Origin of the sequence: Ornithinibacillus salinisoli (genome assembly GCF_042684965.1) — a bacterium.
In the GTDB taxonomy this organism is placed as follows: domain Bacteria; phylum Bacillota; class Bacilli; order Bacillales; family Amphibacillaceae; genus Ornithinibacillus; species Ornithinibacillus salinisoli.
Genome location: NZ_JBHUMI010000017.1, coordinates 57,672 through 115,342 on the forward strand (window position 1 = coordinate 57,672; position 57,671 = coordinate 115,342).

The window sequence follows — 57,671 nt, forward strand, 5'->3', positions numbered from 1 at the left end:
TTGCCACTGATCATCATGATGAATATATTTCGGATGATGAATTAGCAAGGTTATTGAAGGAAGCTGTATACTTACGAGACCAACCCGGTATGGCGGATATTGATTCTTCATTATTATGGTTCTGTCGCCGAATTAAAAACCATACTACAGTGAGTTTGTCTGGGGAATGTGCTGATGAGATATTCGGTGGTTATCCTTGGTTCCATAATCCAGAAAGTTCATCAGATGGTTTTCCATGGATGAGATCGTTGGATTCAAGAATCGACTTACTACATCCAGAATGGCAAACGAAGTTAGATTTAAAAGCTTATACGTATGATAGGTATAAAGAAACAATTGCTGAAACCCCATTATTAGAAGGTGAAAGTGAGCAGGATGCCCGACGTCGTGAGTTGTTCTATTTAAATATACACTGGTTCATGGCACAGTTGCTAGATCGGAAGGATCGTATGAGTATGGGAGCTAGTTTAGAAGTAAGGGTTCCGTACGCAGATCATAAATTAGTAGAATATGTTTGGAATATACCATGGGAGATGAAAAAGTTAGAAGGAAGGGAAAAAGGTATACTCCGAAAATCGTTGGAAGGAATCTTACCAAACGAAGTATTATATCGAAAAAAGAGCCCTTATCCAAAGACATTCCAACCCGAATACACGAAGCAAGTAGTAGACTGGATGGAAGAAGTTTTAGCGGATTCGGATTCCCCATTATTTCAATTTTTGCGTCGTGATAAAGTGGAGGCAATTGTACGTAGTGAAGGAAAAGAATTTAAGGATCCATGGTATGGGCAACTGATGAAAGGTCCACAGTTGATCGCACATTTAGGTCAGATTGATCATTGGTTACGGACATATAATGTTACGGTGAATGAATAGATGAAGCCTCTGAGTGATTTCGTGTCGCTTGGGGGCTTTTAAAATTATTAAAAAGTTGGATTAGCCTGGGACATAACTTAAGCTTCTACTCTAAAGATGACCGATTACACGATATACGACGTTAGATTATTTCTATTTCAACGGTAAGACCTTAATTCTTAGTTGATAGAAACTGTGCAGTAAGTGCAACGTGAATCATTTATTATTTCTCTTCTCCATTTGGAATTTTTTCACTGTTATGAGCGACTGTTCGGCATTTTATTCTCTCTATTCAGGCTTTCATCACTACTATGAACGACCGTTTGGCACTTTATTCTCTTCATTCGGTCTTTCATCACTGCTATGAACGACCATTTGGAACTTTTTTCTCTTCATTCGGTCTTTCATCTATGCTATGAACGACCGAATGGCATTTTATTCTCTCCATTCGGGCTATCATCACTACTATGAACGACCGTTCGGCATTTTATTCCCCTCATTCGGGCTTTCTTCCCTGCTATGAACGACCGAATGGCATTTTATTCTGAAGCGACCCACCATTTTAAATTACTGAACAGTCTATATATGATTAGCAATATAGTTGACGAAAACACTTTTGTCCCAGCCTTATAGTTTAAACCCGGTGCGACTTTTAAATCGTTTCAAAATAATGGAGCTTTCTACTCTTGTAATTCCTTCGACAGAATACAATTCATCGTTAATAAATGTTTCTAGTTTTTTAAAATCTTCAACTAGTACATGCATATGTAAAGTGCTCGGTCCTGTCATTTGATAAATACTAGCTACGTTCGTGTTGTTTGCTAAATTTTGTGCTACTTCCTGTAACTGTTTCGGTTCAACATCTACTTCAAAAAACGCAGATACATTCTTTCCGAACTTCTCTGAGTTAATAACGACTGTAAATTTTTCGATGACGCCTTTTTCTTTTAAATTTTGGATTCGATCCTTCACAGCAACCCTTGACAAACCTACTTTTTCAGCTAATTCTACATAAGACAATCTACCATCTTCAGCTAATAAATTTAATAACTTGCGATCAATATCATCATATTTCATCTTTAAAGGCTCCTAATACAAGTGTCATATTGTTTGAGTGATTATAACACAAAGTGTAAGTGATAATAAATAATTACGTTATTTAGTAAAGGTTTAATATTGGATTTGGTTTATTTTTGTAGATTAAAAGATTGACAGAAAACTATATATTTCGTACTATGAAATAAAATTAAGAATTATTGCTTTATATAAAAAAAGGAGTGTTCACATGGTTTCTTTTGATCATCAGTCTTATCCATATGCAACAAATCGACATGCTACATATGCTAAAAATGGTATGGTTGCAACTTCCCAACCACTAGCTTCTCAAGCTGGCTTGGATATTCTAAAAAAAGGTGGAAATGCCATTGATGCGGCAATTGCTACTGCAGCTTGTTTAACTGTGGTGGAACCGACTTCAAATGGGATTGGTGGAGACGCATTTGCACTTGTTTGGACGAAAGGGAAGTTACATGGTTTAAACGCAAGTGGTAAATCTCCAAAGAGTATTTCGATAGAAGCAGTGAAAAAATCTGGTCATAAAGAAATTCCGACACATGGTTGGATTCCTGTTACTGTACCTGGGGTTCCTGGGGCATGGGCGGAATTATCAAGTAAATTTGGTAAACTTCCATTGGAAGAAGTATTGGCACCAGCGATTAAGTATGCAGAAGAAGGTTACCCGTTATCGCCTACATTAGGAAAGTATTGGAAAGGTGCATACAATATTTATAAGAAGAAATTAACGGATGATGTGTTTAAACATTGGTTTGATACATTTGCCCCGAACGGAAAGGCGCCAGAAGTTGGTGAAGTTTGGTCATCACCAGGTCATGCTGAAACGTTACGTTCGATTGCTAAAACAAATGCCGAATCATTTTATCGAGGCGAGATAGCCGAAAAAATCTCGAATTTTTCTAAAGAAAATGGCGGCTATTTAACAACAGAAGATTTGGCAGAATTTAAAGCAGAATGGGTTGAACCAATTGGTGTTAATTACCGTGGCTATGATGTTTGGGAGATTCCACCGAATGGTCAAGGTATTGTAGCACTACAAGCACTGAACATGTTAAAAGGATTTGATTTTGCTGAGAAAGAATTTGTTGATACGTACCACAAACAAATTGAAGCAATTAAGCTTGCATTTGCAGATGGAGAAAAGCATGTAACAGAAGAAAATCTTATGCGCTATAGTGCAGAAGCGATTTTAAGTGAAAAATACGCAGATGAGCGTAGAAAGTTAATCGGAGATGAAGCTGTTTTACCAGAAGCAGGAGAACCTTCCCTAAGTGGAACAGTTTATCTAGCTACAGCGGATGGGGAAGGGAATATGGTATCTTTCATCCAAAGTAATTATATGGGCTTTGGTTCTGGATTAGTCGTTCCTGGGACTGGGATAGCTTTACAAAATCGTGGGCATAATTTTTCTATGGATCCAAATCATGTCAATGCATTAGCGGGTGGTAAGCGTACGTATCATACGATCATCCCTGGTTTTATGACGAAGGATGATCAAGCCGTTGGTCCATTCGGCGTGATGGGTGGATTTATGCAACCGCAGGGTCACGTTCAGGTTGTTATGAATACCGTAGATTTTGGTCTGAACCCACAGGCTGCACTGGATGCACCACGTTGGCAATGGATGAAGAACAAAGAAGTTGAAGTAGAAAATCGATTCCAACATCATTTAGCACAAGGATTAGCTAGAAAAGGACATCATATAAGAATAGCCCTTGAACCAAACAGCTTTGGACGCGGGCAAATTATCTGGCGTGATCCAGATACAGGAGTTCTTATCGGTGGTACAGAGTCGCGAACAGATGGAAAGGTGGCATCTTGGTAATTGAATGTAAATTGAAGGATTGTTTGATATGAAGAAGCATTGGAATATTTTTATTGCATTTTTTAGAGTGGGGATGCTGGGTTACGGTGGTGGTCCAGGATCTATCCCGCTGATTCATAAAGAAGTGGTTGAAAATTACAAGTGGATGAGTGATGAAGAGTTCGGAGATGTCCTTGCTTTAGGTAATACATTGCCAGGACCAATTGCTACGAAACTTGCTGGTTATATTGGTTATCGGGTTTCAGGTGTACTTGGTATGATTAATGCGGTTTTAGCATCTATATTACCAACGATCGTTTTAATGATAGTATTTTTAACATCTCTCTCTGCATTCAAGGATTTTGATTGGGTAAAAGGCATGACCGCAGCAGTTGTTCCGGTTGTTGGTGTTATGTTAGCAGTATTGACATGGCAATTTTTCCACAAAGCTGTAAGCGGAATGGGATGGCTACAAACCGTTATTATGGTCGTTATTGTGTTTGCATTACTACAATTTTTACATGTTCACCCAGGTATCATTATTGCTGTTTTAATTATCATTGCATTAGGTATGAAAGATAAAACCAGGGAAGGTAGTCAGTCATGATTGTATATTGGCATATATTTTTAGCATTTTTTATCCCTGGAATATTGGGGTACGGTGGTGGCCCTGCCTCCATTCCTTTGGTAGAAAATGAAGTAGTGAAGCGATATGAGTGGATGTCGGTACAGGAGTTTAGTGAGGTGTTAGCTTTAGCGAACTCCTTACCAGGACCGATCGCGACGAAAATGGCTGGATATATTGGTTATGAGGTTGGTGGAGTTTTTGGTGCGACAGTCGGGGTTTTTGCAACTGTTGCTCCATCGTTACTCATTATGATTGCTTTGTTAGGTGTTTTATATAAATATAAAGATTCAAGCAAAGTGAAACGACTTACAATGTTCGTCCGTCCAGTCATTGCTATATTACTCGGGCTTATGGCGTGGAGGTTCTTCTTTGAATCCTATGATGGAATTGGGTTATGGCACACGCTTATACTTACAATTGGGAGCTATTTATTAATTGAACGAGTAAAAATTCATCCTGCCTTTGTTATTATCGGTGCGTTTGTGTATGGTGGATTTTTGTTATAAAAATAACGAAAAAGCTAAGTTTCTCGGATGAGGAAACTTAGCTTTCGTTTTTATTCAATCAGTCCTAGCTTTTTCAAGCCTTGGTATACACCTGATTCAGATACGGTTGTAGTTTGATGCTTGGCATACTGGATAAGGTCTGGATGAGCATTTCCCATTGCAAATCCTTCACCAACTATTTGAAGCATTTCTTTATCATTCATTCCATCACCAAATGCAATTGCAGATTGTTGGGGAATGTGAAGGTGTTCTAGGACACGTCTAATTGCTTCTCCTTTATTAACTGTTTTCCGAATGACATCATAGGAATTGACAATCCCTTCAACATTAACTGGAGCAAGTCGAATGTCGTCTTCAAATTCATATAATGATATTTGCGACGGATCTAGGTTCATTATCGTTATACCTAATATTTGATCGGTCACATTCGAGTTAACACGTTCATTATGCTTTACCTGAAATGTTTCAATAAATTTATTGATAATTGGAGTGTCAAATGAAGTAAAGTAATTTTTTTCACTTGTGTAAAACACAAGCTCATGACCGTGTTCTTTTGCTATAGATAAATATTCGTTAATAGTACTTTGTTTCATCGGCTCGTCAAGAATGGTTTTATTTTGATAAATCGCAAAAGCACCATTATAGCCAATAAAAGATTCCACACCAAGTTCGTCTGCAAGCTCCCCAATTTCATGTAATGGCCTACCTGTTGCAAGAAAAATCTCTATTCCTTGTCTTTTTATTTGTGAAATTGCTTGTTTCGTTAATTTTGTATATGTATGGTCTGGTTTTAATATAGTTCCATCAATGTCTAAGAAGAGTATTTTGTAAGTCATTGTAGTCTCCTTTAAGTTAGATATTCTAAGGATAGTTTAACATATTGGATAGGGGGAAGGGGATTTGGAGAATTGTACTGGGCAAAAGGAGCGGGAATGTTGGACACGAACATTGCGAACATCGGACGAATATGCACAAACTACAGATACCAATGCGCAAATAAAAGCAACCGTCCAACTACTTTAACTAGTTCCATTTCGGTGGAGAAAAATTTAAATAACATAGATTATATTTGAGGAAGATAAAAAATAAAGTATACTGTATAATGGTAATTACATATTTCGAAATTCTCTTAGTTTTATAAAATATGTAAAAGTTGATTTTTGCAAGGTGCTTGGAAACTAAAAAGAGAATCAAGTAAGCACAACTTCAGAATCTTCTTTCACTTATGAAGACATTACTTTCAAAAGGAGTATATTTACTTGTCCACCCATTAGTAAGATTGATGAATGATGGAAGAGGGGGAAATTATGAGGATTATGTTTCTGGTTTTATTTTTGGGAATAACGTTACTTTTGGGAGGATGTGCTTCTGACACACATCCAATCTTAAAAGGAGCCTACCAAAGTGAAATAGATGGAGTAGGATATGTGGTTCAAATGTCATTTCAACCAGATAATAATAGTTTTGTTGAATATATTGAAGGTAGAGAAGTTGATAAAGGAATATATGAAAAAACGAGCAGTAATGTATATAAATTATTAAGTGACAAGCAAAGTTTTCAAATTACATTAAACAAAGAAGATTCTTTTGAAATAAAAATTGCTAGTCTTAATAATGGAAATACAATTAAAATGAAAAAAATACAAGATACGCCAATTTATATTGGAACAGAATTTGATGATGTGGAAAAGTATGAAGGTTTATTAGAACAAAATGATTGATACAATCTATATCACAAAAATGCTTATTAGGGGGCGGAATTATTTATATAATGTGAGAAAGGCTGTGAAGTTATTTGAGTGGTTATAAAGCAATACCGAAATTAAACCATTTGCCGAAATCCATTCTTTTGATAGATTACTAAGTTATTTTACATAATAAACATAACAAAACAATTTAACAAACAGATCGCTTGGATTTTATTATCCAAGCGATCTGTCTTGTGACATTTTCTCCACAGGATCGGGAATACTTAACTACTACTTACGGTTGCTTAACATTTTACAATGCTTGATCATCAACAGATTCAAGCCATTTTTCAATTTCATCTACTACAGATTCTACGGATCCTTCTTCAAAAGGAGAGCGGAGATTCGCAGCTTCAACTAATCCTAAGAAGGCTTTAGATCCACCTAATTTACATAGGTTTAGATAATCATTCCATGCTGCCTCACGCTCTTCCCGGGATCGTTTCCAAAATTGGAAGGCACAGATTTGTGCTAATGTATAATCAATGTAATAGAATGGCACTTCATAAATATGACCTTGACGTTGCCATACTGCACCGGATTGCCAGTACGGAATGTCTTCATAATCACGATGCGGTAAATAAGTTTCCTCTAGTTTTTTCCAAGCTGCTTTACGTTCTGCCGGAGTCCAATCTGGATTTTCATATACCAAGTGTTGGAACTCATCAACTGCAACACCATAAGGCAAGAAGCTTAATCCGCTAGCTAAGTGTGAGTATTTATATTTATCGGTATCTTCCTTAAAGAACAGTTCCATCCACGGCCATGTAAAGAATTCCATACTCATGGAATGAATTTCAGCTGACTCGTGTGTTGGGAAAACGTATTCTGGAATCCCGATATTACGACTTGAGTAAGCCTGGAATGCATGACCAGCTTCATGTGTTAATACATCCACATCACCGGAAGTACCATTGAAGTTAGCGAAAATAAATGGTGATTCGTAATCCTCAATAAATGTACAGTAACCACCAGCTTCTTTTCCTTTCTGAGCTTCTAAGTCCATTAAGTTACGATCTAGCATGAAATGGAAAAATTCATTTGTTTCATCAGAAAGTTCTTCGTACATCTGTTTCCCATTTTCAATAATCCATTCTGGGCTACCTTTAGGTGTTGGATTACCGCTTTTAAATTCAAGGTTTTCATCATAGAATTTTAAGGAATCAACTCCGATTCGATTTGCCTGCTTTTCGTATAATTTGGATACAAGTGGGACGATGTAGTCACGTACCTGCTTGCGGAACACATCAACCATATCTGCATTATAGTCAATGCGTAACATGCGTACATAACCTAATTCTACAAAGTTTTTGTAACCTAGTTTTGTAGCGATTTCATGACGGATCTTTACTAGTTGATCATAAATATCATCAAATTTTTCTGCATTATTTTCAAAAAATCCAGAGCTTGCTTGGATCGCTTGTTTACGTACATTTCTATCTTTATCTTGTGTAAATGGTCCAAGTTGTGCCAAAGTATATGTTTTCCCTTGAAATTCTACTTCAGCAGAAGCGACAAGCTTGGAGTATTCCGATGTTAATTTGTTTTCTTTTTGCAATAAGCTGATTACTTCTGGAGAAAAAGCCTTGATTTGATAGTCTGCTAGACTAAATAGCTGAGATCCCCACTTTTGTTCTAATTCATCACGGAAAGGAGTTTTTACTAATTCCTTATAAAAATCCGTATATAGTTCTTGTAATTCAGGACTCTTTTCATCCCAAAAGTCACGTTCCTTTTGGTAAAAATCATCATTCGTATTAATAGATGCTCGTATATACACTAAATTAAATAATGTTGATAGACGATTACGAAATGCATTGATTTTTTCAATGGCTTTATTTTGTCCTTCAACTGTAGTAGCTGTTGAAAATGATTCTAATAAGCCTCGAAATGTTTGTTTCTCATTTTCTAAGTCTGGTCTGTCATATTTATAATCTTCAAATTTAAGCATATGTACCCTCCTCTTATACCTTAAGTATACGACATTTTTTGCCAAATTCCTGTTAGAAGGATTAAATTTTTATAATTTTTTGGCTGTGAGGTTTTAAATTTTCTATCCAGGAAAAGTGCAAAGAAGTCATTCGCCATAATACCAAGTTTTTAAAGATGATTATAATCCTGTTATAATAAGATTAATGAAGAAAAAGGGTGAATAGAATGAAACCAAAATTTGAATTATCCAATGAGCAAAAAGATGAAATGGTTCAAATGATACAAGCATATTTTATTGAAGAACAGAATGAGGAGATTGGAAATTTAAAAGCAATGCTAATATTGGACTTTATCATGGAAAAGCTTGCACCGGTTTTTTATAATCAAGGTGTGGAAGATAGCCATAGATATATGGCACAAAAGCTGGACGATATATTTGAAATACAAAAATGACTTAGAGGTGTAACATATTATGGATGGTAGATATCGTAAAAATATAGAACCTGGAATAGAAGTAGACATTGTACTTAAAAAAGATCAAAAAACAGAGCGAACAACTCCTGGAATTGTAAAGGATTTGCTTACCAATTCATCCTTTCTTCCACATGGAATGAAAGTCCGTTTGACAGATGGTCAAGTAGGAAGAGTTAAGAATATAAAATAACTGTATAGGTAAAGGAATATGAGGGAGGATTTTTTTAATAAAACTGCCCGTTCATTGATTGAAACGGGCAGTTATTTTTTTCTTTAAGCGGCTTCACGTTTCTTTTCAGATGCATCTACAACAAGACTTGCTGTAGCATCACCCATGATGTTAACGGATGTCCGCATCATATCTAGTACGCGGTCAACACCCGCAATAAGAGCAATACCTTCTAATGGTAAACCGACTGCAGTCAAAACCATAATTAACGTAACCATACCTGCACCAGGTACTCCTGCTGCTCCAATAGATGCAAGTGTAGCGATTAGAGCAACAATAAGGATTTGACCAAACGATAATGTTTCTCCAAAATATTGTGCTATAAATACAACAGCAATACCTTGGTAAAGAGCTGTACCATCCATGTTGATAGTTGCACCTAATGGCAGGACAAAGCTACTAGTTTCCTTAGATACTCCCAAATTTTCCTGTGTGTTTTTCATTGTTACTGGTAATGTACCTGAGCTGCTACACGTACTGAACGCTACGGTTGCAGCAGGGAAAATACCTTTAAAAAACTGGATTGGACTTAACTTGCCAAATGTTTTCACAGCAGTGGAATAAACGATCACAACATGAACGAGACATGCAATGAATAGCGCTAGAATTAATTTAATCAGTGGCAATAAAACACCAGCACCATATTCACCAACAATTGGAGCTAGTAGACCAAATATACCAATTGGAACAAGTTTCATAATAATACCTGTTATCTTGTACATGATTTCTGCTAATCCGTCAAAGAATCGCTGTACTGGTGATGCCTTTTCTCCAACTAATTTAATACCAATTCCTAAGAAGATAGCAAAGAAGATTATTTGTAACATATTTCCTGTAGTTAGTGCTTCAATGGGGTTTGTAGGGATTATATTTAATAATGTATCGACAACACTTTGTGTTTCACTAGATGGAACAGCTTCTTCATTTATTGTTACATCTACTCCTGAACCTGGGGAAAATACGTATCCAGCAAGTAAGCCAATTGAAATAGCAATAAAACTAGTTATTAAATAGTACGAGATCGTCTTTCCACCTAAACGACCAAGTTTTTTTACGTCCCCGGCACTTGTTACACCTACAACAATTGTCGAGAGAACTAATGGTACAATGATAAACATAATAAGACGTAAAAATAAATCCCCAAGTGGTGCAACATTGCTTGCTCCATCTCCAAATACTAACCCAACAATAACAGCAAGAAGGAATGCACCGACAATTTGGTAAACAAAGCTTTTCTTCATGTAATTCTCCTTTCTAATTTGTTATTTTTTTAATTTTTGTATTTTATCCCCCCTTTTTAGGATAAAAGGAATAAAACGCTTACATAATTGTGTTTAGACACACTCATTCCTTTTATCATTACTTAAATAATATTCTAATAATTACAAATATATTTATTTAAGTCAATACTTTTTTTGAAAATAATAGGATATTAATAAGGGGGGATTTTGCATTGACTTGTGTAACAAAGATTTGTAGACTGAAAGTGATTTAAAATTAAAAATATTTAAAATGAGGTGAGATGGTGGACATCGTACAATCTGTCATTACGATTAGTGCTGTATTAGGAGCGTTAGCGATTATATTGGGTTTCCTATTAATAAAACTGTTTCAACATGCAACTTATTTGTTTTACTTTCCAAGTCTTGTCTTATTTGGAAGCGGAATAGTCTTTATACTTTCAACAATGGCCCTGGAAGGGATAGAAATTTTGGGAGCAGGTTTAGGAGGATGGGGAATAGCTGCGTTATTTGCGTCTTTACTTAGCTTTTTTGTTACAACGGTTACTGATGTTTATGCTAGAGCATAGAAATCATAACAAAGCTCAGTCCTATGACTGAGCTTCGTACATTATTTTTACTATAAGATTGGAGGAACTACTCTTTTAAATACGTCTTCCCATCACGTTGTTCAATTTTTTCTTCTTTCAATAATTTTCCAAGTGCCCGTTTAAATGCAGCTTTACTAATATTAAATGTTCCGCGAATATCATCGGGGTCACTTTTATCACTAAATGGTATCATGCCACCGCTTTCTTTTATGTGCTCTAAAATGTCTGAAGCATCATCAACTATTCCATGTTGTTTCAACGGCCTTAGTGATACATTCAAGGTGCCATCTTCTTTTACTTCGATAACACGACCTTGGACTACTTCACCAAGACGCGGTTCTTCTTTTCGCTCTGTATGATGGATGAATCCTCGATAATTTTCTTCCGTTAGGATAGCGGAACCTTCTTTATTTGTATGGTATACTTTCCCACTTATCTGTTCGTTAAGTAATTCGACAGGAGCTACTTCATATATTCTACCGATTACGCCGTCGGTTGCTGGAATGGCTAGTAATCGGCCTTTTCGATCTTTACCTAGAGTGACATAAAGCTGATCACCTTCTTTAGGCCATACTTTTTCGAATAGTGGTAAGTCGTCTAGGGAGACAAGGATTTGTTTCGTTGTCCCAATGTCTACGAAAGCCCCTAAGTTCGGAATAACTTCTACGACTTCAGCCCATCCGTATGTATCCATTACAATAGTAGGAAGTTTGGTTGTTGCGATGGTGTTATCTTTCTTATCTTGATATAAAAACACATCTACTGCTTGATCTTGTTCAAGTTCTTTATCCGTCTCGTTATGATGTAAAAGTGCTTCAAGCATTTCTTTTTGCAATACGTATCCTGTATCAATTTTTCGTGCAACAGTCATAGTTTGAATCGTTCCAATTGGTAATGTTTGCATTACTATCCTTCCTTTTTTATGTATTGGAAAAGGGGCACCCCTTACTAAAAGAGTACCCCTTTTGTTTATAAAGTAACACGTAAGTTTTATTTTTATTTTTAACTCCTGAGTTTATCAGGTCTGGAAATTCTGTCTTGCAGCTTGTTGAAAGCTGGGTTTTGCTGTCATCTTACTTTAAGCTCGGTTAACGCACTCCGAGTTTCTTCGAATTTCTCTATCCGCGGTACATGTTCCACTGGATGTCCTCTAACTTAAGCAACGTAAGCCCTACCTGCTCTTACGTCCTTGCGACCCTGTAGTCGCGCCAGTGTGAATAAGCATCTTCAAAAACATTGTAGAATGCCAGAACACTTAAATGTTACTTTAGTAACTTTGTTATCTTCTCATGAATACTAAAATTTGTCAAATATCGCCCGAATTGATTCAGTGTTCTTTCCTCAAGAAAAATGTTGTAGAAATTTTCATAGACAAAAAGTAAAGTACAATAGACACTAATCCTAATACTATAAATGGTTGAAAAGGGATATATTTCTCAACTAATGGTACAAATCCTTGATCGATATCATTAAATAGAATGTAATCGTCCATACCTAGTACATCTGTCAATGGAAAGAAGGAGCCGAAAAGCACCCAAAAATATACGAAAACGGAGATAGAACAAGCAATAACAAATGATTTAAATAGATAGTATATTGGTATTAATAATGCTTTTAGTAATATTCCTAGACTAATTACTGTCATAACATCTTTCCAGTTATAAATATATCTTGGTAAAGAAGAGAGTGAACCATAAATCTGGCCAACAATATATTGATATAAAACTACAACGATCCACAGGAGTAGTAAACTAATATATCTGCTTGGAACAATCAATTTGTTATTGATTGGCAAACTTATCGTAAAACGATTCATATTTGCTCGATAATCTAGAAACAAAATACTAATTACAATCACTGGTATGATCAAACCCACGCTAACGTAAATAGGTGGTAACGAAGTAATATAAGCGAACGGTATTAAAAATAGGGCACTTAAGAAAGGCGCTCTACTAATGATTACATCTCGTTTCATTAAACCAATCATATATTCACCTCCTATAGAAGATCTCTTTTCATAAATATCCATGCTGATAGTTTGTAAGACAAATATAGAAATATTAATGATAAAGCTGTTAACGATACGAATAATTGAATATGACTTAGGTTATCTGCAAAGTGTTTTATGGACTCATCCCAAGTAATTAAAGGATTTCCTACGATTATCCCATAGAATAGAGCTGAGAAAAAAACCAGTGTCATTAATACTGCCATCGCGCGATGGAAACTTTTTATATAGTAAAGAATAGGTAATGATAGAGAGACTATGATACATGTTAATGCAAATAACCATAGAATAGAGCTTCCTGTTAAAGGGCTATTTCCTAAAAACGGCAGTCCCTGGTTGGCAAGATGATCAATTAACCATAAATAAAGAGTAAAACCACTTGTAAGTATAAAAAAGAAAATATATCTAACAAATACAATATGTTTACGAAAAATCGGTACACTTATTAAATATCGATTTACTTCATTTCTACTATCTGAATAAAAGGACAGAAAGATAAAACTAAGCAGAATCCAAATATTGATGCCAGTGATCGGAACATTCATACCGTAAGTAAAGGGGATAAGGAATATAAAAAATATAATATATACTTTAGTTAACTGTAGTTCCTTCAGAAATACTTGCCTCACGATTCAATTTCTCCTTTCTAGTCATGAAGTACATAATATCCTCTAATGTTGCTTTTTCAATGACAATATCATTGCCAAAAGGCTCAAATAATAAGGGATCCCCCTCAAACAAAGCGGTAAATCCTAATTCAGAGTCTTGAATTCCTATGAATAACTCTCTCGTATCTGTATCGATGATATCTGAACGTCCTTTAATAACATAGAATTGCTCTCTAATCTCATCCATTGCTTTTTGTAACATTATTTTACCTTGATAAATAAAAATGATGTGATCGGCAATACGATCAAGATCAGTGGTTATATGGGATGATAAAAATATTGTTTGATTTTCACGAACCATCATTTCTTGTAATTTATCTAAAAGCTCTCTACGGAAAATTGGATCCAAACCAGAAGTCGGCTCATCCATGACTATAAATTCTGGTTCATGGGAAAGTGCGAACAATAAGGAAGTTTTCATTTTCATTCCCTTGGACAATTTTTTAATTTTTTTCCGTAATGGAAGTTCAAATTCTTCGACATATTTTTGGAAAAGAACTTCATTCCATGTTTTATAAAGGGGTGCAATAAACGATTTCATGTTTTTAATTGTAAAATCTTCATACATAAATAGATCATCATAAACAAAACCGATTCTTTGTTTGACTGTGTGATCTTTATGGGAAGTTCCAAAAAGTTTAATATCACCTTCATCAATTTGTAGTATATCCATCATCATTTGAATCGTAGTTGTTTTCCCACTACCATTTGGACCAATAAAGCCAGTAATGTAACCTTTTGGAATGGTAATATTTAAGTCTTCAATCGAAAAACCTTTTCTACGTTTTGTTACATGGTGAAATTCTACTGTATTCATTAGCTTATCCATCTCCTTCGTAGTAAATTTCAAGTAGTTCTATAAGCTCTGCCTTGGATAAACCTATGTGTTTACCATCATGAACTACTTTTTCCAGTTCATTTTCAAGCTCTCTTATTTGCCACTCTTTTAATACATGTGGTTGTTGACCTGCGACAAATGTTCCTTTTCCAACTGTTGAAATCAAATAACCTTCTTTTTCTAGGTCTTCATATGCTCGCTTTGTGGTAATCACACTAACCTTAAGATCCTTTGCTAACAAACGCATGGAAGGGAGTGCATCTCCTTCTTTTAATTCCCCAGAAAAAATCTGTTGTTTTATTTGCTCTTTTATTTGTTGGAAAAGAGGCTCCTTGCTATTACTTGAAATAAGAATGTTCATAGCATAACCCCTTATCAATTAATTGTGTATACACAATATATACATTATATACATGAAGGAGTCAAGGGAAATATTGAAAAAAATAAAATTTACTAAAAAGAAAGATTAAAACTACTCTCTCGATGAACAAGTATTCATATGATAGACTAATATATATTAATTTAATTGGAGATGTAATCATGGGGTTATTTTTTAATGTTATATTACCGATTGTTGCAGTCTTTGGAGCGGGGTATATTTTGCAACGGATTCGTATTCTGGATGTAAAATCAATCGCCTCTATGTCCATTCATATATTTTTACCAGCACTTGTGTTTACCCAGTTATATGAAGCGGAATTTGATCAGAGCTACACAATTATTCTTGGTTTTTCTTTCTTTTTACTCATTATGATGATTGTTTTGAATAAAATATTGAGACGTATTTTAAAATGGGAACGGTCAGTCGAAAGCGCCTCTATTTTAACTTCTGCATTTATGAACGCTGGTAACTATGGGGTTCCAGTTATTCTATTTTCAATAGGACAAGAGGCACTACCTTATGCTGTGTTTTTCATGGTGATCCAAACGATCTTTATGAATGCCTTTGGAGTCTATTATGCATCAAGGGATAAAAGTGGTTATAAACGAGCTGTAAAAACGATACTTCGATTGCCAGCGACCTATGCAGCAGTTTTCGCCTTTATTCTACAAAACATTGCCTGGGAAATACCTGAACCGGTGTTTTCGACGTTGTCTATGCTTTCCGGAGCGGCTATTCCGATTATGATGGTGATGCTAGGAATGCAGCTTGCTTCTATTACGTCAATAAAATTTAATTGGCAAGTTATCATTTCTGCATTAACAATTAGAATGATTGTCGCCCCTTTGCTTACTTTTGCGTTCATATTGGTACTTGATGTGGATCCAATTATTGGTACGGTTTTATTCATACTAGCGTCCATGCCAAGTGCTGCAACAACGACAATGTATGCGATTGAGTTTGATACAGAACCTGACTTGGTATCAAGTATTACGTTAGTAACTACATTATTCAGTATTGTTTCGATAACAGTGTTATTGAACTTGATAACGTAAAATAAATAATATTCATACAATATTGACATCATATATCATTTTATATATGATGGCTTTATTATGATAAAAGAAAACAAACAACAAAAAGTGTATCGGGTTTTAAAAGCTAGAATTATAGAACGAATCTATGTTCCTGGACAACGTATTGTAATTGATCAAATTGCAAAGGAGATGAATACAAGTTCTATTCCTGTACGGGAAGCGATTCGCCAACTTGAGGCAGAACGTTTAATATTATATAAACGCAATGTTGGTCCTGTTGTAGCAGAAGTGAATGAATCGGATTATTCGGATACGTTACGGGTGCTTGCAGTTTTAGAAGGATATGCTACGGCACTATGTGCAAAAGCAATTACCCACGAAAAGATCGATCAGTTAAAGGAACTAAACAATCGAATGCGGGAGGCTTTAGAGGATTTTGATATCATTCGGTTCAGTAAGCTAAATGCAGACTTTCATAAGCTGATCTGTGAGGATTGTCAGAATCATTATTTGTTAGAATCTATAAACAATACTTGGAATAGACTAGATGCAATCCGTGGGGCAGGCTCCATGCTTTATTCTGTCCGAGTTAAGGAATCCATCAAAGAGCATCAACAACTAATTACATATTTGGAAAATGGTAATATTGACAAACTAGAATCATTAGCGAGGGAGCATAAAATTAGAACAGCAGAAAACTTTGAAAAACGCCGTAAGAATGAGCTAGAAACGAATATTTCTTCTTAGCGAGAACTGGATAACTATCTGGTTCTTTTTCTATTCAAACAGGATAGGGATTTTTACCTGTTGACATTGTATGTGAAATCATATACGATTTAATTGTTCAGAAAATTTATAGTTATTCAATTAGTAGGAATAAGTTGGAGGGGATATAATGGCTTTTGAAGAAGCGAAAAAGCGGTTTCGAGGTTCAATAGCTCCAGTGATTACACCATTTAACGAGGATGAAAGTATTGACTTTGCAAAATTTAAGGAATTAATAAATTGGCAAATAGCGAATGGAAGTCATGGCATTTCCGTTACTGGTACCTCTGGAGAACCTAGCTCCATGACAATAGAGGAACGAATAGAAGTGATGGAAACTGCATGTAAAACAGTAGATGGAAGAGTTCCTTTTCTTCCTGGTACAGGATCAACAAACCACCAAGAAACACTCCGCATGACGAAAGCTGCACAAGAAATGGGGGCAGACGGAGCGATGGTCATCGTCCCTTACTACAACAAACCAAACCAACACGCATTATACAAACATTTTAAAGCAATAGCGGATTCCGTTGATATTCCAATCATTTTATATAACATTCCTGGTCGTACTGCAATAAATTTGGAAGCGGTTACAATTGCGAGGTTAGCGGAAGATTGTCCAAACATTATTGGAGTGAAGGAATCTAATAAAGATTTTGAACATGTGAATAAAGTGTTATTAAAATGTGGTCGAGATTTCAATCTTTATTCCGGAATTGAAGTATTATGTTATCCAATGCTCGCTATCGGTGGTGCTGGACATATTAGTGCAACGGCGAATGTGGCACCGAGAGAGGTAGCGGAAATCTTCAATAAGTGGGAAGCGGGAGATGTGAAAGGGGCACAGGACTTGCATTATGAATTAATGCCTTTAAATGATGTCCTATTTCGTGATACGAATCCTGCACCAGCAAAAGCTGCATTAGGAATGATGGGGAAAGTACAACCTATTTTAAGAAAGCCATTAGATGTCCCATCGGAGCAAATTCAGGCAGAAATTCGGGAAACATTATTATCTTACCAATTGATTCAAGAGGATGTTAAAACAAACTAGATTCATATAAAAGGGTGATCTTATAAATGGAACATAAACAAGTTGAAAATGTACAGCTCTACATCAATGGAGAGTTTGTAGACGCTAGTGACAGCGAACAATTTGAAAATAAAAACCCATTTACAAATAAAGTAACGAACTCTGTTGCCAAAGGTACTGGGCAAGATATCGAAAAAGCCGTAACAGCTGCTGACAAAGCTTTTCGAAATGGTCCATGGGGAACAATGAAGCTAAAAGAACGGATGAAGTACATTGAAAAAATTGCCGATCTTATCGAAGAAGAAGCGGAAGAAATTGCGCATTTAGAATCTCTAGATTCTGGATTACCAATCAGTCAAACAAGAAAGATGGCAGCGCGTGGAGCAGAAAATTTTCGTTTCTACACCAGGATGGTGCAAGCAAGAATGCATGGGGACGCCTACCAAGTTGATGATGAATTTATGAATTATACCATCTATCAACCTCTAGGAGTTGTAGGTCTCATTACACCATGGAATGCGCCATTTATGCTATTAACTTGGAAGGTTGCTCCTGCACTAGCTACTGGGAATACGGTCGTATTAAAGCCAGCCGAGCTATCACCATTATCAGCGAATATATTAGCAAAGATAATTCATAAAGCAGAGTTGCCTAAAGGAGTTTTCAATGTTGTACACGGATTTGGTGAAACAGCTGGCGAGGCTCTCGTGAAACACTCAAATGTTGAAGCTATTTCCTTTACTGGGGAAACAACGACTGGTAAGCGAATCATTAAAAACAGTGCCGATTCCTTGAAAAAAACATCGATGGAACTTGGTGGGAAGTCACCCCTTATCGTATTTGATGATGCCGATATTGAAAAAGCATTAGATGCTGCAGTATGGGGGATATTCTCCTTTAATGGGGAGAGATGTACCGCAAATTCCCGAGTGTTTTTGCATAAAGACATAAAAGATAAGTTTGTTGCAGCTTTAAAAGAGCGTGTTCGAAATATTGCAATTGGAGACCCAATGGATGATGCGACAGAGCTTGGTCCGTTAATTGATCAAGGGCATTATCAAAAGGTAACTGGTTATATTCAGTTGGCGAAAGAAGAGGGCTGTGAAGTCATTCAAGGTACTGTGCCAGCGGAAGTGCAGACAGGAAATTTTGTGCCACCTACCCTTTTATTAAACGCCAAAAATGATATGAGGGTTTGTCAGGATGAAATATTTGGACCTGTTATGACGGTTATTGAATTTGAAACCGAAGAAGAAGTTGTACAAATGGCTAATGATGTGGACTATGGCCTTGCAGGGTATGTTTGGACAAATGATATCAAACGAGGTCATCGCGTCGCCCAAGCAATTGATTCTGGAATGCTTTGGGTGAACTCACAAAATGTTCGTGATTTACGAATTCCATTCGGTGGCATGAAAGCTAGTGGTATTGGCCGTGAAGGTGGACATTTTGCGATATTTGAATTTTATACGGAACCAAAAGCGATTCATGTAGCAATTGGTGATCACCATATACCGCAGTTTGGCAAGAAAAAATAAGGAGGGAAATACGATGCCAGCAAAAAAAGGAAAAGAATATATAAGTAGATTAAAAGATGCAAAAAACAATGTCTATATTCACGGAGAAAGAGTGGAGGACGTCACAGAACATCCTGCCTTCAAAAATGTTATTAAATCGATGGCAAATTTATATGACTTACAATATGAAAAACAAGATAAAATGCTTTATACTTCACCAACTACTGGAAATAAAGTTGGGATGACATTTTTACAGCCGAAAACGGTTGAAGATCTTATTGCACGGAGAGAAGCAATTACAGAATGGGCACGCACTTCTGGGGGCATGATGGGGCGATCTCCTGATTATTTGAATGCGGAAGTAATGGCTATGGGGGTCAATAATAGTCTGTTTGCTGAAGGAGATCCTAGATTTGCAGAAAATGCACGTAACTATTATGAATATGCTAGGGAGAATGATATTAGCTTAACCCATACATTAATTCATCCACAAGTTAATCGAGCAAAAATGCAACATCAGCAAAAGGATGCAAATGTTGCTTTACATCTAGTCGAAGAACGAGAAGACGGAATTATCGTGGATGGTATACGACTGCTGGCAACACAAGGCGGTATTACAGATGAAATACTAGTTTTCCCTTCAACAGTTAAAAAAGCTGGGGAGCTGGATGATCCGTATTCACTTGCATTTGCTATTCCGAATAACACGCCAGGACTAAAATATATAAGTCGCGAATCCTTTGATTACGGTAAAAATGATTGGGATCACCCACTAAGTGCGCGTTTTGAGGAGGGCGATGCCATCGTATCGTTCGAAAACGTATTTGTACCATGGGAGCGAGTATTTGTATGTGGTAATTCATCCGTATGTAACCGTACATTTCTTGAAACGAATGCGGTCGTACATATGTCACACCAGGTAGTTTCCAAGAATATCGTAAAAACCGAGTTTGTTCTAGGAGTTGCGTTAAGCATCATGGACGCTATCGGTATTGACCAATTCCAGCATGTAAAAGACAAAGGTACGGAGATCATGCTTACACTTGAAGCGATGCGTTCACATTTGTATCGTGCAGAGCACAATGCCAAACTCGATAACTCTGGAACAATGACACCTGATTACGCTGCATTAGATGCAGCACGAAACTGGTATCCACGTATTTATCCGAAATTAACTGAAATCATTCGTATTATTGGAGCATCAGGCTTAATGGGGATTCCTACACAGGATGATTTCAATCATGATGAGATTGGTCCTCTCATTCATCGCGGGCTACAAGGTAAAAATCTAGAAGGCTATGAGCGTGTGCAATTATTCCGTCTCGCATGGGATATGACGATGAGTGCGTTCGGTAGTCGCCAAACACACTATGAATATTACTTCTTTGGTGACCCAGTAAAAATGGGCATGACGTATTTTGATAACTATGATAAGGACGTTTATAAAGACTACGTGGACAGCTTTTTGAAGAAGTCTAGTGGAGTGAAAATTTAACTATCAAACAAGTCAGAACGTCACACCCATAGAGTTGAGCGACGTACCGGGAAAGTCGAGCGACACACCCAAAAAGTCGAGCGACACACCTAGAAAGTTGAGCGACACACCTAGAAAGTCGATCAACACATCCGAAAACAGAGCGACTCGTCATTTCAAAATAAAGGGGGAAGTAGGCAATGGATTTTAATATCATCCGCTGTGCAAGAGCAATTTTACATGTAAAGGATTTAGAAGCCTCCCGCAAGTTTTACATCGATGCTCTTGGTTTTATTGAAACAGAATCAGATGATGATCATATATACCTCCGCGGTCTTGAAGAACACACCCATCACAGTCTCGTATTAAAAAAAGCGGATACGCCAGCTGTTGAAGCGTTAGGATATAAAGTTTCATCAAATCAAGATCTAGAAGCATTATCACGGCTTTTTGAAGAGAAAGGATATCCAACAAAGTGGCTGGAAAAAGGGAAACAGCATGCTGTCGGGAGAGCACTAAGAGTAAATGATAATTCGGGTTTACCACTGGAATTCTTTGCAGAAATGGATCCAGTAGAACGTTTATTACAACGCTATGATCTTTATAGAGGTTCTCGAATGCAACGGATCGATCATTTTAATTGTGGGGTACCCGACGTGGAGGCAGCATATGATTTTTATCAAAAAAACTTAGGTTTTGCTTGTTCGGAATATACGGATACTCCTGAAGGTGATATTTGGGCTGCCTGGTTACATCGTAAACAAAATGTACATGATGTGGCGTTTATGAATGGATTTGGACCTAGGCTACATCATATTGGGTTTTGGTTACCTGATCAGTTATCGCTTATTCATACGTGTGATGTACTTGCATCAATGGGGTATGGGGAAGCAATTGAACGTGGGCCAGGGCGTCATGGATTATCCAATGCGTTCTTCTTATACTTGCGTGATCCGGATGGTCATCGGATCGAGCTCTATAGTGGAGATTATTTGACCAGTGATCCTGACTTTAAACCGATTCGTTGGGATATCAATGATCCGATGCGTCAAACATTTTGGGGGCATGCTGCACCTGACAGCTGGTTTAATGAGGCTTCAGTAGTTTTAGATATCTTTTCGGGTGAAGAAGTTATTCAAAAACCAGGCAAATTAAAGCAGCATAAGCCAACTTTCGTCATATAGATATAATGAATGCTTTTCCCCGGTAGGTAACGGGCGGTAAGTAAAATTGGAGATGCGGGAGATGTTTGTGTACCAACTGCCCGTAAATGTCCGATCTGTTCAATGGCTCTTTAGGGGGCTAACATTCAGTGGAATAACATGAACCACTGAATGAAGTTTCACTGGCATAGGAGGTTTCTACATGGATGATCAAACATTTCGAACAGCAATGGGGAAGTTTGCGACAGGGGTTACGGTTGTAACTACTCAGCATGGTGAGGACATCCACGGAATGACTGCAAATGCATTTATGTCTGTTTCTTTAAATCCGAAACTTGTCTTAATATCTATTGATGAGAATGCTACCATGCTAGACTTTATCAATAAATCTGGGAAGTTTGCTGTCAGTATTTTAAATGAAGACCAAAAGGATATGTCTGCTTATTTTGCAGGACAAAATAAGGAACTAAAAGAAGTCAATTTTAAATGGTTCAATGATATGCCAACCATTGAGGGCTCTCTTGCAAGCTTAACATGTGAAGTCTACGATTCTGTCATTGCAGGTGATCATACACTTTATATTGGCAAGGTCACAGATATTCATACGACAAAAGGTGATCCATTGGCATTTTATGAAGGAAAATATCGTCAAATAAGTGATTGTGCAGAAGTAAAATAACGTATGACCATTGCGCTAGAATCTCTAAGTATGGAAATTCTAGCGCAACAATTAGTTGTTTTGAAATGGAGGGATTCTCGTGAACCAACAGCTTATAAACAATTCACAAGTAGAACAGGACATGTTTCAAAAGATTGCTAGCCATGAACAGGTTGTATTTTGTAATGACTCCGCTACTGGTTTGCAAGCGATTATAGCTATTCATAATACAACGCTTGGACCTGCACTTGGTGGAACAAGAATGTACCCATATGCTTCTGTGGATGATGCATTAGATGATGTACTACGCTTATCTGAAGGTATGACCTATAAATGTGCTGCTGCCGATATTGATTTTGGTGGAGGAAAGGCGGTTATCATAGGTGATCCGAATAAGGATAAATCTGCTGCTATGTTTCGTGCGTTTGGGCAATTTGTAGATTCATTAAATGGTAGATTTTATACAGGAACAGATATGGGAACAACGATGGATGATTTTGTGCAAGCATCAAAGGAAACGAATTTTATAAATGGCATTCCTGAAGCTTTCGGAGGTAGTGGTGACTCTTCCATTCCAACTGCTCAAGGTGTTATATATGGATTAAAGGCTACTAATAAATTCATATTTGGAAGTGATAGTTTAGCAGGACGAACTTATGCCATTCAAGGTCTTGGAAAAGTTGGATATAAAGTAACCGAGCAATTATTACATGCTGGTGCAAAAGTCATTGTTACGGATATCCACGAGGATGTAATGGTAAGTATACAAGAAACAGCGGAAGCGTTAGGGGGATCAATTACCACCGTAAAAAGTAATGAAATCTATCAAGTAGATGCAGATGTTTTTGTCCCATGTGCAATGGGAAGTGTACTCAATGATCAATCTATTGCTCAGTTACAAGTAAAAGCTGTTGTCGGTTCCGCAAATAACCAGTTACACGACAATAGTCATGCAAAAGCGTTACATGATAAAGGAATTTTGTACGCTCCAGACTATATTGTTAATGCTGGTGGATTAATTCAAGTTGCTGATGAATTATATGGTCCGAATAAAGAACGAGTGCTATTAAAAACAAAGGCAATCTATCAATCGTTGCTGGAAATATATGAACAAGCAAATCTTGATGTAATAACAACATTAGAAGCTGCAAATCGCAAATGTCAAAAACGTTTAGAACAGCAGCGCAGTAGAAATAATTTCTTCACGCGAACAAGAAGTCCAAAATGGGAAATTAAAGAATAATTTTTTTGGAGGTGAAGTGGTATGGTAGAAGTAAAATTTCATGATATTGGTGAGGGAATGAATGAAGGGGAGATTATCAACTTTTTTGTAAAAGTAGGTGATACGGTATCTGTTGATCAACCTCTAGTGGAAATGCAAACAGATAAAATGGTAGCAGAGATTCCCTCACCCACGACTGGAAAGGTTAAAGCAATTCATCATGATATTGGTACAACCGTCACGATTGGTACGGCTATTTTGGAGATCGATGATGGCAAGGAAGAATCTATCAATTCCAAGCGAGAGGTATCAGCGGCACTCTCTGCACCTGAAAAGCAAAATATACCGAAACAAAAGGAGAGAAAAAGCCCCCCGAAGCGGATCATAGCAGCGCCACACACGAGAAGAATTGCGCGAGAAAATGATGTAGATATAGAGAAAGTTCAAGGCTCTGGTCCAGCTGGAAGAGTATTGGATGATGATATCTTTCGTTTTATACGTGAACAACAAGAAGATATGATACAACCGGAAGAAAACATAACTTCTTCACAAGCACGTACTTCTACAGAGTCGGATACGATTCCGTTTACCGGAATTCGAAAGCAAATTGCGCAAAAGATGACACAATCATTAATGACAATTCCTCATGTAACACATTTTGATGAAGCAGATTTAACAAATTTACTTGAAATACGTAGTGAGTTAAAAGAAGCCGGTGAAAATATATCAGTTGTTGCCTTTTTCTTAAAAGCGATTGCAATTACGTTGAAAGAATTTCCAGTTTTCAATGCTCAATTGGATGAAGAAAATGATGTTATACGCTTACATAAAAACTACCATATTGGGCTAGCAACGAATACAAATAACGGATTACTCGTGCCAGTGCTACGAGATGTGGATAAAAAAACCATACGAGAGATTCACGATGAGATGAAAGCATTAACGGAAAAGGCACAAGCAGGAAAGCTGACTGCTCAAGATATGCGTGGTGGAACATTTACAATTAGTAATGTTGGTCCTTTAGGAAGCACGGCTGCTACGCCAATCATCAATTATCCGCAAACAAGTATTATTGCGTTTCATAAAACGAAAAAAACACCCGTTGTCCTGGAAAATGATGAAATTGCTGTACGGTCGATTATGAATATGTCACTATCCTTTGACCACCGTGTAACAGATGGTGCGAATGCGGTTCAATTTACGAATCGTTTCAACCAGTTAATGGAGAGACCATATCATTTATTGCTGGAATTGGTTTAAACTTCGCATAGTTTATTGCAAAATTTGTATAGACTGCGTCATAACTTTTGAGATTTACTTTCACAGTCTAATTCAATAGTGTGCCACAAAACCGCTCCGGCAGAATACTTCGCTTTCCGTGGGCACGGCCTCAGCCTCCTCAGAAGAAAACCACTTCTTCCGGGGTCTTCGGACACGTGCTGTTCCCACAGGAGTCTTCGTATTCTGCCTCCGCTGATGGTGACTTCTTGTTTAAAGAAAAGTGTTACTACTTCACTAGCGTAGGAAATACACGAAGACTCCTTGAAAAAGAAAAGCACTTTTTCTGCGTGCGATGTGTTGCTGACGTAGCGTTCCATGTCCTGCGGGAGGAAAGGCATAGGTGAGACCCCACAGTGCGCCAGCACGAGGAGGCTCACCAGCCGCCCGCGGAAAGCGAAGTGTATTTCCGAAGCGGTGTTGCGAGCGTTATGTTAATACACAATTTGTAGTCTGAGTTATTTTTGATATGTTACTGCACATTTTCCATCAACTACGAATGAAGATTCATTTCTTGGAAAAAGCTACAATCTTTTAGAAAACAGTCAAATTAAATTAGGGGTGACTATATGTATCGTGCGAAAGCAAGGATAAATGGATCAGTTAACCTTGAAGAAATAATTGTTGATGATTCACATATAATTTGGAATGGAAAACGATACCCAGATGAAACCATTTCATGGCAATCACCTGTTACTGGAGCTATATACGGAACAATATTTAATTTTAGAGAACAACTGGATGCCATGAAAAATAAGTTTCATGAAAAACCGTATCAAGCTGAACCTAATAGACCGATATTGTATGTGAAACCAAGAAACACCATTAACACACATTTGAATCAAGTAGAAATTCCTGCTGAAGTAAATGAAGTTCAAGTTAACGCAACACTGGGTATTGTTATCGGTAAAAATGCTACGAACATATCAGAGGAAGAAGCTCTTGATTATGTGTTAGGGTATACGGTTGTGAATGATGTGACGATAGCCCACAATGATTTTTATCGCCCAAACATTAAAAATAAAGTCCGTGATGGATCTTGTCCGGTTGGACCATGGATTATGGATTGTAGCGAAGTACCTAATCCAGAACAGCTCATGGTTTGGACGTTTAAAAATGATGAGTTAGTACAAGTGCAAAATTTAAATGACTTGGTACGTCCCATTTCTAAACTATTAACAGATGTAACGGAATTCATGACACTTTATAAAGGGGATATGTTACTTGTAGGTGTTCCACATAATCCGCCAACCGCATTTCCAGGTGATACGATACGGATTGAAATTGATAATGTAGGTCGCTTAGAGAATACGTTTGTCCAAGAGGACGGGGGTGGTCAGATATGAAACATGCTCGTATTGCTTGTTATGGGGGAATACATGAGGTATTCGATTTGGACGGTAAATTACACCTTCGTGATGGGAGAATAGTACAATCGAATGAAGTAGTGTGGTTACCACCTATTGAGGCAGGAACAATTTTTGCTTTAGGACTGAACTATGCCGATCATGCTAGTGAAATTAGCTTTAAAGCCCCAGATGAACCACTTGTATTTATCAAGGGTCCAAATACGTTAATTGGGCATGAAGGTCAAACACGGCGACCAGCTGGGGTAGGAATGATGCACTATGAATGTGAATTGGCAGTCGTTATTGGCAAAACAGCACGTCATGTTAGTCAAGCAGATGCCTATGAATATGTTTCTGGATATACGATAGCGAACGATTACGCGATAAGGGATTATTTAGAAAACTATTATCGTCCTAATCTAGCGGTTAAAAATCGTGATACGTTAACACCAATTGGCCCATACGTAGTAGATAAAGAGGATATTCCGAACCCAATGAATCTCTATTTACGAACCTATGTCAATGGGGATTTAAAGCAGGAAGGTTCCACAAAGGATATGGTATTTGATATTGCCTATTTAATTTCGTATTTAAGTAGTTTTATGACCCTACAGGAGAATGATGTTATTTTAACAGGGACGCCAAAAGGGACTGTAAATGTCACAGAAGGTGATGAAGTGATTACGGAAATTGAAGGGATCGGTTCACTTAAAAATACGATTGTAGGCGATCATGTATTTCAGAGGTAAGGAGCTAAAACGATGCCACATATTATCGTGGAGTACACGTCCAATCTAAAAGATGAAGGAAACATTCGGTTGTTATTACAACAGATTAATGAATCGCTGATTGCTGAGGGGGATGTTTTTCCTATCGGTGGGATTCGTTCACGAGCAATCGAAGTGAAAGATTATGTTATTGCAGATGGAACAGGAGAAGACGATGCTTTTGTCCATGTTTTATTGAAGATTGGTGCAGGAAGATCAGAGGAGATATTAAAAAAGGCATGTGATAGACTCTTTCGCCAAATTCAAGAACATTTTGCAGAAATATTTGAAACTCGCTATCTCGCATTATCGATGGAAATCGTGGAATTTCAAAAAGCAACGTATAAGAAGAACAATATACATGCTCGATATAAGTAGTGGATAAAAGAAGATCCTCTTTGTAACCCATAACAAAGAGGATCTTCTTTTATATCAGATTTAGAATACCAAGTGCGATTAGTATTGCTGGTGGTAGGAATGACATTTGTCGCATTCTTCTACTGTTGGATAAAATAACGCCAATTTTTATACCGTAATGAACAAATATACCACTCATGAATGCGATGAGGACTGCTGTGAGCAATGGGGAATATCCTATAATCGCAGCACCTATACCTGCTCCAAAGGCGTCCAAAGCTAGGGCGGTCCCGAGAAGAAATGCCTCACTAGCTGATATTGTTCCAGATTTATCAAGGTCTGCCTTATCAGGTGTTGCAAGTACGGTCTTTAAGCTGTGTAATTTGTTAGTTGATTCTTCAGATGAAGTTGTTGAAATTTTCTCTTTCTGTAGTTGTGAACGTATCGTGTTAATGAGTGAAAATATACCTAAAGTGATTAAGATAGAGCCACCAATAATGTTAGCAATATCTGGTGAAATAAAGGAACTAAACAAACTCCCTAGGGACATAGATGATAAGACAACAATCCCTGAACAAAACATAATAATACATAATGCATTCATAGGAACATGTATTTTTCTCATGCCGTAGGAAACGCCAACACCAAATCCATCTAAACTTACTGCAATGACTAGAAGTAATAAACCTGTATAGAAAAGCATCACATCATATCCTTTTGCTAATATCTAGAATATATTGTATGGATAGAAATGTTTAAGTGTGCTTGTGTTGGGGCAACTGCGAAAAACGGATATCTGTGGTAAAGTAACGGTAGATGTTTAAATGAAGAGAGGATATTAAAATATGAGTAAAACAGTAGTATTAGCAGAAAAACCTTCTGTAGGTCGGGACATTGCCCGTGTTCTTAACTGTCATAAAAAAGGCAATGGATATATGGAAGGGTCAAAATATATTGTTACATGGGCATTAGGTCATTTAGTGACTTTAGCAGATCCAGAAGTTTATGACGATAAATATAAAACGTGGCGTATAGAGGATCTTCCAATGCTTCCATCAAATCTTAAACTTGTTGTTATGAAAAAAACTGGGAAGCAGTTTAGTACCGTAAAAAGCCAATTAAATCGCCAGGATGTAAACGAGGTCGTAATAGCAACAGATGCTGGTCGTGAGGGGGAACTTGTTGCTCGCTGGATTATTGAAAAAGCACGTGTGAAAAAGCCAATAAAACGTCTATGGATTTCTTCCGTTACCGATAAGGCAATCCGTGATGGGTTTAATCAATTAAAGCCAGGTGGCAAATATGAAAATTTGTATGCATCTGCAGTTGCTCGTTCTGAAGCGGATTGGTATGTTGGATTAAATGCAACTCGTGCATTAACAACGAAATTTAATGCGCAGCTTTCTAGTGGTCGTGTACAAACCCCAACATTAGCGATGATTGCTGCAAGAGAAAGAGAAATCCAAGAATTTAAGCCAAAGAAATATTATGGTCTGGAAGCAAAAACGAGTAATGGCATAAAGTTTACATGGCATGATGAAAAAAATAATAATAGATTATTTTCAAAGGACAAAGCAGAAGAGCGGTTAAATAAGATAAAGGGTAACCCTGCGAAAATTAGTAAAGTAGATAAAAACATGAAGAAAAAGCATGCACCACAATTATATGATCTAACAGAACTGCAACGTGATGCGAACCGGATTTTTGGATTCTCAGCGAAACAAACGCTTTCCCTCATGCAAAAGTTATATGAGCAACACAAAGTGTTAACCTATCCAAGAACTGATTCTCGATATATCTCTACGGATATTGTACCTACATTAAAAGATCGAGCAAAAGCATGTGGCGTTGACCAATATGCAAATGTTGCACGAAAAGTAGTACGTCGGGACATAAAACTACCAAAGTCAGTTGTTGATAATACGAAGGTGAGTGACCACCATGCAATTATTCCGACGGAGCAGCCTGTCATTTTACAAGATTTAAATGATAAAGAGCGTAGAATTTATGATTTAGTCGTAAAACGTTTCTTAGCCGTACTTTCTGAGCCATATGAGTATGAGCAATTGGTAATACATGCTGCAATTGGTTCCGAACAATTTACGGCCAAAGGTAAAATTGTAAAAAAACAGGGATGGAAAGAAGTTTACGATAATCGCTTTGACGACGAAGATGCAGCTGAAAACCAACAACTCCCTGTCGTAAATCAAGGAGATGTTTTGTCTGGGGTAACTGTTAACCTCAGTAATGGAGAAACAAAGCCACCGGAACGATTCACAGAGGGTGCTTTATTGCAAGTAATGGAAAACCCAACACGCTTTATGAATGCCGATGAGAAGCACTTAGCTGGCACTTTAAATAAAACAGGTGGCATTGGAACAGTAGCAACTCGGGCTGATATTATAGAAAAACTGTTTAACAGTAATTATATGGAGATGAAAGGAAAACATATATTCCTTACCTCTAAAGGTAAGCAGCTGCTTGGGCTCGTTCCAGAAGACTTACGTTCCCCGGCATTAACAGCTGAATGGGAGAAAAAGCTTGGCCAAATTGCAGAAGGAAAACTAAACAAAAATAAATTTATCACTGAAATTAAAGAGTATACAAAAGAAGTTGTTCAAGAAATAAAAGAGAGTGACACAAAATTTAAGCATGATAATATGACCGGTACAAAATGTCCGGATTGTGGAAAATTAATGCTGGAAGTAAACAATAAAAATGGACGTATGCTTGTTTGTCAGGATCGTTCATGTGGTCATAAGAAAAATATTGCTAAAAAAACAAATGCTCGTTGCCCTAATTGTCATAAACGACTCGAACTTCGTGGAGAAGGTGAAGGTCAAATGTTCATTTGTAAATGTGGGCATCGTGAAAAATTAACGACGTTTAATAAACGAAAACAACAGGAAAAGAAACATAATGTATCCAAAAAAGACGTTAATAAATACTTGAAGAAACAGGATGATGGCTTTACGAATAATGCCCTAGCTGATGCCCTAGCAAAATTAAAAAAATGAGGATAGAATCATACTAATAAACAACAATATATTCATAATTTTCGTTTTGTATGATATGCTTATTCTGTGAATGCGTTTTCAATAGACTGAATCAATGTAGTTTTAATAGTGAACATCATAGGAGGGGAAAGTCATGTCAAGCAAAGAAGAATTACAGCGAGCAACAGGAGAAAGCAAAGTACAAACACTAGAATTTCGACTTGGTGCATTTGGAGCAGCTGTACCGTTAGTATTTTTTGTCGTGTGGGCAATCTCTATTAGTGTATTACAGTTGTCATCTGAAGTCGGGTTAGTATTGGGTGCAGTATTAGGTTTAACACTAGGATTACTATTTTGTAAAAGTAAATGGGCAGATTACGCACAAGGCTTATTTGATGGACTAGCCCAACCCATTGGTGTAATTGCAATGGTAGCCTGGTTTTATGCTGGGATGTTTGCTCAAGTACTTCAAGTCGGTGGACTTGTTGAAGGATTAGTATGGGTTGGTTCCGTAACAGGTTTAGAAGGTGGATTATTTGTAGCTTTAACATTTTTATTAGCTGCAACATTCTCTACAGCAGTTGGGACAGGCTATGGAACAACAGTAGCATTTTGTACACTTATGTTTCCAGCAGGGATTGCTGTTGGAGCAGATCCAGTTATGTTATTTGCTGCCATTTTAGCTGGTGCTGTATTCGGTGATAATTTGGCTCCTGTATCAGATACGACTATTGTCTCTGCTACAACACAGGATGCTGATGTGCCAGGTGTAGTGCGTTCTAGATTTAAATATTCTATTGTTGCTGCAGTACCGACAATCATATTATTTGCTGTATTTGGTGGTGCAAATAATACAGTACAAACAGACCAAGCAGCTATGGATGCAATGATTGATTCGACGAATCCAGGTGGACTTATAATGTTAATTCCATTTGCTATCGTCCTATTTCTTGCATTAAGAGGTCATCATTTACTAACGTCATTGACTTGGGGAATAGGTTCGGCAATCGTATTGGTTGTTTTCTTAGATGCTAATAAATTTAGTGAAATCATTAGCTTTAATCCAGATTCAGATACTATTGTCGAAGGTGCGTTAATTGATGGGATAACTGGTTATGTCAATATGGCAGTATTAATTTTATTAATTGTTGCTTCAGCTTATATTTTAAAACTCGGTGGTACGATGGATGCAATCACGAAAGGTTTAATAAAGTGGATTAAAAATTCCATTCGTCGAGCAGAGCTAGCAATCTGGGGAATTGTTGCCTTATTAAATAGTGCAATTACGATAAATACAGCTGCAGAAATTGCTGCTGCTCCGTTTGTCAAAGAATTAGGAGAAAAATATAAAATTCATCGCTATCGAAGAGCAAATATGCTTGATGCAGTTACGTCTGCTTTAGGATATATTTTCCCATGGGGAGCACCAGTCCTATTAGGTTGGTCAACTATTAGTATGATGCAAGAAAAGGAATATTCCTGGTTACCTGTTGTTCAACCGACAGAGGTATTCCCTTTTGTTTTCCAAGGTTGGTTCTTAGTAATTGTTATGCTTATTGCAGCACTAACAAGCTGGGGCTTACGATATGAAGGGAAGAATGGGGAAGAGTTAAAGGAAGAACCTAAAGAATAAATAATATATAAAGATAATGAGGAGAACTTTCTGTTTACAGAGAGTTCTCTTTTTAATGGGCTTTTTCTCGTGCAAATGAAGTTGTTTTATGAAATAACATACTCCATGTTTGCTCTGTAAGGCCTATATTTAAGCGAAGATGATGAAATCCCACTTAGATACGCCTGCGTTTAAGCTATTCAAACAGTTAATTGTTAGAATTTGGTTATCATTCATAGTATAATAGTATTATAAATTAGTAATATTATAAAAATTTTAAATAGGGGGGATTGTAGTGGCAAATGAAAGAATTCTATTGGTTGACGATGACCCAGATATGCAAGAAGTAATCAGTCTCTATTTAAAGAAAAATGGATATGACGTTCTTACTGCTAGAGATGGGATGGAGGCGATAGAGGTTCTTGATCTACAGATTCCCGAATTAATTATTCTCGATGTCGTTATGCCGAGATTGGATGGGTTTGAGGTTTGTCAGTTAATTCGTAAGAAAACGGATGTACCAATATTGTTTTTAAGCTCCAAAGAGGATGATATAGATAAAATATTAGGGCTAGGAATTGGTGGAGATGATTTTATTTCAAAATCTACTAGCCCTGCTGTAATCGTCGCAAAAATAAAAGCACACTTACGTCGGAATCGTAGCTTTGATCGAAATCAGGAATTTGCAGACGAATCCATAAGTCATAAGTCATTGATTGAGTTTCCGGGGTTATCTATTAATTTAGAAAGTACGATCGTGAAAGTTAATGGATCGGTTGTTAATCTGGCTGCGAAGGAATATCAAATACTACGTTTATTAGCTCAACATCCTGAGCGAGTATATAGTGTCGAGAAACTATTCGAATTAATCTGGGGAGAAGATAGCCTTGGTGACTATCGAACAGTAATGGTTCATATTAGCAATTTACGTAAAAAAATCGAGTCAGATCCTGATAACCCTGCCTATATTCAAACAATACGTAGAATCGGTTACAAATTTAAAGAAATTATCGATTAGAAGAATGGTCTTTTAAAAAATTTCTTATTTCATTCAAACTTATTCCGTGTTTTTTCGCTTCTAAGATTAAAGACAACCATTCGTAATCGACGTTTTCATACGTCTGTATTGTCAATTTACTTTCGAGTTTTTCAACCATAGATTTTTCCCCCTTTACATCACATGATTAAGCATACTAATCACAGTTAAAGTTTTGTTTAATTCAATTTAAAATTTACTTAAAATTTGCTTAATAGGATGGTATATATGGAAAAAATTCCTGGTTATCATATGATGGAGAAATTAATTATTGGCGAGAATTGGACGCTTTATAAGGCGTTCTCGAAGGAAGAACAGCGCTTGGTAGCTGTTAAAATAATGAATAACGATCTCGCAGATGAATATGCTGTTGCAGAAACAATACATGAGTATTATATGACGAAAGATTTAATGGAAGAGGGTTTACTTCCGGGCCGGAAGCTAGAGAAGAATGGTGAGAGGGCTTATCTTATTACAGACTACTTTCATGGTATCACTTTATCGGATTGGCTAGAGGAAAACGGAGTGATGGAAATAGATATGTCTCTTAAAACGGCTATAAGGATTGCCGCAATCGTAGAGAATGTCCATCAGAAACATATTATACATAAATCGTTACATCCAAAGAACTTACTCTTCCAAACAGAAACAAGTGTAATCAAGCTTACGGGTTTTCATCAAGCAACCAAATTATCTACAGAGAAACAGTTTCCGCATATTAGTCCTTATCAATTAAGGGGACAGGTTGCCTACATGTCCCCTGAGCAAACCGGACGAATGAATAGGACAATGGATTATCGTACGGATCTTTATTCTTTAGGCATTATTTTTTATGAGGTAATAACGGGAAAGTTGCCATTTAACCAAACCGGACCTGCTGAAATGATCCATGCTCACCTTGCATTATCACCGAAGCCGCCCCATGAAATCAATTCAAACATACCTCACGTTGTTTCAACAATGCTACTGAAATTATTGGCAAAAGATCCAGATGAACGTTACCAAAGTGTGAATGGATTAAGACTAGATTTAGAAAGATGTTTAAAGGAGTTAAATTCTACTGGTAGTATTTCTTCTTTTTCATTAGACAGTAGCAGCTCCAAAAATTTCTCTGAACGGCCAAATAAATTATATGGCAGAGAGGAATCAATTAAGCTATTAGTTGATAAATATCAGCAAATTAAATACGGATCCAAAGAATTTCACTTAGTCCCTGGACCTTCAGGTATAGGAAAAACCGCACTAGTAAATGAATTACATAAGCCATTGGTACGGGATAAGGGGTATTTTATTACAGGTAAATTTGTTAAATTACGAAAGCAGATACCATATGCTCCTATCGTTAATGCATTTCAGGAGTTAGTTAGACAAATATTATCAGAGGGACCAATAAGTATACAATCTTGGAAAAGAGTATTAGAAGATGAATTAGGATCTTATGCTGGAGTTATTGTGAATTTTATTCCTGAAATGGAGTGGGTTATTGGGGGGCAGCATCAACTTACTGAATTACCACCACAAGGGGTACACAACCGATTTCGGCAGGCAATAAAAAAATTCATTGGTGTATTTGCAAGAAAAGATCATCCATTAGTGTTATTTATCGATGACCTTCAATGGGCGGACATTGCAACACTTGATTTACTCGAATATATATTTCGTAATCCGGAAATTCAACACTTATTAGTTATTGGAGCCTATCGGCATGATGAAGTACAAGTTGGTCATCCATTTGAAGTTATGCTTAAACGGATCAAAGAAATGCCAGTACAGGTTACCCAAAATCCAGTTCAACCTTTGGAGTATTCCCATGTGAAACAATGGATCCATGAAATGTTATCTCTTGAAGAAAGAGATGAGGTATTTCTTGCAGAATTAATGTATCGGCTCACTCAAGGGAATCCATTTTTCATCCTTCAGCTTCTTCAAGCATTTTATGATGAGGAGATCGTGTATTTTAAGGCAAGTACGGCAAAGTGGTATGCTGATATGGCTTTGCTTAATCAACTTTCATTAAAAGATTCTATTGTTGACTTTATCATGAAAAGAATCGATAAACTGCCAAGTGAGACGAAAAAAACATTGCAGTTTGCATCTTGTTTTGGAAATCAATTTAATTTAAAGACTTTATCTATCATTACAGGAAATAGCTTCTCAGATACAGCAGAAAAGCTATGGGATGGTCTCAACCAAGGATTAATTCTTCCATTAGACCCGAGTTATAAATGGGTATACCCTGACGAAAACACGAAGTTTCTTGATGCGAATCCACCTTCCTATATTTTTTCACATGATAAGGTACAACAAGCGTTTTATATGACAATGTCTAATGAGATTCGAATCAACAATCATTTGAAAGTTGGTAAGAAATTACTCTATCAATACACGGCAGAAAAACGAGAGGAACATATTTTTGAAATTGTAAACCACTTGAATATAAGTCGGAATAAGTTAACGGAATCGGAAAAACTGGATTTAGCAAAATGGAACTGGATTGCGGGGGAACGTGCTAAAAAGAGTGCAGCATCTGAATCGGCTCTGGACTTTTTTGTGATTGGTAAGGAGTTACTTCCAATGGATAGTTGGGAGACTTACTATGAATCTACTTTTAAAATAATGCTAGGATTAGGAGAGGCGCAATATTTAAATCATCAATTCGAGGATGCTGAAATAACATTTAATGAAGTAATAGAAAACGCAACCTCTCGTTTTGATAAATTAACAGTATATAATTTAAAAATCGCATTATATACGCATATTCATGAAATAGAAAAAGCAGTAGACACAGGTTTAAATGGTTTGAAACTATTTGGTTGGAATATTAATAAAGAACCAAGTAAATTATCTGTTGCTATCGAATTTCTTTTTACTAAAATAGCACTTAGTAGAAAGCAACCAAAAGATCTATTAGCACTACCTCCAGTAGAACAAAAAGACCAGCGGCAAGTAATGCGTACATTAATTAATACGAATGCATCGGCATACCATGTGAATCAAAATCTAGCAACGGTATTAATGCTGAGAGCTATTCGTCTCATGTTGAAATATGGGGATATGGATATATCGGCTCTAGTATACAATAATTATGCCTTAACATTGAGTGCAGGGTTTAATGATTATCAGGGGAGTATTTCGTTTGGTAAATTGGCGATTGAGCACACAGAAATGTATCAAGATACTAGTTTACTAGCAAGAGTTAACTTCGTGTACGGTAGCTTTGTAAATCATTGGGATAACCATGTTAAGCATAGTGTGGATTTTTTAGAACGCTCACAACAATTGTGTATCGAATCAGGAAATCTTCATCTAGCCGGAGCGAATGGCGCATTCATAGGTTTGCTATTATATTTAAGGGGAGATAAGCTTAACGAAGTTGTCAGTGGGATAGAAAGGCAATTAAAGTTTGCAAAGCAAAACGAGTATGCTTTAACGGATAATTTTTTAACAGAAATCGTGGATTGGGTTGGCATCTTATCCAATAAGGATTCTCATATTGAATGGAAATATCCTGAATTCAAAGAAGATATTCCTGCAACTATTATGCACTACACAATACGATTACAAATGACTTATTTACTCGATGCAGAAGAAGAGGCAATAGCAGTTATCAAGAAAGTGGACCATTTAGTAGATCGTACGCATGTCTTAATCATTACCCCAGATTATTATTTTTATCATACGTTATGGATGACTAAAATCCTTCGAAATGGTCGAATGATTAAAAAGAAAAAAATAAAGCGAAATTTAGCCAAACTAAAGAAATGGGCAAACCAGTCACCGATAAATTATAAACATAAATATTTATTAGCTAAAGCGGAATGGGAAAATGTCCAAAATGGGGACCCAACCGATTCATACTACCAATCCGCTGCACTCGCTGAAGAGAATGGTTTTTTACAAGATGCTGCAATAGCTAATGAATGTGTGGGTTTGTATTATCTGAATCAAAACCTACCAAAAGTTGCTATGCCGTTTATGACTGCTGCTTATGTTGGTTATAAAAAATGGGGGGCAGAACGCATTGCAAATAAACTCTATGTAGAATATCCAGACTGTATAGCAGTTTCACCACGAGCAGGTAATTCTCGCTATGAAACTAGTTCACTTGATTTACATACGGTGTTACAGGTTGCTGGAACGATTTCGGATGAGGTAGTATTAGACCAACTTTTAACAAAGCTGATGGATAGTGTTCAGACAAATGCCGGTGCTGAATATGTCTGTTTTCTATTGCGTCGTGATAATTCCTTACGCGTTGGTGCCGTAAATGAGGTTCATAAAGGAGTATCTGTTTATATGGATTTAATCCATTTAGAGGAAGTTAGTCTATCAGAAACCATTGTAAATTATGTGTTTCAGAGTCATGAGGCAATTGTATTAGATAATGCAATGAAGGAAGGAAAGTTTACGGAAGAAGCCTATATTAAAGATAAAGGTGCTAAGTCCATACTTTGCTTACCGATACTGTACCAAAATACACTAACAGGAGTACTTTACTTAGAAAACAATCAATCGACACATGTATTTACGAAGGATCGAATTGATTTATTAACGGTTATTGCCTCCCAGGCGGCTATCGCAATTGAAAATGCTTATTTATATGCTAATTTAGAGGAAAAAGTAAAGAAAAGGACGGAATTGTTAAACCAAGCGAACCACGACTTGAAGCAGGCGAATGACTCACTTGCTCAGTCGGAAGAGAAGCGACGTCGTATGATATCTAATATATCTCATGATCTCAGGTCACCACTTGCTACTGTGCAAGGATATATAGATATAATTTTGGATGGTTTATCGGAAACTCCTGAACAAGAAAGACGTTATTTAAAAGCTGCGAAAACACGTCTAATTTCTCTACATGGTCTTGTACAAGATTTGTTTGACTTAGCCAAACTAGAATCAGGGGACATATCATTTTCGATGGAGATGATACCGATTGATCAATTATTTATGCATTTATGTGGACAATGTGAATGGGAAATCAAACATGCAGGACTAGCGTTTCAATGGGAGTTACCACCTTATCATGAATCGTTATATCCATTAATAGAAGTAGATTTGTCTCGTATCGAACAAGTAATGACAAATCTTGTATCAAATGCGATTCAACATACAGATCAAGGTACTATTTATTTCGCTCTATCATTTGCCAACACAGGAGAAGTTATCATTATGGTTAAAGACCAAGGTGATGGAATACCTCATTCGGATATCCCTTATGTGTTTGACCGTTCGTATACGAATAATACAAATAATAAAAAAGAAAAAGGAAATGGGCTAGGTCTAGCTATTTGTAAAGAAATTATTCATGCTCATAACGGAAAGATCTGGGTTGAAAGCAAAGAAGGTATTGGTACAGCATTTTATTTTACCATTCCTATGATAGAAATGGATATGAAAAACAGTATGATAGATGATCATCAAATTTCCATGAAGTCAATGGAGTGATATATTGAGAATGTACTAGGAGGCTGTCCTTAAGCATAAAGCCTGACTTATGGACAGACCTTTTTTTTGCATATCAAACTGTTTACTTGCTTTTAATTAGCATGTATCATTGATAATGAAATATTAATCTCATATAGGGAGGTTTACAATAGATGGCTTTTGTAATTTTAGATCCTTGTGGGCCGGAGAAGGCAGCAGAATGTGTCACCGTATGCCCCGTTGATTGTATAGAAGAAGGACCAGATCAGTTTTACATAGATCCTGATGTTTGCATTGATTGTGGAGCTTGTAAAGCAGCTTGTCCTGTAAGTGCTATAGAAGAAGAATATGATTTAACGCCAGATCAAGAAGTATTTTTAGATAAGGCAGAAGCATTTTTTGCCAATAAATAGTCTCATTTCTTAATTAACCGGCCACAATGTTGTGGCTGGTTTTAGCTTGTAGGGATTTATATCATCTCTACAAGCTTTTTCTGATGAGAAATTAGAATAAATCTTTTATGGCCTATTATGTTCCAAAATGCGCTTAATAAGCTGTGTTCTATTTTTTACTCCTACTTTTGATAGAATTCGAGAGATATGTTTTTTTATGGTCACTTCCGCCACAAATAATTCCTTAGCGATTTCTGCGTTTCGCTTATCTTCCAAAATTAGATTAACAATCTCCGTTTCACGAGCAGTAAGGTTATATTCATCTATTAATACATCTAATTGATTATCTTTTTTAGAACTCTTTTTAAGAAATTGTTTCAAATAAATCGCTAATCTCGGACCACTGAGATCTAATAGATACGTTGTAGATGGATTATTTTCTCCGTAATCAAAATGTTTTGCGTGTGGCACTTCTTGAAAGCCAAAATTTTTGCATAGTTCTTGGAAAAAAGGTAATGGTGTTGAAAGAATTATTTTTCCGCCAGTGAGTAACAAAGGAAATAAATTATATAAGGAAAATGAACGTGCAGAAATATTACTTGTGTCTGTATAATCAAGCAGGCGAATAAACCATCCAGCATTTAACTCTGTTGACACGGCATATGCTTTTTTTTCATTTTCATTTAATCTAGAAAAAAAGGCTCTAGAAACTGGTTCTTTTGCTAGATGCTCTAATGTATTTTTGTTAATAGGCACGATAACAGATAGGCCTAATATCTCTCCATTTTCATCTTTTAATAGGCGTGCAACGTCATAGCCCATTTTTTTAATGTAATCTGCATTGATTAATTCTAATTCTTTTTTATTATGGTTTAATGATGCGGTAAAGCGATAGGACTTATTTATTCCTCTATTATAAAACCCGGTATCACTTTCAGAAATATTATGTTTTCTATTTGTAAAAAACTCCTCTAGCTCGTGAGAATTGTAGGCAGCAACTTGTTCAAAGTACATGGATGTATCAATGGAATCTGTAAAAAAAGTAGATTGGATGATATCAACATCTAGATGATAAAAAAACTGAGCGATATCATGTTCAGAGCGTGTGACAATCGTTCGTTGATAATAGTATTCCGCACTTCGTGAATTAATGAAGTCATATAGGTCTGGATCATGATGCTTTAATTCCGTTTGAATTGAATCTCGAATTAAATCATGAACAGCCCAACCATTTCGTGTCGACTTAACAAAAGATAGGTTTGTTAACTGATTAAATATGCCAAGACTTATGTCTTCCTTTAAAATGTAGGACAAAATTTCTTGATCAAATCTATGTAAAACGGCTGCTACCTTAACTAGTTGTTGTAGTTTTTCATTTGAGACTTCCTCTAACCATATTTTGGTCAAACCCATAAGTATTTTTGGAATATTTTCTTCTATTTGTATGTCTTTATTATATAAATTTAACTTCGTATTTGTAATTGTTGCTAAAGAAAGTGTAAGCGGATGTCCTTCGGTAAATTGCCATAGCGAATAAATGGACTCTTTGTCTGTAATTCCAAAGTATGTTAGATAGGAGCTTGTTTGATTAAGGTCAAAATCTTGTAGTTCTATTTTTTGTATAACTTTTCTCCATGCAGGTGATTCCTTCCATTCTCCTTTTAATTCCTCTCTTCCCGCAATAGCAAATAATATATGTTGTGGGGAATGACGTATAAATACGTGCCGGAACCAGCTATCCAGTTCGTCCATTTTTTCATAATCATCGAGTGCAATGAATATTCGTTGCTTTGTCGATATCGAACTTAAATTCTGTTGGCAGTTTTGCAAAATGTTTGCTGAGTATGTCTGAACATTATCTATTTTCATATCAAGAAGAGTTAGTAAATATGTAGCAAATCCTTTTGGAGTATGTATAAAATCTTCACTATGGATTGTTAAAGTAAGAATGCCCTCTCCTTCTGCCATGCTGGTTAACTTTGATAGTAGATACGACTTTCCTATGCCACCAGAACCATAAATATTGAGTATTTTTGCATGGTTATCAGGTTGTAGAAACTGTTTAAATCCTTCTATCTCACGGTGTCGTCCTACAAAAATGTTTGTATCTAGTTCCTGATTCTTTTTTACCTTCAAGTCTGCGAACCTCCAAACGTTTGAAAAGTCTAACTATTTAAACTATAGTTGTATAATAAGAAGTTGTCAATAGTAGGTATTTTGTTGGAATAAAAGGAACGTAATATAGCATTTTTGGAAAAAACTATTGAACTTAACGTTAACGTAAATGATAAACTATTATTGTTAGAAAATTGGCTAAAATGAAAGCTGATTAACAGGGATAAAGGTGATAGCTAATGTCAGAAAAAGAAACCTATTCGATATCAGAGCTGGCAGATCAATTTGAGATTTCAACGCGGACGATTCGATATTATGAAGAATTAGGATTGCTTCAACCGGGACGCACGATCGGGGGACAACGAGTTTTTACGAAAAAAGAGCAAATTCGTCTTCAATTGGTATTTCGCGGAAAAAAATATGGATTTCGTTTAGAAGAAATTCGGGAAATGATCCAACTATTTGATCGTGATCCATCTGGGAAACAACAGCTACAAAAAACAATCCAATATGGAAATGAAAAGGTGCAGGAGGTGACAAATCGGATAGAGGATTTAGTAAAAATTCGAACAGAAATGGAACAGTTACTGGAGGATTTTCAATCGAAATTAGATGAATTGGAGCGTGATTCGTAATGAATATACCTAATTTATTAGCTGCACAAGCAAGAAAGTACCCTAACAAAGAAGCACTTGTTACTCCTCAAGAAAGAATAACATATAGTGAATGGAATATTGCTGTTAATAAACTGGCAAATAGCCTACAACAATTAGGTGTACAAAAAGGTGATAAGGTTGTTCTGCATATGCCAAATACTAAAGAATTTTTATTTGCGTATTTTGCCGTTCAACGCCTTGGCGCACTTATTGTTCCGATTAATGCCAAGCTCATTCAACAAGAAATTACGTATATTTTGGAGCATAGTGATGCGAAAGTGTTTGTTACCCATGAGTTGTTGTTTCCGCAAGTCGCATCGTTACCAAATTCGAAAGATCTTATTTATATTAAAACGGGTCAACGAATTGATGAGTGGATTTCATTTGAAAACTTGATCGCAGAAGGCGCCACCAAGGAGGTCACATGCCAACTTAGTGAAGATGATGAAGCCTCTATTTTGTATACATCTGGTACTACAGGAGATCCAAAAGGAGTGATATTCACGTATCGAAATATATTGACGGTAGCGAGAATGATTTGTGTGGAGATGACTATGAACCCTACTAGTCGACTACTCCATATGATGCCGTTAAGTCATTCGGCTCCATTGCATTTATTTATGGTAGCTGGTACGTATGTTGGTGCAACACATATAGTAGTACCTACTTTTACTCCAGATCTCTTATTAGAAACAGTTGAAAAGGAAAAAGCAACACATTTCTTCGGTGCACCGATTGCATATCTTGCAAGTAGTAAACATCCGAAAATCAATACGTATGACTTATCTTCAATGGAATATTGGGTATATGGTGGAGCACCTTTATCAAAACAGGAGGTTGCTATTGTCAAAGAACAATTTCGAACCGATCGCTTCATTTGTGTGTATGGTTTGACCGAAGCAGGTCCGAATGGCACATTGCTAGGATTTTCCGAGCATGAAACAAAGGCAGGAAGTATCGGCAAACGAGCAGCACTTGATTGTGAGATTCGACTGGTCGATGAACATGGCAAGGATGTTCAACAAGGAGAGATTGGAGAAATTATTCTCCGAGGTGAAGGCAATATGAAGGGATATTATAAATCTCCTAAACAAACATCCGAGGCTCTACGTGGAGAATGGCTATACACAGGGGATATGGCGATGCAGGATGAAGAAGGTTATTTTTGGGTAATTGATCGGAAAAAGGATATGATCATTTCAGGTGGAGTGAATATTTATCCGAAAGAAATAGAAAATCTATTAATCTCCCATCCGAATATAGAGGATGTAGCTGTAGTAGGTGTTCCACATCCTGATTGGGGAGAAACGGTTAAAGCCTTTGTCGTCGTCAATGGGGAAGTAGAGCATGTTTCTGATATGTGTAAGCAATTTTTACAAGATAAACTAGCTGATTACAAAATTCCAAAATTATATGAGAAATTGGAAGCGCTTCCTCGAAATGCTACTGGTAAACTTTTAAAAAATAAGCTCCGGGAGAGCGTAATAAAATAGGGGAGGATGAGTACCGTGCACAATTTTTATAGACAGGATCCTAACCTGAAAACAATACTTGAAAAAAATATGCCTCATGATTTTTTCGAATGGGCAGACCGTGAATTAGATGTTTTTGGTGCTTTATGTGCCGGACAAATAGATGAACGAGCTATTCATACAGACAGAGAAGGGCAGCCAAGGTTAATTCGTTACGATAAAATGGGAAATGAAATATCAAAGGTATGGTTGAATGAAGGATATAAACAAACAGTTAAAGACACGTATCATACTGGAATTGTTGGATATGTTCATAAAGAGATTCCTGAATTAGGATATAAAGGAAATTATATGTATTCCTTTGCACAAGCTTATTTGCTATCCCATGCAGAACCTGGTTTCTATTGTCCTGTTACACTGACTAAGGCAACGGCATATTTAATTGACCATTATGCATCCGCAGAAGTTAAAGCGGAATTTTTACCACATGTATTATCGACTGGTGAAGTGGAGTTATACGAAGGAGCGACATTTTTAACGGAGAGACAAGGTGGATCAGATGTTGGAGCAAATGAAGTAAAGGCTGTAAGGGAAGGGGATATATACCGTATTACTGGTGAAAAATATTTTGCAAGTAATGCAGGTGCATGTGGAGTAGCGATGGTTTTGGCAAGATTAGAAGGGTCACCAAGCGGTTTAAATGGACTAAGTTTATTTCTCGTACCATGGGAGGAGAACCGGTCGAATGAGTTACTTCGAATTCGTAGACTAAAAGATAAGTTAGGCGTTCGAGCTGTGCCATCAGCAGAGGTAGAGTTTGAAGGGGCAAAGGGTTATCTAGTTGGCAAGGAGAATCAAGGTTTCTACTATATGATTGAGGCTTTAAATCTATCCCGTGTAAGCAATGCGATTGCATCATTAGGAATTATGCGAAGAGCGTATTTAGAAGCAAAAAAATACGCCATGGAGCGGGATGCATTTGGAGAAAAATTAACAAATTATCCAATGGTGCAAGCAACATTAAGTAAACTTGTTGCCAAGCAAGAGGTAGAAATGAATACCATGTATGAAGTAATACAGATCATGGATCGGGTAATGGGATTAGAGACGAAGGAGACAGCAACAGATAAGGAACAGTTATTATTCCGTTTATATGTCGCAATTATGAAAAAGGAAACAGCAGAACAGGCTATTCATTTTGCCCATGAAGCAATAGAAATGCATGGAGGAAATGGCTATATTGAAGATTTCGTTACTCCACGCTTGTTGCGAGATGCCCAAGTACTAACAGTTTGGGAGGGAACGGCAAATATTCTAGGGCTTGAAGTGCTGCGCTTAATTGGCAAATATCAAGTAGGAGACTTATTTGCTGACGAAATGAAACAACGCTTAGCAAAATTAATGGATCATAAGGATAGCGTCATAGCATGGAAAGGTGTGCTAGAAGAAGAAATCGATCAATTAGTTCATACAATCAACAATCTAATGAAAAAATCATCGAATTTCCAAACCTATTATTGTAAGAGAATTGCTGAAAAGATGGCTACTATATTTGAAAGTGTTGTCGCCATGGAGATGCTAGTCGGTGGTGGTGACAGGCAAAAGGCTATTTCTGAAGTATATTTACAGACGGTATGGAAAGCGGATGAATTTGATATGGAACCAGTTGTTTTAGACAAATTTAGTGAGATAGTGATAGGGTAAGTATTTATTAGTAGGTAAAATCCCGTTACGAATGGATATCTCGAATTATTCTTTGGTTTATTGTATGTGAATTGGATAATCTGAATAATTCGTAGATATCCCAAGATAACTAGGTAGCGGGATGTTTATTCTTTAATCTTCCACAACTTCCTCAGCTATTTTACTAGTAATCCATCGTTTAGCTGTTTTTTCATCAATTTCATAGACTTTTCCAGCACGTAGTAGTTCCCCGTGGTAGGCAGTTTGGACATTCATCTTTACTTTAACCATTTTGTGATTTCTCCTTTTGTAGAACTATCTTTTTCCATTATAATACAAATGTCGACAGGTAGCATCGATTATTTTTAAAATACTTAAAATAAATACATGTGAATTGTTAAAATAGTAGAAAATGAAGGAGGTTATCAATATATGACAGATCATTCCGTGGAAGTATTTTGTGAGGAAAGCTGTGGAAATGCGCCAAAAAAGCTATTATTAAAAGATTTCACGATAGCTTTTGCGAATAATGATTATCTGTATATGGAAAATCATACCACCGATGACATATGCTGGAATATCGTTGGAGATAAACGTATTCAAGGGAAAGAACAGTTTCTGAAGGCGGCCGAACAGATAAAGGAACAACAAGTTATAGAGTTACATATAAGCAATATTATTACACATGGAAAATTAGCCGCAGTTAACGGAAGGTTGAACCTAGAAAACGATATTTGTTATGAAATATGTGATATTTACCTTTTTAGCAGTTCAGGTAAAGATGCAAAAATAAAGGAAATTACTTCTTATATAATTAAAGTGTTTTGTTAGAATAACATTCGATTTATGAATAAATTTTATAAATCGAGGACCATCACCATAGTGAATAACTATACCACTTCATTAGACTTAGAATACCATGAAGTATAGAACTTAATGGGTGGTATTATTTATGACCAAAGAGCTTATTGGATCGTGGCTTCAAGCTGTGGGTACAGTTCTTGCGGCAGTGGCAGCTTCTCCAACAGGAATTTTTGATGAAAATTATCAGCATGATTTAAACTTAATTGGAAATACACTTCAAGCTACAGGAAGTGCGCTGCAAGCTACTGATCAAACTTCATTAAGTTCGATTGGAAACGAAGTACAAGCAATTGGAAATTCGACAATCGTTTATGGCTTAATTATTCCAACTAGCGAAAAAACTAAGACGGAACTTAATATAAAAGGAAACCTATTGCAGGCACTTGGTGGGGGAATTGCATTTGCAGATGAGACGGTAGAGAGCACTATAAATCGAATCGGTAATCTTTTACAAGCAATTGGAAATTCGATGCAGGCAATTGGCAATAAAATGGAATGGGATCAAATGAATCACCCATCCAATGATGAAGATAGTGTTGGGGCATCGCTAAATACGATCGGCAATTGGATACAAGCAATTGGAGCAGTTATTATCGCAATTGATCAAACCAATACAAATTGGTAGTGGGAAAGAGCAGAAGTCGCTAGGATCAAAACGATTTCACTAGCATGGGTCATTATGGATATAACAGAGCGAAGGCTATGTCGGAGTAATTTGATTTCTTTAAGGCTACTACCACATGTTATCGAAGAGAGAGTTTTATATACTAAATTAATGGATTAATTCTCAAGCTATATATAAAGATTAATTATTGTGTTCAATAATAGACGGTTATTATAATCCAACTTCCATCATTCAATTTGAGGATTAATAATATAATACTTTTATAAATGAAGGCCAGTAGTTTTTAGGTGATTATATTCTTATCCCCTCTTTTACTACAAACGATACACTCGGGAAACGATTAGATGTTAGAATGTCTTTGGCCTCAAAAACATTATTCAATTCATAAGGATCACCTTCATTTTTCTGTACATATTGTTCAATAACTTGGTTATTATGATCAACAATCCAATATTCTGGAACACCAAATAAAGCATAGCTTTCTTTTTTAAATATACGATCACGTTTTACGCTATTCGGCGAAAGAATTTCAATGACTAAATCAGGTGGGCCAACGACAGCGTGTTCTTCAATAATAAACTCTCTACTACGATGGATCATTAAGATATCTGGCTGCCTTGTTTCAGTTTCGGATAAAATAACATCAACTGGGGCAACTATAACAATAAAGTCATTTTCACAAGAATCAATTAATGTCCGTACTAATCGTTGACTAATACGCTGATGGGTTGTTGATGGGGAAGGTTTTAGTTCAAGATTTCCAGCAAAAATTTCGTACTGATTTCCGTCTTCAGGTAGTTGATAATAATCATCCACAGTCCAGCCTGATTCTTTAATGGTTTGTTTGTTAGTAGATTTTTTCTCTGCCATACTATTTCCTCCTTGCTTTTCTAACTATTATATATCATCGATTTAAGGTTTACAAAATTGAAAAAATAACAAAAGAACATCTAGCCGTTTTGGCCAGATGTTCCTAAAGTTTACTTTATTTGCTGTTCAAAAATTCGAAAATAAAGTGGTTTAATAGATATTGCTGACGAGCTATCAACTGTATTTTTTCGAATAGTCCCTTCCATATTCCACTCTAATAAATCTTGGTCTGTGATTTCTTGTAAATCAACTTGAAGCGTATTTGAGCTATTATTTAAAACAAAAATAAGCTTTTTCTCAGCATTAAATTTTTCATAGATGACATAGTTCTTTGAATTATCTGCTTTAACTATCCGAAAATCTGCTTTATTTCCAAACACAGGTTCATTTTTACGAAGTTTATTTAATGATTTAACAAAATTAAATAGTTGACGATCTTGGTACTGCTCATCCCATTCCATACACGCACGACAGCCTGGATCCTGTCCACCTGCCATACCTATTTCATCGCCATAATAAATACATGGTGTACCAATAAAGCTAAGTTGGAATAGGTATAGTAATTTAACACGATCGAAATTGTTATCAGCTAATGTTAAAATTCTCGGTGTATCATGACTATCTAATAGGTTAAAAGCTACTTCATTAACATGCTTAGGATACATGTGCAACACTTTGGTAATCGTGCTTGCAAAATCCTCTGCATTTATTTCATTTTTGCCAAAATATTCGATCGCCGCGTTTGTGAACGGATAGTTCATGACGGCATCAAATTGATCCCCTTGTAACCAAGGCATAGAATCGTGCCAAATCTCTCCTAATATATACGCATCAGGTTTAGCTTCTTTAACAACTTGGCGGAACTCTCGCCAAAAGGCATGATCCACTTCATTAGCAACATCTAGACGCCATCCGTCAATATCAAATTCCTCGATCCAGTAACGGGCAACATTTAGTAGGTACTCTCTTACTTCATGGTTTTCTGTGTTTAGCTTTGGCATGGAACCAACAAAAGCAAATGTATCGTAGTTTGGTCTAGGTTCAGATTTAACAGGGAAATTCCATAAATGGAACCATTCTTTGTACTTGGATTTTTCCTGATTTTCCAATACGTCTTGAAATGCAGGGAAGTAGTATCCACTGTGGTTAAAGACAGCATCTAGCATGACGCGAATCCCTCGGTTATGGCATTCCTTAACCAAGCGACGAAATGTTTCTTTATCACCAAACTGGGGATCGATTTCCATGTAATCAATAGTGTCGTATTTATGATTTGAGTGTGCTTTAAATATTGGGGTGAAGTAAATTCCCCCTATGCCAAGGTCCACTATGTGGTCTAGGTGATCGATCACTCCTTGAAAGTCACCGCCGAAGTGGTTGGTAGGACTTGGATCTGTTGAACCCCATGCTAGTGTTCCTTCTGGATCATTACTCCGATCTCCATTTGAAAATCGCTCAGGGAAAATTTGATACCATACCGTATCCTTTACCCAGGAAGGTGGTGTGAATACATCTGCCTTATTTAGATATGGAAAGCAGAAGTAGTTAGCAATTTCCATTGGTGGCGTAGAATAAATACCACCTTCTGTATAATAAATGGTTTCCGTTTTGTCTGAACACTGAAAACCATAGCGCATTCGGTGGAATTCCGGCTTCACAGCACTAAACCAATAGTCATGTAAATCAGTCGTTCCGGATTTTGTCATCTCTAAAATTTGTGTTTGCCACATTTCATCCTTCCAATCATATGGGTCACCGAAGATAAGACTTACTGATTCGACGTCGTCCTTTTTAGTTTGTAGCACGATGTGCAGGGTATCTTTGTCGTAAGCATAAGCAAAATTATTTTTTGGGCGGTGGTATATTGCTTCTCTTAACATGTAATAATCTCCTTTCTAATAAGAAAACCCCGTTTTCTAAGCTGAAAACGGGGTTGTTGAATAGCTACAAAGCATTGCCCTTTTATTTTATACTTCAAATTTACTGTATGCGCTTTACTTTGTCAATAAGTAATTCAAACGATTGCATTATTCGACAGTGATATTGTTTAAAAGATGCTTATTCTTATTGAAAAGTATATAAATTAAGCCACATCTATGTAAGCGTTTAATGATCTTATATATTAACAAAAGACACAGAAAATTTATGGTTGATTTTCTTTAAAAGCAATGTATAATGAAGTTATAGCAATTTGCGCAAACGTTTTCATGGATATACGTTGCAAGCGCTAACAAATTTTGGGGAGGTCAATTAGATGAGAAAGTGGTTAGGAGCATTATTTGCTTTAGCTTTAATTATCGGTGTCCTTGCAGCATGTGGACCTGAGGAAGTGGAAGATCAAGATAATGCTGACGTTTCAGAAGAAGGCAATGGAGAAGATGCTGAAGTTGAAATGCCAGAAAAACCCGAAAGTTTAACTGTTTGGGTAAATGATGAAGAAAAACAAGTAGAAGCTGTTACACAAATTACTGAGAATTATACAGATGAAACTGGAATTGAAGTAGAGCTGGTTCCAGTTAGTATGTTAGATCAAGTGGAAAAATTAGATGTAGAAGGACCAGCAGGTAATGGCCCAGATATCATTTTCCAACCGCATGATCGTATTGGTGATTTAGCAATGCGTGGACTAGTAGATTACGTTGAGTTAGGTGACGTTGAATCGGAATATACTGATATTGCTTTAGATGCAATCACTTATGATGGCGATTACTGGGGTTACCCAGCTGTAATGGAAACTTATGCAATGTTCTATAACAAAGCATTAGCGGAAGAACCAGAAACAATGGAAGATATCATGACTGTTGCAGAAGATTTTACAGATGCTAGTCAAGATAAGTATGGTTTCTTAATGGAAGCTGCTAACTTCTATTTTGTATACCCATACTTCTCTGGATTTGGAGCATATGTATTTAATTTTGATGGTTCAGGCTACGATATTAATGATATTGGCCTAGCAAACGAAGGTTCAAAACAAGGTGGAGACCTTGTTCAGTCTTGGTTTAACAATGGATACATTCCACAAGACTTAACTCCAGATATTATGAATGGTCTATTTAAAGAAGGTAAAGTTGCCTATGTATTAAACGGACCATGGATGGTTCGTGAATATCAAGATTCACTTGGTGATGACTTAGGTGTCGTTCCATTACCAAAGCTTGAAAATGGTGAGCATCCAAAATCCTTTGTGGGTGTGAAATCGTATATGCTATCTTACTACTCTGAGAACAAAGAGTGGGCTCAAGATCTAATGAAATATATTACCAATAAAGAAAACTCTATGACTTATTATGATGTTGCTGGTGAAATCCCACCACGTCATGATGCAGTAGAGAATCCAACAATTGCTGATGATCCAATTTATTCTCCGTTCGCTGAACAAACTGGATATGGTGAGCCAATGCCAAACGTACCAGCTATGGGACAGGTTTGGGATCCTATTAATAATGCTTTAAGCTTCATTTCAAAAGGGGAACCTGTTGATGAAGTGTTAGATGAAGCAGTACAGATGATCCAAGATAACATTGAGGCATCTGGAGCAAACTAATAGATAAATATAAACAATTATATGGGGGCTATTTGCTCCCATATAATGTTTTTTATTTCATCAGATGCGCTAATTGTATGATTTAGGAGGAAATAAACATGGCAAATGATCAAACCAAGAAGAAAAACAGCATAATTCAACCTCGTAATCTCGCTACTTTGTTATCTGTCTTGGTTCCAGGATTAGGTCAAATATATAATCGTCGTGTGTTAAAAGGATTCGTACTTCTTATTGTTGCAATCTCTTTTCTAGCTACAACGTGGAACTATTTAGATATCGGTATTTGGGGGTTGTTTACACTAGGTACAATACCTAAGGAACATCACTCCATCCAGTTGTTACTTCAAGGACTTATTTCATTAATCGTACTTTTATTTGGTATTGCTATCTACATCTATAATGTAGTAGATGCCAGGAAAGATGCAATAGCGAGAGAAGAAGGTAAACCAAATCCAACCTTAATAAAAGGTTTTGCGAATTTTTATGATCGTGGATTCCCATATTTTATGGTTTTACCTGGTTTAATCATGCTTATTTTTATCGTTGTATTACCGTTATTATTTATGGTTGCTTTAGCATTTACAGATTACAACCAATACAACGCACCTCCACGTAACCTATTAAGCTGGGTTGGTTTCAATAACTTTGTGGATCTTGTTAACATAGATATTTGGAAAGATACATTTTTTAGTGTATTCGCCTGGACGATAGTTTGGACAGTAGTAGCAACCTCATTACAAATTGTCCTCGGATTTTTCTTAGCTTTATTAGTGAACGACAAGCGAGTTAAGTTCAAACGAACCATTCGAACCGTTCTAATTTTACCATGGGCTGTACCTGCATTTGTTTCGATTTTAATTTTCTCAGCTTTGTTCAATCCTACATTTGGAGCAATTAACCGTGATATTTTAAGTACATTTGAAATTATGATTCCATGGTTATCTGATCCATTTTGGGCAAAAATTGCATTGATTATGATTCAAACATGGTTAGGTTTTCCGTTTGTGTTTGCTTTATTTACTGGAGTACTCCAAAGTGTCCCAGCAGATATGTATGAAGCAGCTGATGTCGATGGTGGGTCTCGTTGGCAGAAATTACGTCATATTACCGTTCCACATGTATTGTTTGCGACAGCCCCATTATTAATTATGCAATATGCAGGGAACTTTAATAACTTTAATATTATCTATCTATTTAATGAAGGGAACCCAGCCGTGCGTGGTCAAAATGCAGGGGGAACAGATATCTTAATTTCCTGGGTTTATAAGTTAACGTTTCAAACGAACAACTATAACATGGCAGCGGCAATCACTATTATTATGGGTGTTCTAGTTATGGGATTTGCTTTCTATCAGTTTAGAAAAACAGCAGCATTTAAAGAGGAAGGGGGACGTTACTAATGGCAATGAGTAGAAAAACAAAATCAAAAATAGAAGTAACGTTCATCTATATCTTTTTCTTAATAATGCTTGTCATTATCGGTTATCCATTGTTCTGGGCAATCATGATGAGTTTGAATCCAGGTTCTAATATGCTTGTGACGGAATTATTTCCTAAAAATCCAACACTTGAGCATTATAAATGGCTATTTAACAGTCCAAATAGTGATTATTTAATTTGGTATAAAAATAGTATGTTTGTTGCGGTATTAAACGCATTAGGATCTGTTGTAATCACCTCGCTAATCGCATATGCATTTTCTCGATATAAATTTATTGGGAGAAAATATGGTTTATATATGTTCTTGTTACTACAGATGTTCCCAGCTTTAATGGGAATGGTTGCTCTATATATATTATTAAACACCATTGGTTTGACTGATTCATTGTGGGGATTATTACTCATTTATCTAGGTGGTCAAATACCATTCAATGCATGGCTAGTGAAAGGGTACTTTGATACTATTCCGAGAGAGTTAGATGAAGCAGCAAAAATCGATGGTGCTGGGCACTTAAAGATATTTTGGACAATTATGTTACCACTTGCAAAACCAATTTTAGCGGTTGTAGCATTGTTTAACTTTATGGCACCATTTATGGACTTCTTACTACCACGTATCGTATTATCAAGTCCTGAAAATTATACACTAGCACTTGGCTTATTTAATTTTATTAACAACCAATTTTCTACTAACTTTACACGATTTGCAGCGGGCGCAATCTTAATAGCAATTCCAATTGCATTAGTATTCCTGTTGCTACAGCGTTACCTGATTTCAGGTTTAACATCGGGAGCAACAAAAGGATAGCACCAAGCAAAATGAAGAACTTGGTCGATTACCATAAAATGGTGAAAGACTAAGTTTATCTTCAGTAGGAAAAAGTACATTTTTGATTAGGAGGTACATCAATGCTTGAGGATACTAGTTTTGCGATACATCCAGGAAAAGAACAACAGTCTGGAGCAATGGTATACCGAGACATCGGTAGATTATTAAAATATGAATTAATAGATAGTACGTATAGATTCACTTGTGAAAATGGGAACGTAGCGATTCAGTTCTACACTGATTCCATTGTTCGAGTAGTAATGAATCAAAAGGAACAACCAAAATTAGTTGGTTCAAGAGCAGTTGTGGCTGAACCAGAAAAGGTTAGTATAGAAGAAACAGTTCAAGATGAAACTCTTGTTATTTCAACAGCGAATGTAGAACTAAATATTACAAAAGATCCGTTTCGATTAACTATTCTTGATCATCAAGGTCGAGAAATTGTTGCAGAAGGGGATCGCGGAATGGCTTATCGTGAAAACGGTGAAGTTGTAGCATTTAAAATCATGCACGAAACGGATCACTTTTATGGATTTGGTGAAAAAGCTGGCCATTTAGATAAACGTGGAGAAGCCTATGAAATGTGGAATTCAGACGTTTATGCGCCACACAACCCGGAAACGAACGCACTATACGAATCGATTCCGTATTTCATGACATTACGAGATGGAAAAGCACATGGTGTGTTTTTCGATAATACGTACCGTAGTAAATTTGATATGAAATCTTCTGATGACTGTTATACATTTTCAGCAGAAGGTGGCCAATTAGATTATTATGTTATGGCAGGCCCTGAACCGAAGACAGTATTGGAGCAATATACGCATATTACTGGTAGAATTCCATTGCCACCAAAATGGTCTTTAGGGTATCATCAATCACGTTACAGCTATGAAACGGAACAGGAAGTACGTGACTTGGCGAAGACATTTATAGAAAAAGATATTCCATTAGATGTCATTCATTTAGATATTCACTATATGAATGGGTATCGTGTATTCACATTTGATAAAGAGCGTTTTCCAAATCCGGAAAAGCTAGTTGCTGATCTACATGAAATGGGAATTCGTGTCGTTCCAATTGTGGACCCAGGTGTGAAAAAAGATACGGAATATCCTATCTATCAAGAGGGCGTCAATCAGGATCAATTTTGTAAATATATCGAAGGTGATATATACTTTGGTGAGGTTTGGCCAGGAATTAGTGCCTTCCCAGATTTTACGGATGAAAAGGTACGCAAATGGTGGGGAGAAAAGCATGAGTTCTACACCAATATGGGAATCGAAGGAATTTGGAATGACATGAATGAGCCTGCTGTCTTTAATGAAACAAAGACAATGGATGTCAGTGTGATGCATCGTAATGACGGAAATCCAACTACACATCGTGAGTTGCATAATGTGTACGGGTTACTAATGGGTGAGTCGACGTATGAAGGTATGAAAGAAAAGCTTCAAGGTAAACGTCCGTTTCTACTAACTCGTGCGGGATATGCTGGAGTTCAACGCTATGCATCGGTCTGGACAGGAGACAACCGTAGCTTCTGGGAGCATCTTCAAATGTCACTACCAATGGTAATGAACCTAGGACTATCTGGTGTAGCCTTTACTGGACCAGATGTGGGTGGTTTTGCCCATGATACAAATGCAGAGCTGTTAACTCGTTGGACCCAGGTGGGAGCATTTACTCCATTCTTCCGAAACCATTCGGCGATTGGATTCCGTTATCAAGAACCATGGCAGTTTGGTGAAAAGCATGAGGATATTATGAAGAAATATATTCAAATGCGTTATGAGTGGATGCCTCAGCTTTACTCGTTATTCTATGAGGCAAGCCAAAAAGGTCTACCAGTAATGCGTCCTTTGTTAATGGAGTACCCAGAAGATGTAAAAACGTACAACTTAAACGATCAATTTATGATAGGCGATAATGTGGTCTTCGCACCTATTTTACAGCCTTCAGTAACAGATCGTGCCGTATATTTACCGAAAGGCGTTTGGGTTGAATTTTCAACTGGTATTGTTTATGAAGGAGAAAAAACACACCTAATCCATGCAGAACTCGATGAGCTACCGATCTTTGTCAGAAAAGGTACTGCGATTATGCAAGGAGAATGGAATTCCAATAAAGATAAAAGATCAAATAAAGTTACAATGAACGTCTATGCAGGCGTATCAGGTGAAAAATATCGCTTTACTTATTATGATGATGATGGAGAAACATTTGCATACGAAGATGGACAGTATCTAGCCTTAGATGTGGAAGTTACATCTACTAAGCAGACTGTTGAAATAAAGGTAGTAGATTATAAGGGTGATTTCAAACCAGCTTACCAAGAAATTAATGTAAATGTTATCGGTCTACATGAAGGACAAGATGTTATAATAAATGGCGAAAAGCAAAAAACAATTAAACTATAAAGTCAGTTAGTAAATAGTAGAGGGTGGAAAATATGGTAACAATTAAAGATGTGGCAAAGGCTAGCGGGGTTTCCCCCTCTACAGTATCACGAGTAATCGCAGATAATCCGCGTATAACAGAAGACACGAAGAAAAAAGTTCGAAAAGCAATGAAACGATTAGGATATCATCCGAATATTAGTGCACGGAATCTAGTTGCGAAGTCAACGAAAGCAATTGGTGTAATTATGCCATCTTCTGCAGATAAAGCATTGCAAAACCCGTTTTTCCCGGAAATTTTACGTGGTATTGGCTCAGTCATTCATGATGTGCAGTACTCTATGTCACTATCAACCGGAGAAACCGAAGAAGAGATCTTTCGAGAAGTGCAAAGAATGGTGTATGGTAGTTATGTGGATGGTGTAATTTTGCTATATTCTCGGGTAAATGATCGTGTCACGAATTTTCTTCGTGAAAACGAATTTCCGTTCGTTATTGTTGGAAAACCATATGATCACGAAACGGAAATAACCCATGTTGATAATGATAATTTTAGGGCTGGAAAAGAGATTACCGAACATCTTATTGCACAAGGGCATAAACGAATTGCGTTTATTGGTGGTTCACGAGAATTAATTGTTACAATGGACCGTGAAGCAGGTTATGAAGCTGCATTACAGGGTGCAGGCTTAGAGAATTGTGATGGCTATAAAATACACACAGAGTTTTTAAAATCAGGTGGACGAGAAGCTGTAGAATATTTATTGTCACTAGAGACACGACCAACCGGTTTAGTTGTTAGTGATGATTTGATCAGTCTAGGTATTCTTGCAAGATTGGAAGAAGCGGGCATCCATGTTCCTCACGATGTGTCGCTTGTAAGCTTCAATAATGTTTATTTGTCAGAGATAACTCGACCTGCTTTAACAACCGTTGACATTCAAATCTATGAACTAGGTGCGCAATCAGCCAAAGTGCTAATCGAAAAAACAAAAAATAGAAATGAACCAGCGAAGCGAATAATTATCCCATATCATATTATTAACCGGGATTCCGTGAATGATCTTCGTTAGAGAGACCGTCCGTATTGGGCGGTTTTTTTGTTTGGGTTGGTTTTTGAGTGGAGGGGAGTGTTGGGTTCGGAATATGGAGTGTAGTCCGAAGTTCGTTGCGAGTGCGGAATTGTTGCTTCTGAGCGAATATTTGAGTTTATGAGCGAATTGTTGTCGGTTCTGAGCGAATATTTAAATTTATGAGCGAATCTAAACTAATTCTGCAAGTCACATAACATCATGAGTATAAAAAAGGCAACAGGTATTACTAATATGTCCGCCAATTAAATAAGTAATTTATGAAATACAAGTACAATATAATATTATTATTTTTAAATTATTATTTTAATCAGACTATTTTTATGGTATATTAATTAACAATTAAAGAAAGAAGAGTGTAAAAATTTAATATTTTGTAAGCGTTGTCAATTAGGTGAAACATGCGAAGATCCTCATCGAAAACTTAGATCGGTTAAAAGAAGTGCAAATTTACTTCGAATAAAACATAGAGAACTTTGGTTCGAGATGAATAAACCTTTTGGATGGGAAGTATTGGAAGTGCGTTATGGCGGTTTAATAATGCGAACGGAAACTGCACAGAGCCGAATAAAACAATGGATCAATGATAGGATTAATAGAATAGAAGAATTAGAAGAAGAACGCCTTTATTTTGAGGGACCATATCCAATGCCTGAGGGTTCATTGGGCAGAAATATATATAGAAGAATTGTAACCGCAGGAAATTTAACATAGAAGGGAGGATCTAATCCCTATTATGATAGCTTTCTGCCTCTAATTGAAATAAAAAAACATAAATTAATAAAAAAATCTAAATTTATATTTCATAAAACTAAAATTTATGATATATTTAAATAAATCATGCAAATTACCTATTTAACTATTAAATGGGTAAAAAATTTACAACAAGTGAAAGCGGTATCATTCGTATGAAATTGAAAAGGAGAGGTGTTTCAAGATGGAGAAGAAGAAACATTTAGTTGTTGTCGGAGCTCATTGTGGGGATGCTGAAATTCAAGCAGGTGCGATTGCTCATAAATATGCA

General features: G+C 36.6%; 53 protein-coding genes (2 of these 53 cut by a window edge). 38 read left to right on the plus strand and 15 right to left on the minus strand.

Features of this window, described 5'->3' with window-relative positions:
• A protein-coding gene (gene asnB / locus ACFSTA_RS14295) for an asparagine synthase (glutamine-hydrolyzing) (protein ID WP_377557447.1) crosses the window boundary here: on the plus strand, positions 1 to 875 show its 3' portion. The gene continues 970 nt to the left of window position 1, outside the view; only the last 875 of its 1,845 coding nucleotides appear in the window; its start codon lies off the left edge, out of view; its stop codon occupies positions 873 to 875.
• Positions 876 to 1,481: 606 nt separating this feature from the next.
• Here asnB and ACFSTA_RS14300 read toward each other — a convergent pair.
• Positions 1,482 to 1,931, minus strand: a complete 450-nt coding sequence (locus ACFSTA_RS14300; protein WP_377557448.1) for an Lrp/AsnC family transcriptional regulator — start codon at positions 1,929 to 1,931, stop codon at positions 1,482 to 1,484.
• 208 nt (positions 1,932 to 2,139) lie between these two features.
• On the opposite strand from ACFSTA_RS14300, the gene ACFSTA_RS14305 reads away from it, so the two are divergent.
• From ACFSTA_RS14305 to ACFSTA_RS14315, 3 genes are read left to right on the plus strand one after another with little or no spacing between them, the layout of a single operon-like run.
• Positions 2,140 to 3,753: a gamma-glutamyltransferase family protein gene (locus tag ACFSTA_RS14305; RefSeq protein ID WP_377557449.1), complete on the plus strand. Its 1,614-nt coding sequence runs from the start codon at positions 2,140 to 2,142 to the stop codon at positions 3,751 to 3,753.
• Positions 3,754 to 3,781: 28 nt separating this feature from the next.
• Positions 3,782 to 4,339: a chromate transporter gene (locus tag ACFSTA_RS14310; protein WP_377557450.1), complete on the plus strand. Its 558-nt coding sequence runs from the start codon at positions 3,782 to 3,784 to the stop codon at positions 4,337 to 4,339.
• Positions 4,339 to 4,866, plus strand: a complete 528-nt coding sequence (locus ACFSTA_RS14315; protein ID WP_377557802.1) for a chromate transporter — start codon at positions 4,339 to 4,341, stop codon at positions 4,864 to 4,866. Before ACFSTA_RS14310 ends, ACFSTA_RS14315 begins: the two co-directional genes overlap by 1 nt.
• A gap of 50 nt (positions 4,867 to 4,916) precedes the next feature.
• Here the strand turns inward: ACFSTA_RS14315 and ACFSTA_RS14320 are convergent, their stop codons facing one another.
• Positions 4,917 to 5,702, minus strand: a complete 786-nt coding sequence (locus ACFSTA_RS14320; protein ID WP_377557451.1) for an HAD family hydrolase — start codon at positions 5,700 to 5,702, stop codon at positions 4,917 to 4,919.
• 64 nt (positions 5,703 to 5,766) lie between these two features.
• Between ACFSTA_RS14320 and ACFSTA_RS14325 the strand changes: the two genes are divergently transcribed.
• On the plus strand, positions 5,767 to 5,889 hold the full coding sequence (locus ACFSTA_RS14325; protein ID WP_377557452.1) for a hypothetical protein: 123 nt from the start codon (positions 5,767 to 5,769) through the stop codon (positions 5,887 to 5,889).
• A 284-nt stretch (positions 5,890 to 6,173) separates the two neighbouring features.
• Positions 6,174 to 6,587 (plus strand): hypothetical protein, encoded by a 414-nt coding sequence (locus ACFSTA_RS14330; protein ID WP_377557454.1) that lies wholly within the window; start codon positions 6,174 to 6,176, stop codon positions 6,585 to 6,587.
• 280 nt (positions 6,588 to 6,867) lie between these two features.
• Here ACFSTA_RS14330 and ACFSTA_RS14335 read toward each other — a convergent pair whose 3' ends face one another.
• The gene (locus ACFSTA_RS14335; RefSeq protein WP_377557455.1) at positions 6,868 to 8,565 is read right to left on the minus strand and encodes a M3 family oligoendopeptidase; all 1,698 of its coding nucleotides are present in this window, start codon (positions 8,563 to 8,565) and stop codon (positions 6,868 to 6,870) included.
• A gap of 206 nt (positions 8,566 to 8,771) precedes the next feature.
• Between ACFSTA_RS14335 and ACFSTA_RS14340 the strand changes: the two genes are divergently transcribed.
• Both ACFSTA_RS14340 and ACFSTA_RS14345 read left to right on the plus strand, forming a co-directional pair.
• Positions 8,772 to 8,999, plus strand: coding sequence for a DUF2164 domain-containing protein (locus ACFSTA_RS14340; RefSeq protein WP_377557456.1), 228 nt, complete (start codon positions 8,772 to 8,774; stop codon positions 8,997 to 8,999).
• A gap of 19 nt (positions 9,000 to 9,018) precedes the next feature.
• Entirely contained in the window at positions 9,019 to 9,210 is a 192-nt protein-coding gene (locus ACFSTA_RS14345; RefSeq protein WP_377557457.1) for a YwbE family protein, read from the plus strand.
• Between the two features lie 83 nt (positions 9,211 to 9,293).
• On the opposite strand, the gene ACFSTA_RS14350 is transcribed toward ACFSTA_RS14345, so the two are convergent.
• Positions 9,294 to 10,490: a dicarboxylate/amino acid:cation symporter gene (locus ACFSTA_RS14350; RefSeq protein WP_377557458.1), complete on the minus strand. Its 1,197-nt coding sequence runs from the start codon at positions 10,488 to 10,490 to the stop codon at positions 9,294 to 9,296.
• A 284-nt stretch (positions 10,491 to 10,774) separates the two neighbouring features.
• Between ACFSTA_RS14350 and ACFSTA_RS14355 the strand changes: the two genes are divergently transcribed.
• Positions 10,775 to 11,059, plus strand: coding sequence for a hypothetical protein (locus ACFSTA_RS14355; RefSeq protein WP_377557459.1), 285 nt, complete (start codon positions 10,775 to 10,777; stop codon positions 11,057 to 11,059).
• Positions 11,060 to 11,126: 67 nt separating this feature from the next.
• On the opposite strand, the gene ACFSTA_RS14360 is transcribed toward ACFSTA_RS14355, so the two are convergent.
• The 5 genes from ACFSTA_RS14360 to ACFSTA_RS14380 form a co-directional block, all read right to left on the minus strand.
• Positions 11,127 to 11,984, minus strand: a complete 858-nt coding sequence (locus ACFSTA_RS14360; protein ID WP_377557460.1) for a CvfB family protein — start codon at positions 11,982 to 11,984, stop codon at positions 11,127 to 11,129.
• A gap of 423 nt (positions 11,985 to 12,407) precedes the next feature.
• Positions 12,408 to 13,067, minus strand: coding sequence for an ABC-2 transporter permease (locus tag ACFSTA_RS14365; protein WP_377557461.1), 660 nt, complete (start codon positions 13,065 to 13,067; stop codon positions 12,408 to 12,410).
• Between the two features lie 11 nt (positions 13,068 to 13,078).
• On the minus strand, positions 13,079 to 13,717 hold the full coding sequence (locus tag ACFSTA_RS14370; protein WP_377557462.1) for an ABC-2 transporter permease: 639 nt from the start codon (positions 13,715 to 13,717) through the stop codon (positions 13,079 to 13,081).
• Positions 13,680 to 14,573 carry an ABC transporter ATP-binding protein gene (locus ACFSTA_RS14375; RefSeq protein WP_377557463.1) on the minus strand — a complete coding sequence of 298 codons (894 nt, stop codon included), beginning with the start codon at positions 14,571 to 14,573 and terminating at the stop codon, positions 13,680 to 13,682. Before ACFSTA_RS14375 ends, ACFSTA_RS14370 begins: the two co-directional genes overlap by 38 nt.
• 4 nt (positions 14,574 to 14,577) lie before the next feature.
• Positions 14,578 to 14,955 carry a GntR family transcriptional regulator gene (locus tag ACFSTA_RS14380; RefSeq protein WP_377557464.1) on the minus strand — a complete coding sequence of 126 codons (378 nt, stop codon included), beginning with the start codon at positions 14,953 to 14,955 and terminating at the stop codon, positions 14,578 to 14,580.
• A 179-nt stretch (positions 14,956 to 15,134) separates the two neighbouring features.
• On the opposite strand from ACFSTA_RS14380, the gene ACFSTA_RS14385 reads away from it, so the two are divergent.
• The 12 genes from ACFSTA_RS14385 to ACFSTA_RS14440 all read left to right on the plus strand — a co-directional run bounded on the left by ACFSTA_RS14385 (position 15,135) and on the right by ACFSTA_RS14440 (position 27,617).
• Positions 15,135 to 16,031, plus strand: a complete 897-nt coding sequence (locus ACFSTA_RS14385; protein ID WP_377557465.1) for an AEC family transporter — start codon at positions 15,135 to 15,137, stop codon at positions 16,029 to 16,031.
• 60 nt (positions 16,032 to 16,091) lie between these two features.
• On the plus strand, positions 16,092 to 16,760 hold the full coding sequence (locus ACFSTA_RS14390) for a GntR family transcriptional regulator (RefSeq protein ID WP_377557466.1): 669 nt from the start codon (positions 16,092 to 16,094) through the stop codon (positions 16,758 to 16,760).
• 148 nt (positions 16,761 to 16,908) lie between these two features.
• Positions 16,909 to 17,832, plus strand: a complete 924-nt coding sequence (gene hpaI / locus ACFSTA_RS14395; protein ID WP_377557467.1) for a 2,4-dihydroxyhept-2-ene-1,7-dioic acid aldolase — start codon at positions 16,909 to 16,911, stop codon at positions 17,830 to 17,832.
• 26 nt (positions 17,833 to 17,858) lie between these two features.
• Positions 17,859 to 19,349, plus strand: coding sequence for a 5-carboxymethyl-2-hydroxymuconate semialdehyde dehydrogenase (gene hpaE / locus ACFSTA_RS14400; RefSeq protein ID WP_377557469.1), 1,491 nt, complete (start codon positions 17,859 to 17,861; stop codon positions 19,347 to 19,349).
• 13 nt (positions 19,350 to 19,362) lie between these two features.
• Complete coding sequence (gene hpaB / locus ACFSTA_RS14405; protein WP_377557470.1) at positions 19,363 to 20,823, plus strand: 4-hydroxyphenylacetate 3-monooxygenase, oxygenase component; 1,461 nt, start codon at positions 19,363 to 19,365, stop codon at positions 20,821 to 20,823.
• Positions 20,824 to 21,002: 179 nt separating this feature from the next.
• Positions 21,003 to 21,986 carry a 3,4-dihydroxyphenylacetate 2,3-dioxygenase gene (hpaD, locus tag ACFSTA_RS14410; RefSeq protein ID WP_377557471.1) on the plus strand — a complete coding sequence of 328 codons (984 nt, stop codon included), beginning with the start codon at positions 21,003 to 21,005 and terminating at the stop codon, positions 21,984 to 21,986.
• Positions 21,987 to 22,167: 181 nt separating this feature from the next.
• Entirely contained in the window at positions 22,168 to 22,644 is a 477-nt protein-coding gene (locus ACFSTA_RS14415) for a flavin reductase family protein (protein WP_377557472.1), read from the plus strand.
• 121 nt (positions 22,645 to 22,765) lie between these two features.
• On the plus strand, positions 22,766 to 23,866 hold the full coding sequence (locus ACFSTA_RS14420) for a Leu/Phe/Val dehydrogenase (RefSeq protein WP_377557803.1): 1,101 nt from the start codon (positions 22,766 to 22,768) through the stop codon (positions 23,864 to 23,866).
• A 21-nt stretch (positions 23,867 to 23,887) separates the two neighbouring features.
• Complete coding sequence (locus tag ACFSTA_RS14425; RefSeq protein WP_377557473.1) at positions 23,888 to 25,105, plus strand: dihydrolipoamide acetyltransferase family protein; 1,218 nt, start codon at positions 23,888 to 23,890, stop codon at positions 25,103 to 25,105.
• Between the two features lie 587 nt (positions 25,106 to 25,692).
• Positions 25,693 to 26,469, plus strand: a complete 777-nt coding sequence (locus ACFSTA_RS14430) for a fumarylacetoacetate hydrolase family protein (RefSeq protein ID WP_377557474.1) — start codon at positions 25,693 to 25,695, stop codon at positions 26,467 to 26,469.
• Complete coding sequence (locus tag ACFSTA_RS14435) at positions 26,466 to 27,221, plus strand: fumarylacetoacetate hydrolase family protein (protein WP_377557475.1); 756 nt, start codon at positions 26,466 to 26,468, stop codon at positions 27,219 to 27,221. The genes ACFSTA_RS14430 and ACFSTA_RS14435 overlap by 4 nt, the downstream gene beginning before the upstream one ends.
• A 12-nt stretch (positions 27,222 to 27,233) precedes the next feature.
• Positions 27,234 to 27,617, plus strand: a complete 384-nt coding sequence (locus tag ACFSTA_RS14440) for a 5-carboxymethyl-2-hydroxymuconate Delta-isomerase (protein ID WP_377557477.1) — start codon at positions 27,234 to 27,236, stop codon at positions 27,615 to 27,617.
• A 49-nt stretch (positions 27,618 to 27,666) separates the two neighbouring features.
• Here ACFSTA_RS14440 and ytaF read toward each other — a convergent pair whose 3' ends face one another.
• Entirely contained in the window at positions 27,667 to 28,299 is a 633-nt protein-coding gene (ytaF, locus tag ACFSTA_RS14445) for a sporulation membrane protein YtaF (RefSeq protein ID WP_377557478.1), read from the minus strand.
• Positions 28,300 to 28,441: 142 nt separating this feature from the next.
• Between ytaF and ACFSTA_RS14450 the strand changes: the two genes are divergently transcribed.
• The 3 genes from ACFSTA_RS14450 to ACFSTA_RS14460 all read left to right on the plus strand — a co-directional run bounded on the left by ACFSTA_RS14450 (position 28,442) and on the right by ACFSTA_RS14460 (position 33,222).
• On the plus strand, positions 28,442 to 30,613 hold the full coding sequence (locus ACFSTA_RS14450) for a DNA topoisomerase III (RefSeq protein WP_377557479.1): 2,172 nt from the start codon (positions 28,442 to 28,444) through the stop codon (positions 30,611 to 30,613).
• 133 nt (positions 30,614 to 30,746) lie between these two features.
• Positions 30,747 to 32,225, plus strand: a complete 1,479-nt coding sequence (locus tag ACFSTA_RS14455) for a Na+/H+ antiporter NhaC family protein (RefSeq protein ID WP_377557480.1) — start codon at positions 30,747 to 30,749, stop codon at positions 32,223 to 32,225.
• A gap of 274 nt (positions 32,226 to 32,499) precedes the next feature.
• Positions 32,500 to 33,222: a response regulator transcription factor gene (locus ACFSTA_RS14460; protein ID WP_377557481.1), complete on the plus strand. Its 723-nt coding sequence runs from the start codon at positions 32,500 to 32,502 to the stop codon at positions 33,220 to 33,222.
• Here ACFSTA_RS14460 and ACFSTA_RS14465 read toward each other — a convergent pair.
• Positions 33,212 to 33,361 carry an anti-repressor SinI family protein gene (locus tag ACFSTA_RS14465; RefSeq protein WP_377557482.1) on the minus strand — a complete coding sequence of 50 codons (150 nt, stop codon included), beginning with the start codon at positions 33,359 to 33,361 and terminating at the stop codon, positions 33,212 to 33,214. The genes ACFSTA_RS14460 and ACFSTA_RS14465 overlap by 11 nt on opposite strands.
• A gap of 107 nt (positions 33,362 to 33,468) precedes the next feature.
• Between ACFSTA_RS14465 and ACFSTA_RS14470 the strand changes: the two genes are divergently transcribed.
• On the plus strand, positions 33,469 to 38,688 hold the full coding sequence (locus ACFSTA_RS14470; RefSeq protein WP_377557483.1) for an AAA family ATPase: 5,220 nt from the start codon (positions 33,469 to 33,471) through the stop codon (positions 38,686 to 38,688).
• 152 nt (positions 38,689 to 38,840) lie between these two features.
• Complete coding sequence (locus tag ACFSTA_RS14475; protein ID WP_377557484.1) at positions 38,841 to 39,080, plus strand: indolepyruvate ferredoxin oxidoreductase subunit alpha; 240 nt, start codon at positions 38,841 to 38,843, stop codon at positions 39,078 to 39,080.
• 105 nt (positions 39,081 to 39,185) lie between these two features.
• Here the strand turns inward: ACFSTA_RS14475 and ACFSTA_RS14480 are convergent, their stop codons facing one another.
• Positions 39,186 to 41,195 carry a LuxR C-terminal-related transcriptional regulator gene (locus ACFSTA_RS14480; RefSeq protein WP_377557485.1) on the minus strand — a complete coding sequence of 670 codons (2,010 nt, stop codon included), beginning with the start codon at positions 41,193 to 41,195 and terminating at the stop codon, positions 39,186 to 39,188.
• A gap of 218 nt (positions 41,196 to 41,413) precedes the next feature.
• On the opposite strand from ACFSTA_RS14480, the gene ACFSTA_RS14485 reads away from it, so the two are divergent.
• The 3 genes from ACFSTA_RS14485 to ACFSTA_RS14495 are packed head-to-tail and all read left to right on the plus strand — an operon-like array spanning position 41,414 to position 45,006.
• Complete coding sequence (locus ACFSTA_RS14485) at positions 41,414 to 41,809, plus strand: MerR family transcriptional regulator (RefSeq protein ID WP_377557486.1); 396 nt, start codon at positions 41,414 to 41,416, stop codon at positions 41,807 to 41,809.
• Positions 41,809 to 43,323, plus strand: a complete 1,515-nt coding sequence (locus ACFSTA_RS14490) for a class I adenylate-forming enzyme family protein (protein WP_377557487.1) — start codon at positions 41,809 to 41,811, stop codon at positions 43,321 to 43,323. Before ACFSTA_RS14485 ends, ACFSTA_RS14490 begins: the two co-directional genes overlap by 1 nt.
• 6 nt (positions 43,324 to 43,329) lie before the next feature.
• Positions 43,330 to 45,006 (plus strand): acyl-CoA dehydrogenase family protein, encoded by a 1,677-nt coding sequence (locus tag ACFSTA_RS14495; RefSeq protein ID WP_377557488.1) that lies wholly within the window; start codon positions 43,330 to 43,332, stop codon positions 45,004 to 45,006.
• A gap of 132 nt (positions 45,007 to 45,138) precedes the next feature.
• Here the strand turns inward: ACFSTA_RS14495 and ACFSTA_RS14500 are convergent, their stop codons facing one another.
• Entirely contained in the window at positions 45,139 to 45,276 is a 138-nt protein-coding gene (locus tag ACFSTA_RS14500; protein ID WP_377557489.1) for a hypothetical protein, read from the minus strand.
• A 141-nt stretch (positions 45,277 to 45,417) separates the two neighbouring features.
• On the opposite strand from ACFSTA_RS14500, the gene ACFSTA_RS14505 reads away from it, so the two are divergent.
• Positions 45,418 to 45,816 (plus strand): hypothetical protein, encoded by a 399-nt coding sequence (locus ACFSTA_RS14505; protein ID WP_377557490.1) that lies wholly within the window; start codon positions 45,418 to 45,420, stop codon positions 45,814 to 45,816.
• Between the two features lie 121 nt (positions 45,817 to 45,937).
• Positions 45,938 to 46,474 carry a DUF6944 family repetitive protein gene (locus tag ACFSTA_RS14510; protein ID WP_377557491.1) on the plus strand — a complete coding sequence of 179 codons (537 nt, stop codon included), beginning with the start codon at positions 45,938 to 45,940 and terminating at the stop codon, positions 46,472 to 46,474.
• A 291-nt stretch (positions 46,475 to 46,765) separates the two neighbouring features.
• Here the strand turns inward: ACFSTA_RS14510 and ACFSTA_RS14515 are convergent, their stop codons facing one another.
• Complete coding sequence (locus tag ACFSTA_RS14515; RefSeq protein ID WP_377557492.1) at positions 46,766 to 47,344, minus strand: Uma2 family endonuclease; 579 nt, start codon at positions 47,342 to 47,344, stop codon at positions 46,766 to 46,768.
• Between the two features lie 110 nt (positions 47,345 to 47,454).
• Positions 47,455 to 49,224, minus strand: coding sequence for a glycoside hydrolase family 13 protein (locus ACFSTA_RS14520; RefSeq protein WP_377557493.1), 1,770 nt, complete (start codon positions 49,222 to 49,224; stop codon positions 47,455 to 47,457).
• Between the two features lie 374 nt (positions 49,225 to 49,598).
• On the opposite strand from ACFSTA_RS14520, the gene ACFSTA_RS14525 reads away from it, so the two are divergent.
• From ACFSTA_RS14525 to ACFSTA_RS14555, 7 genes are all read left to right on the plus strand, one after another.
• Positions 49,599 to 50,888, plus strand: a complete 1,290-nt coding sequence (locus ACFSTA_RS14525) for a sugar ABC transporter substrate-binding protein (RefSeq protein ID WP_377557495.1) — start codon at positions 49,599 to 49,601, stop codon at positions 50,886 to 50,888.
• Between the two features lie 98 nt (positions 50,889 to 50,986).
• Positions 50,987 to 52,288, plus strand: coding sequence for a sugar ABC transporter permease (locus ACFSTA_RS14530; protein ID WP_377557496.1), 1,302 nt, complete (start codon positions 50,987 to 50,989; stop codon positions 52,286 to 52,288).
• A 5-nt stretch (positions 52,289 to 52,293) separates the two neighbouring features.
• Positions 52,294 to 53,136 (plus strand): sugar ABC transporter permease, encoded by an 843-nt coding sequence (locus ACFSTA_RS14535; RefSeq protein ID WP_377557804.1) that lies wholly within the window; start codon positions 52,294 to 52,296, stop codon positions 53,134 to 53,136.
• A gap of 101 nt (positions 53,137 to 53,237) precedes the next feature.
• Positions 53,238 to 55,577 (plus strand): glycoside hydrolase family 31 protein, encoded by a 2,340-nt coding sequence (locus tag ACFSTA_RS14540; RefSeq protein WP_377557497.1) that lies wholly within the window; start codon positions 53,238 to 53,240, stop codon positions 55,575 to 55,577.
• Positions 55,578 to 55,609: 32 nt separating this feature from the next.
• Positions 55,610 to 56,629 carry a LacI family DNA-binding transcriptional regulator gene (locus tag ACFSTA_RS14545; protein ID WP_377557498.1) on the plus strand — a complete coding sequence of 340 codons (1,020 nt, stop codon included), beginning with the start codon at positions 55,610 to 55,612 and terminating at the stop codon, positions 56,627 to 56,629.
• A 387-nt stretch (positions 56,630 to 57,016) separates the two neighbouring features.
• The gene (locus ACFSTA_RS14550) at positions 57,017 to 57,361 is read left to right on the plus strand and encodes a hypothetical protein (protein WP_377557806.1); all 345 of its coding nucleotides are present in this window, start codon (positions 57,017 to 57,019) and stop codon (positions 57,359 to 57,361) included.
• 223 nt (positions 57,362 to 57,584) lie between these two features.
• Positions 57,585 to 57,671: the 5' end (the start) of a PIG-L deacetylase family protein gene (locus ACFSTA_RS14555; protein WP_377557500.1), read on the plus strand. The gene runs 627 nt beyond the window's last position; the window shows 87 of its 714 coding nt (coding positions 1–87); the start codon lies at positions 57,585 to 57,587; the stop codon falls past the right edge of the window.

Bases quoted from the DNA above. Each gene is read 5' to 3' on its own strand.
- ACFSTA_RS14545 (WP_377557498.1), top strand. From the start codon at position 55,610: ATGGTAACAATTAAAGATGTGGCAAAGGCTAGCGGGGTTTCCCCCTCT.
- hpaB (WP_377557470.1), top strand. From the start codon at position 19,363: ATGCCAGCAAAAAAAGGAAAAGAATATATAAGTAGATTAAAAGATGCA.
- ACFSTA_RS14450 (WP_377557479.1), top strand. From the start codon at position 28,442: ATGAGTAAAACAGTAGTATTAGCAGAAAAACCTTCTGTAGGTCGGGAC.
- ACFSTA_RS14385 (WP_377557465.1), top strand. From the start codon at position 15,135: ATGGGGTTATTTTTTAATGTTATATTACCGATTGTTGCAGTCTTTGGA.
- ACFSTA_RS14525 (WP_377557495.1), top strand. From the start codon at position 49,599: ATGAGAAAGTGGTTAGGAGCATTATTTGCTTTAGCTTTAATTATCGGT.
- ACFSTA_RS14540 (WP_377557497.1), top strand. From the start codon at position 53,238: ATGCTTGAGGATACTAGTTTTGCGATACATCCAGGAAAAGAACAACAG.
- ACFSTA_RS14350 (WP_377557458.1), bottom strand. From the start codon at position 10,490: ATGAAGAAAAGCTTTGTTTACCAAATTGTCGGTGCATTCCTTCTTGCT.
- ACFSTA_RS14420 (WP_377557803.1), top strand. From the start codon at position 22,766: ATGTTTCAAAAGATTGCTAGCCATGAACAGGTTGTATTTTGTAATGAC.
- ACFSTA_RS14475 (WP_377557484.1), top strand. From the start codon at position 38,841: ATGGCTTTTGTAATTTTAGATCCTTGTGGGCCGGAGAAGGCAGCAGAA.
- ACFSTA_RS14415 (WP_377557472.1), top strand. From the start codon at position 22,168: ATGGATGATCAAACATTTCGAACAGCAATGGGGAAGTTTGCGACAGGG.
- ACFSTA_RS14330 (WP_377557454.1), top strand. From the start codon at position 6,174: ATGAGGATTATGTTTCTGGTTTTATTTTTGGGAATAACGTTACTTTTG.
- ACFSTA_RS14440 (WP_377557477.1), top strand. From the start codon at position 27,234: ATGCCACATATTATCGTGGAGTACACGTCCAATCTAAAAGATGAAGGA.
- ACFSTA_RS14375 (WP_377557463.1), bottom strand. From the start codon at position 14,573: ATGAATACAGTAGAATTTCACCATGTAACAAAACGTAGAAAAGGTTTT.
- ACFSTA_RS14305 (WP_377557449.1), top strand. From the start codon at position 2,140: ATGGTTTCTTTTGATCATCAGTCTTATCCATATGCAACAAATCGACAT.
- ACFSTA_RS14340 (WP_377557456.1), top strand. From the start codon at position 8,772: ATGAAACCAAAATTTGAATTATCCAATGAGCAAAAAGATGAAATGGTT.
- ACFSTA_RS14510 (WP_377557491.1), top strand. From the start codon at position 45,938: ATGACCAAAGAGCTTATTGGATCGTGGCTTCAAGCTGTGGGTACAGTT.
- hpaI (WP_377557467.1), top strand. From the start codon at position 16,909: ATGGCTTTTGAAGAAGCGAAAAAGCGGTTTCGAGGTTCAATAGCTCCA.
- hpaD (WP_377557471.1), top strand. From the start codon at position 21,003: ATGGATTTTAATATCATCCGCTGTGCAAGAGCAATTTTACATGTAAAG.
- ACFSTA_RS14455 (WP_377557480.1), top strand. From the start codon at position 30,747: ATGTCAAGCAAAGAAGAATTACAGCGAGCAACAGGAGAAAGCAAAGTA.
- ACFSTA_RS14335 (WP_377557455.1), bottom strand. From the start codon at position 8,565: ATGCTTAAATTTGAAGATTATAAATATGACAGACCAGACTTAGAAAAT.
- ACFSTA_RS14500 (WP_377557489.1), bottom strand. From the start codon at position 45,276: ATGGTTAAAGTAAAGATGAATGTCCAAACTGCCTACCACGGGGAACTA.
- ACFSTA_RS14490 (WP_377557487.1), top strand. From the start codon at position 41,809: ATGAATATACCTAATTTATTAGCTGCACAAGCAAGAAAGTACCCTAAC.
- ACFSTA_RS14530 (WP_377557496.1), top strand. From the start codon at position 50,987: ATGGCAAATGATCAAACCAAGAAGAAAAACAGCATAATTCAACCTCGT.
- ACFSTA_RS14435 (WP_377557475.1), top strand. From the start codon at position 26,466: ATGAAACATGCTCGTATTGCTTGTTATGGGGGAATACATGAGGTATTC.
- ACFSTA_RS14515 (WP_377557492.1), bottom strand. From the start codon at position 47,344: ATGGCAGAGAAAAAATCTACTAACAAACAAACCATTAAAGAATCAGGC.
- ACFSTA_RS14345 (WP_377557457.1), top strand. From the start codon at position 9,019: ATGGATGGTAGATATCGTAAAAATATAGAACCTGGAATAGAAGTAGAC.
- hpaE (WP_377557469.1), top strand. From the start codon at position 17,859: ATGGAACATAAACAAGTTGAAAATGTACAGCTCTACATCAATGGAGAG.
- ACFSTA_RS14520 (WP_377557493.1), bottom strand. From the start codon at position 49,224: ATGTTAAGAGAAGCAATATACCACCGCCCAAAAAATAATTTTGCTTAT.
- ytaF (WP_377557478.1), bottom strand. From the start codon at position 28,299: ATGCTTTTCTATACAGGTTTATTACTTCTAGTCATTGCAGTAAGTTTA.
- ACFSTA_RS14380 (WP_377557464.1), bottom strand. From the start codon at position 14,955: ATGAACATTCTTATTTCAAGTAATAGCAAGGAGCCTCTTTTCCAACAA.
- ACFSTA_RS14485 (WP_377557486.1), top strand. From the start codon at position 41,414: ATGTCAGAAAAAGAAACCTATTCGATATCAGAGCTGGCAGATCAATTT.
- ACFSTA_RS14535 (WP_377557804.1), top strand. From the start codon at position 52,294: ATGAGTAGAAAAACAAAATCAAAAATAGAAGTAACGTTCATCTATATC.
- ACFSTA_RS14465 (WP_377557482.1), bottom strand. From the start codon at position 33,361: ATGGTTGAAAAACTCGAAAGTAAATTGACAATACAGACGTATGAAAAC.
- ACFSTA_RS14365 (WP_377557461.1), bottom strand. From the start codon at position 13,067: ATGATTGGTTTAATGAAACGAGATGTAATCATTAGTAGAGCGCCTTTC.
- ACFSTA_RS14430 (WP_377557474.1), top strand. From the start codon at position 25,693: ATGTATCGTGCGAAAGCAAGGATAAATGGATCAGTTAACCTTGAAGAA.
- ACFSTA_RS14320 (WP_377557451.1), bottom strand. From the start codon at position 5,702: ATGACTTACAAAATACTCTTCTTAGACATTGATGGAACTATATTAAAA.
- ACFSTA_RS14360 (WP_377557460.1), bottom strand. From the start codon at position 11,984: ATGCAAACATTACCAATTGGAACGATTCAAACTATGACTGTTGCACGA.
- ACFSTA_RS14300 (WP_377557448.1), bottom strand. From the start codon at position 1,931: ATGAAATATGATGATATTGATCGCAAGTTATTAAATTTATTAGCTGAA.
- ACFSTA_RS14505 (WP_377557490.1), top strand. From the start codon at position 45,418: ATGACAGATCATTCCGTGGAAGTATTTTGTGAGGAAAGCTGTGGAAAT.
- ACFSTA_RS14310 (WP_377557450.1), top strand. From the start codon at position 3,782: ATGAAGAAGCATTGGAATATTTTTATTGCATTTTTTAGAGTGGGGATG.
- ACFSTA_RS14425 (WP_377557473.1), top strand. From the start codon at position 23,888: ATGGTAGAAGTAAAATTTCATGATATTGGTGAGGGAATGAATGAAGGG.
- ACFSTA_RS14470 (WP_377557483.1), top strand. From the start codon at position 33,469: ATGGAAAAAATTCCTGGTTATCATATGATGGAGAAATTAATTATTGGC.
- ACFSTA_RS14495 (WP_377557488.1), top strand. From the start codon at position 43,330: ATGAGTACCGTGCACAATTTTTATAGACAGGATCCTAACCTGAAAACA.
- ACFSTA_RS14390 (WP_377557466.1), top strand. From the start codon at position 16,092: ATGATAAAAGAAAACAAACAACAAAAAGTGTATCGGGTTTTAAAAGCT.